The organism is Shinella sp. M31 (assembly GCF_049199205.1).
Taxonomy (GTDB): Bacteria; Pseudomonadota; Alphaproteobacteria; order Rhizobiales; family Rhizobiaceae; genus Shinella.
On record NZ_JBLZPH010000065.1, the window covers coordinates 1 to 55,002 of the forward strand.

The window sequence follows — 55,002 nt, forward strand, 5'->3', positions numbered from 1 at the left end:
CCCTAACCCTCTCCCCGCTTGCGGGGAGAGGGTTAGGGTGAGGGGCACTCGCAGCGCGCTTCGGCAAAACAACCGAGGCCGTGGCCTCAGTTGCCCGAAAGCAGCGCGTTCCACTTCTCGGCGGCGAGATCGAAGTTCTTCACCCAGAACGGAATGTTCTGCTGGTAGCCCTGCGCATTGCGCTCCGGAGTCGAGGTGAGGAAGGCCGCCGTCGCATCATCGACCTTCGGCTTGGCGTCCGAGTTGATCGGCGTATAGGAGGTCTTTTCGGTCAGGATCGCCTGCGCGTTCGCGCCGAGATAGGCATTGAGCAGCGCATAGGCGGCATCGGTATCCTTGACGCCGACCGGAATGGTCATCTGATCCATCACGACCAGCCAGTCCTGCCAGACCGGCGTGTAGGCAGCGCCGTTCTTCACGGCGGTCATGGCGCGGCCGGTCCACATCATGATCATGTCGGCTTCGCCGGACTCGGCAAGCTGCTGGCTTTCCGCGCCGGTCTTCCAATAGATCGTGTCGGGGCCGAGATCGCGCAGTTTCTGGATGCCCTTCTCGATATCGTCGGCCGTCATCGCCTTCGGGTCGCCGCCCGTCGCCTTGAAAGCCTGCTCGATCAGGCCGCCGGTCGGATCACCCGAACCGTCGATGGCCCGCGTGCCTGGGAACTTTTCCGTGTCGAAGAAATCGATCCAGTTCTTCGGCGGGTTATCCTTGTAGGTGTCGTTCTTGTACATCAGGACGACACCGTAGTTCATCGCCGGAACCGAGCATTCACCGACCTGGCCGGGCGGGATTTTCGAGACGTCGAGCTTGGAAAGATCGAGCTTCTGGAACAGCGTGCCGCAATGCACGTAGGGCGGCAGGTCGGCAGTATCCACGACATCCCAAGTGACGTTGCCGGCATCGACCTGCGCCTTCAGCTTGGCGATTTCCGTCGGGCCGTCGTTGAGCAGCGTCACGCCGGATTTGTCGACGAATTCCTTGAGGGCGGCGACCTGGCCGTCCTGATAGATGCCGCCATAGGAGACGAAGGTCAGCGTCTTGCCCTTGAGCGAGCCTTCCTTTACCTCGCCGGCGACCGGCTTGTCCTGCGCGAACACAGGCAACGCCAGGGCGCACGTCATCGTCAGGGCAAAAGCCCTCGCAAATTTCTTCATGTTGATACTCCCAGTAGCGCTCGCGTTCAGTTGTTCCTGCCGGGGCTACGAGCCGGGCCGGGGCAGGTATTGGTCGAGATCATCCGCGACGCTGGTGGGCGGCGCGATCATCCAGATGACTTCAGCGGTTTCCGTGCCGATATTGACGGTCTTGTGCGGAACCGAGCTTGGATATTCGATACTGTCACCGGAGGACAGCATATGACGTTCCTCGCCGAGGGTAAGCTCCACCTCGCCGCGGATCACGAAGAAGAGTTCCTGCGAATCCCCGTGGCTATAAGGCTTCTCGCCCGTCGAGCCACCCGGATCGAACTCGCCGATATAGACCTCCATGTCGCGGATCGGCCGCCGCGACAGGAGCATCTTGCGATAGCCCTCCGCCGGCGGCAGAGCCGGGCGTTCGTCTTTGCGCAACACACGCCCAACCGGCGGAGAGGCGTCGTCGAACAGGTCCGTAAGGCTTATGCCGAGCGCACCGGCGATGCGCATCAGCGTGCTGATATTGACGCCGCTGAGACCGCGCTCGAGCTGGCTGAGGAAGCTTGCGGTCGTGCCCGTCGCATCGCCCAGCGCCCTGAGCGACATGCGCCGGGCCGCGCGAAAGGCCTTGACCTTCTCACCGATGACGGCCTGATTCTTCGTCGCTATCGCGATGTCATCCATAGCCTCACTCCTCACTTAACAACATATTAAGTGGAGCGGGGATTAGCAATCGTGAAATGGATCGCGACGCAGATTTTTTTGCAGGCCATGGGTCGATCAGCGATAGGCACTGTAGTCGTCGGCCTCAATACCGGCGAACTTGCGGGCGTAGAAATGGCCGGCATAGTTCGCGGCGGCGATGATGCCGGGCGCAAGGCAGTCGCCGATCCGCTCCACGCTTTCGATGCCATGATCGGCCCAGGCGCCCGAAGCCGCCGACAGGTCATGCCAGAGCGTGGCGACCGGCAGGCGCGCCGTCACGGGCACCAGGGTGGAACAGGCGATCTCGCGCCGCTTGCCGGAATAGATGCATTCGACACTCAGGACATCCGGCCTGAAATCGCCCAGCTGGTGCAGCAGCACGATATCGATGCCGAGCTCCATCAGGCGGGTGTGCACCCGCCGCTGTTCCAGGGTGTGATCGGTAAAGGGTGCGACGATGGCGGCCGGCGTGACGAAGGTCACCTTGCGGCCCGACTGTGCAATCATTTCAGCCAAAACGCTTGCCATATAATAGCGATCGTCATCGAAGACCACGACGGGACCATCATTCGCAAGGGCATTCACCCCGCGCTCCAGAAGGGCATCGACACCGACGACGGGACTGTCCGACAGGAAGGACAAGGGCGCGCGATGCGTCCTGCCGACACCGTCGGTGCGCCAGCGGGCGCCGGTGGCGATCGCCACATGCCGGATGCCGTAGGACAGCACATCCTCGGCGGTGAGGGGACTATCGAGATAGAGTTCGACATTCGGGGCCTGCCGCAGCTGGGTCATACGCCAGTCGCGCACCCGCGCCCAGGTCGCAAGCCCGGGCAGCTTCGCTTCTTTGGTGACGCGACCGCCCCATTCGCGCCCAGCCTCCGCGACCGTAACATCCGCCCCACGCTGGGCAAGCGCGCGCGCGGCCTCGAGCCCCGCCGGGCCGCCGCCGATGACGAGCACGGCTTGCGGTTTTGAAAGCGATGGAATGATTTCCGGATGCCAGCCCTTACGGGCTTCTTCGCCGACGGTCGGGTTCTGCGTGCAGCGCATCGGCACGACTGTGTTGTCGCCGGCCGTACAGATGTTGCAGCCGATGCATTCCCGGATATCGTCGATGCGGCCCTCTTCGATCTTCTTCGGCAAGAAGGGATCGGCAATCGAGGGGCGGGCGGCACCGATGAGATCGAGCACGCCGGTGCGGATCGCCCGCACCATCGCGTCTGGCGAAGTATAGCGACCGACACCGACGACGGGCTTCGTCGTCACCGTCTTCACGAAGGCGGTATAGGCTTCCTGGAATCCTTCCTGCGAGAAGCGGGCCGTCTGGCTGTCGTTCGACCAGTTGGAGAGATTGACGTCCCAGAGGTCGGGCTCCTCGGCCAGTGCGGCGACGACATCACGGCCCTCGCCATCGTGCTGCAAGCCATCGGCGCCCAGCAATTCCTCAACGGCGAAGCGCACGGCGATGGCGCAACGGTCGCCGACGGCATCGCGGGTGTCGGCCAAGACCTCGCGGAACAGCCGCAGGCGGTTTTCGAAACTGCCGCCATATTCATCGGTGCGGGAATTGTGCCGTTGCAGCAAGAAGTGCTGGAGCAGCGTCATGTCGTGTCCGGCATAGACATAGACAATATCGAAACCGGCGCGCTTGGCCCGGAGCGCGGCATCGCGGTGCCACTTTCGGAAGGCGGCGATGTCGGCCTTGTCCATGGCGCGGGCCTGCACCGGGTCCTCGACATCCACCACCATGTCCGAAGGACCGTAGGGCGCGATGCGGGTCAGGCGATTGGCGGTGTGGATGCCGTTGTGCACGAGCTGGATCGCCGCGAGACTGCCATGCGCGTGCACGGCCTCCGTCAGCTGCGCCAGCCGGCCTATATCGTGATCGTCCCAGATACGCTGCTGGTTGGAGGGCGAAATGTCGGAGGAGGGGTGGATTTCGGTCTCCTGCGTCGAGACCACGCCCCAGCCGCCCTCGGCCTTCATCCGGCGAAGCGCAAGGTCCGCCTCGGGATAGCGGTGGCCCATGCCGCTGCAATGCGGCACCTGATAGAAGCGGTTGCGGGTGGTGAGCGGGCCAATGCGGACCGGCTCGAACAGGATGTCGTAACGTGGATCGCGCATGGTCTTCCTCCCTTTGCACCCGCATTCCCGCTATACACTTGCATAGCACTATGCAAGTGTATAGCGGGAAATTTGGAGAGCAGGGCAGTTTCGGGCTATGAGGCTTGGATGCAGGGAGCTTGGACATGACAGGCTACGACGACATGCCCGATAGCGGAAAACAGCGCGACCTCATCGAGGCGACGCTGGAGTGCATTGCCGAACTGGGCATCCAGGGTACGTCCGTGCGCGCCGTCGCGGCGAAGGCAGGGGTCTCGAATGGCCTGATCCGGCACCACTTCGATGCCAAGGCGAACCTTATCCTTGCCGCCTACCGTCGCACCATCGCGCTCATCACCACCAATTCGATGCGCGAATTGAACGCGACCGAGGGAACGCCGCATGCGCGGCTGCGCCGCTTCATCGTCGCAACGCTCGACACGCCGGCTTCGAATGCGCGTCTTTTGTCGCTCTGGGCAACCTTCGTCAGCCAGAGCCGAGTCGATCCGCAGATCGCCGCCATACGTGAGGAGAGCTACCTGGCGCTGCGCCGCGCCACCGAACCGCTGATCGCCGCCGTCTTCGCCGCCGAGGGGCGGCGGCTCTCGGCGCAGGAGGTGGAGACCACCACCATCACCGTTCATGCGATGCTCGACGGCCTCTGGATCGAAGCCGGCCTCAGCCAGTCGCCGGATGGCCTGGATCGGCTGATTGCGCTCGGCATCCACTCCATCGAAAAACTGCTGGATATCCGGCTCTAGCAAGACGGCATCTGTGGGAAAAACGAAAACGGCGTCGATCCGTTTCGCCGAGGATCAGGCGTTCCGCTTCATCTGCGGCGGCGCATTCTATTGTGGCGACGGCGTTTCTCTTCAATGGGAAAGACGGCGAGAGGATCATGCAGTATCTCTGTCCGGATGGTCCGTGCCTGGTGTAGTTTGCGGGGCCGGGAGGCCGGCAATTTGCGACGTAATCCATACAGAGGTGCCAACCATGGCAGATCCGGACCAGGCGCGCGACGCGGTAGAGGAGCGGGGGCTGCGCGAATATGTGTCGACCATGGTGGCGGCGTTCGTCGGCTCGCCGCTTCGGCATATCCTGTTGATGCTTGCCGCAGGGATCTTTGCAGTCATCCTTGCCACCGCCTATGGACAGATCGTTCTCAACCGCTGGAACCAGCCCTTCTACGACGCGCTCCAGCAGCGCAACATGCCGGTGTTTCTGTCGCAGTTGCTGGTGTTTTTCGAGATCGCCGGCACGTTGCTCGTGCTCAATGTCGCCCAATTGTGGCTCAACCAAATGCTGCACCTGAAGCTGCGTGAAGCTCTGACGCTGGATATGATGGCCGAATGGTTGCTGCCCGGCCGCGCCTTCCGCGTGGCACGGCGTGGGCCAATCGGCATCAATCCCGATCAACGGCTGCATGAGGATGTCCGGCACCTCAGTGATCTTACCGTCGATCTCGGCGTCGGTCTTCTGCAAGCGGGCGTTTTGCTGGTGAGCTTTGTCGGCGTGCTCTGGGCACTCTCATCAGGATTCGTTTTCCATGTTCGGGGTGAGGCGTTCCAGATTCCGGGCTACATGGTCTGGGCCGCCATACTTTATTCAGGAACCGCCTCCTGGCTCAGCTGGATGGTCGGGCGTCCCTTGATTGCCCTCAATGGTGACCGTTACGCCCGCGAGGCAGACCTTCGCTATGCGCTTGTGCGGGTGAACGAGCAGCTCGACGCGATTGCGGTTTCCGGCGGTGAGGGCGATGAGAAGCGGCGACTGCAGCAAAATCTCGGCGCGGTCGTGGTTGCCACCCGCCATATTGTCTCAGCCATGGTCCGCCTTGCTTGGGTCACTTCGGGTTACGGCTGGGTGACGATCGTGGCGCCGATCATCATCGCGGCCCCCGTCTATTTCGGTGGCGACATGACCTTTGGCGGCCTGATGATGGCGGTGGGGGCCTTCAACCAGTTTCACGCTGCGCTGCGCTGGTTCGTCGACAATATCGGCTCCATCGCCGACTGGCGCGCGACGTTGCGCCGTGTCGCCGCGTTCCGTCTTGCGCTGCTGGAAGCCGATGCCGAGGACGGGTCAACCGGCCGCATCGCTTTCATTCCGTCGCCCGAGCCGGTTCTCGTCCTTGATGAACTGGAGATGGACGCGCCGTCCGGTCCCATTCGGTTGTCGGAGCAGCAGGTGATGATCCGCCCCGGCGAACATGTGCTCGTGACCGGCGCGATGGGAGCCGGCAAGACGCTTCTGGCACACACGATCGCCGGTCTCTGGCACTGGGGCAAAGGCACCGTGCGGCTGCAGCAAGAGGGTGGCATCGCCTTTGCGGTACGCGATCCCTATCTGCCGTTCGGAACGTTGCGTGCGGCGCTCTGCTACCCGCGCGAGACCGAAGTCTGCTCGACCGAGGCGATCGTCGCCGGACTGAAAAGGGTGGGGCTGGAGCGCCTGTCGGCATCCCTCGATCGCACCGCCCGCTGGGAACATGAATTCGGCAACGACGAACGCCGGATGCTGAATGTCGTGCAATTGCTGCTGCAACGTCCCAGCTGGATCGTGATCGATGATATCGGCGATCTGATCAATGGCGAAAATGGTGAGCGGATGGCTTCGATCTTCCGCAACGAGCTGGCGGGCTCTGCCATCATCGCCATGGGAACGGAAGACGGGCACGGCGGGCTATTTTCGCATGTGCTCCACCTCGAAACGGTGGCCGAAGCGTCGAGGCTACACGTATAGGCCTCCGGGAGTGGCTTGCCGGACGGCCGTGTCGACATCGCGACGATAGGCTTGTGCCGCCTGGAGAATCGCGCCGGATTGGGCCGGATAGGTATGGATCACCTCGGCGAGCGCCGTCATGCCAATGCCGGTGCTCATGATGACGGCGATCTCGTTGATCAACTCGCTCGCATGGGAGGCGACGATGGTGGCGCCGAGGATCCGGTCCGTGCCTTCTGCGATGTGGATCTTGACGAAACCTGTCTCCTCGCCATCGGTGATGGCGCGGTCGACGTCGTTCAGCATGACCGTATAGCTCTTGATGGGGATGGACTGTCGGCGGGCGTCCCAAACCTGCAGGCCGATATGGGCGATCTCGGGGCTGCAATAGGTGCACCAGGGAATGACCGAATTGTCGTGTTTTCGACCGGCCTGCGTCAGTGCATTGGCGGCCGCGATGCGCGCGGACGATTGCGCGGCATTCGTGAATTTCAGCGGCAGGCAGGCGTCGCCGGCGGCATAGACGTCCGGGTTGCTGCTGCACAGGAATTCATCGACCGTGATGCCACGGCGAGGGTTGGACGCAATACCGGCGGCCGCAAGATCGAGCGTTTCGATATTGGGCACCCGGCCGGTGCAGACCAGGATTTCGTCGGCCGCGATTTCGCCCCTCACTTCGTTGTTGAGCGTTTCGAGGATCTTCGTGTCGCCATCCCGCCGGGCAGCCGTGACGATGGTGTTGAGGCGGATTTCCATGCCGTCGCGTGCCATAGACCAATTCAGGATTTCGGCGGCGTCGCGCTCCTCGCGCGGCAGGAATTTGGGATTGTTCTGGACGATCGTCACATGCGTGCCCAGCCGGCAGAAGGCCTGCGCCAGTTCGCAGCCGAGCGGTCCCCCACCGATGACGACGAGCCGTTTCGGCAATTCTTTCACATCGAAAATCGTCGAGCTGGTCTGGTAGCCGGCCTGTTCCAAACCCGGAATGTCGGGAATTTTCGGGCGCGCGCCTGTGGCGATCAGGGCCTTGCGGAAGGGCAGAAGGGTTTTGTCGATGTACAGCCGGTCGCTACCTGCGAAACGAGCCGCGCCAAAGAAGATGTCGATGCCCAGCGCGGCGAGCTCATCAGCCGAATGATAGACGGAAATGCGCGTGCGGATGCGCCGCATCCGCGCAAGGGCAGCGGCGAAATCGAGCGCCGGTTGTTCGGGCAGCGGTGCGCCGAATTCGTCAGCATCACGCATGGCATCATACACATGGGCGGTCCGAATAAGGGCTTTCGAAGGTACCGAACCAGTGTGCAGTGTGTCTCCACCGAGAGCGGTGCGCTCGACAAGGGCAACGGAAAAGCCGCGCCTGGCGGCATATTCCGCCGCGGCGATACCCGCCGGACCGGCGCCGACAATGACGAGATCGTAAAGGTCTTTCGGCTGAGGATTGCGCCAATCCTGCGGGCGCACGCGCCGGGAAAACAGCGTGTCGTCACTGGAGCGTGTTCGGGGTGCGGTGCGATGCATATCTATAGCCATCCACCCGTGAAGCCGGCATGTGCCAGGCCGTCACGAATATAGGGACACGTGCGCATGATGTCCCAGATCAGCCCGCTGCGGTGGTTTTCGATGCTGATTGCCAAAAGGCCCTGATCCAGTCCGTACCATCCTTCCGAAAGCCAGGCTTTGGAGCCGGAGCGCAAGGTTGGATTGAAACCGCTGGAAAACCGGTCATGGCTAATGACCTGCGGATAGTGTTCGAGCAGATGACGCGTGCCGGAAAGGGCAGCTTCGGGCGTGAAAGGCAGAGTGGCAAGCATCGCCCAGGGGGAGATCGTGCCATCATCCGGGCCATAGGGTATGCCGCGCGACATATAACCGAAGAAACGGCGGTCGCGCCCCATGCCGCGATGTGCGGCGGCAGGAGGGCCCTCGCCGGCCGTCACGCCCCAGAAATCACGGCTGTAACCGTCGAACTCATAGGGATTACGCTCGCCATAGGCGCGGTGGATGGCGATCGCGCTCCTCGTGTTCTCGAAATAATCGCTGTTCTTCTCCTGCATGAACGCATCACGGATGCCGCGGAAGTCAATCCAGGCGTGGGAAAACAGATGGGTAAAGAGCGGACCGGAATAGAGCACGTTGCGGTCCAGCAGGTTCTCCCATTGATAGGTGAGGCTCCAGGTCTCGTAGCAACTGGCCGAGAGCGGGAAGGTCGGCGATCCCAACCCGAGGATATAGAGGATCGTCGCCTCGTTATAGCCTTCCCAACCATAGTGAAGAAAGCCGCATTCCGGCTTCCAGCCCTGTGACAGGCCGGATGTGCCGTTCTGAGCCCAGTGCCAGTCGACGCGGCGATAGAGTGCATCGGCGCGGTCGCGGATTTCGCTTTCCACCCCGCCGCCGTTGAAATAGCCGGCCGCGACCAGAATGCCGGCGATCAAGAGGGCGGAGTCGATCAGCGAGAGTTCGCACTGCCAGACGCGCCGGCCAGTCTTCATATCCAGGAAATGGTAGTAGAAGCCCTTGTAACCCGTGGCGTCCGGCGCCTCGCTCTGCTCGCTTTCGAGCAGGAATTTCAGCACCTTGAGCGTGAGGCGCGCGGCTTCTGAGCGAGATAGCCAGCCGTTTTCGATGGCCACCGGATAGGCGGAGAGTGCAAACCCTACGACGGCGATACTGCAAGGCGATCCGGCCCGGGACGTGTCGGCCACGAGGCCTGTCTCCATATCGGCATAATCGGTCAGATAGGAAAAGGCGGCGCGCTGGAGCCGGAGGACCAGCGCCTCGTCTGAAAGGTGCTTCAAGCCGTCCATCTCGCTCCTGCCATTGACGGGACGCTGCAAATCCCCGGGGGCGGGCGTCAGGCCCAACCATAACGAAGGGCACTCAGAAGGCAACGGAGGTTGCGCGTGTATTACGGGGTATGTTGACGATCATGCTCGGCGCCTCGCTTACGCGCTCCTCCCGAGGGTTTGGCCGCATTAAGGACTTGCAGATTTTCGAGCGAAATGCCGCACGCGGGCGATTGTCGCGGTGCGGCAACGTGGGCGTGTGCGCCGAATTGACTTTTATCGGTCGGAAGCCACATCCTTTCCCGGAGGCAGCGGCTTGAAAAGGCCCGCGGCTGCCCGATGAAAGGACGTGGCCCATGTTCGAACAGTTGGACGCAACGCTGCTTGCCCGCTTCCAGTTTGCCTTCACCGTCTCCTTCCACATCGTCTTTCCGGCCTTTTCGATCGGTCTTGCGAGCTATCTCGCCGTGCTGGAAGGGCTGTGGCTCTGGACGAAAGACGAAGTCTATTTTGCGCTCTTCAATTTCTGGAAGACGATTTTTGCGCTCGCTTTTGGCATGGGCGTCGTCTCGGGCATCGTCATGTCCTACCAGTTCGGCACGAACTGGAGCGTTTTTTCCGACAAGGCCGGACCGGTCATCGGCCCCTTGATGGGCTATGAGGTGATGACGGCATTCTTCCTGGAAGCGGGCTTTCTGGGGGTCATGCTGTTCGGCCTCAACCGCGTCGGCCCGAAGCTCCACTTCTTCGCCACGTTGATGGTCGCACTGGGCACGCTGATTTCGGCCACCTGGATCCTTGCCGCCAATTCCTGGATGCAGACGCCGGCCGGATTTTCCGTAAACGAGGCGGGGCAGTTCGTCCCGACCGACTGGTGGGCGGTGATCTTCAACCCGTCTTTCCCCTATCGCCTCGTGCACATGGTGCTGGCTGCCTATCTCACCACCGCCCTCGTCGTCGGTGCGGTCGGCGCGTATCATCTGTTGCGCGGCGACGCGCCGAAGCGGGCGAAAACGATGTTCTCCATGGCCATGTGGATGGCGGCCATCGTCGCCCCCATCCAGATCTTCGCCGGGGACATGCACGGGCTCAACACGCTGGAGCACCAGCCGGTCAAGGTCATGGCGATGGAAGGGCACTATCAGAGCCATCCCGACGGCGCGCCGCTCATCCTCTTCGGTCTTCCGAACTCCGCCGAGCAGCGTGTCGACTACGCCGTCGAAATCCCGAAACTGTCGAGCCTCATTCTGAAGCACGATCTGAATGCGCCGCTTGCCGGGCTCGATACGGTGCCGAGGGAACTGCAACCGCCCGTCGCCGTTGTCTTCTGGTCCTTCCGCATCATGGTCGCCATCGGCTTTGCCATGCTCGGCCTTGGGCTCTGGTCGCTCTGGTGTCGCTGGCGCGGCACGCTCGACGAGAACCGCTGGCTGCACCGCGCCGCCATCGTCATGGGGCCTGCCGGTTTCGTCGCCGTGCTCGCCGGATGGGTGACGACAGAGGTCGGCCGCCAGCCCTATACGGTCTATGGCCACCTGCTGACCGCCCAGTCCGTCGCGCCCATCGACGCGCCGGCCGTGGCAACCTCGCTGATTGCCTTCATCGTCGTCTATTTCCTCGTTTTCGGCGCCGGCACGTTCTATATCCTGCGCCTGATGGCCCGCCTACCGCGCGATCCTATGCCCGATCTTGCCGAAGGGCCGCTCCGTTCCACCGGCATCACGCCGGCCGCGGCAACCAGCACCGGGAACCACCACCATGGCGCTTGATCTTCCCTTCATCTGGGCGGCCATCATCGCCTTTGCCGTGCTCGCCTATGTCATTCTCGATGGTTTCGATCTCGGCGTCGGCATCCTCTTTCCCTTTTTCAAGGAGAAACACGATCGCGACGTCATGATGAATTCCGTGGCACCCGTCTGGGACGGTAACGAGACCTGGCTGGTGCTGGGCGGCGGCGGGCTGATGGCGGTGTTCCCGCTCGCCTACGCCACCATCCTGCCGGCGCTCTACATGCCGCTCATCCTCATGCTGCTCGGCCTCATTTTCCGCGGCGTCGCCTTCGAATATCGCTGGCGTACCCGGCGCGGCGAGTTCCTCTGGGATATCGCCTTTGCCGGCGGCTCCATGGTCGCCGCCTTCACGCAGGGTGTGGCGCTCGGCGCGCTGGTACAGGGCATTCCCGTGGAAAACCGCGCCTATGCCGGCGGCTGGTGGGACTGGCTCACACCCTTTTCCATCGCGGCCGGCCTTGCGCTCATCATCGGGTATGCGTTGCTTGGAGCCACCTGGCTGGTGATGAAGACCAGCGGTGATCTAGCCGCCCGCGCACGCCGCTACGCTCTGCGGGCTGGAATAGGCACGCTCGTCGCCATGGGCGTTTTCAGCCTGTGGACACCCTTCCTCGAGCCGCTGTACTTCGACCGCTGGTTCGGCTGGCCCACCGTGATCTTCAGTCTTCTGGTGCCGCTGCTCGTGCTCGGCTGCTTCGCGCTTTTGGTGCATGGCCTGCGAACGGAGCACGATACCCGGCCGTTTCTGGCAGCGCTCGGTCTCTTCATCCTCGGCTTCACCGGCATCGGCATCAGCTTCTACCCCTATATCGTGCCGGCCTCGCTGACGATCTGGCAGGCTGCGGCCCCGCAGGAGAGCCTGTCCTTCCTGCTGGTCGGCGCGATGGTGCTGATCCCCATGATCCTCGGCTATACCGTCTATGCTTATTGGGTGTTCCGCGGCAAAATCGACCCGGAAGAGGGCTATCACTGATGCCGGAAACCTCGACGGGGCGAAAGCTGCTCTGGTTTGTCGGCCTGTGGGCCGGCGGCGTGCTGGCCGTGACGGTCGTCGGCTTCGCCATCAAGCTTGCGATCGGCACGTAAGGGCTCGTGAGCGCTATGAAATTTCCTCAGCATCAGATTGCTGCCCCCGAGAATTTCACCTACATTGACCAAATGGTAAAAAGACGCCTTTCAAACGCGCAATCAACCACAGGGGAAATTAATGTACAGCAATTCTCGGAATTTCGGTGTTTCCAGGCGAACTCTGATCAAGCTTGCGGGCGCCACCGCGGCAGTCGCCGCCGCAGGCCTTCCAACACGTCTCTTCGCCGCCGAGCCCATCAAGGTGGCCGCGATCTATACCGTTCCTGTCGAGCAGCAGTGGGTCAGCCGCATCCACAAGGCGGCCAATGCCGCCAAGGAGCGCGGCGACATCGATTATGTCTATTCGGAAAACACCGCCAACAATGACTATGAGCGCGTGATGCGCGAATATTGCGAGGCCGGGCACAAGCTCATTCTCGGCGAGGTTTTCGGCGTGGAGGATGCGGCCCGCGCGGTCGCCCGCGATTATCCCGATGTCGCCTTTCTGATGGGGTCGAGCTTCAAGCCGGACGCGGCCCTGCCGAATTTCGCGGTATTCGACAACTATATCCAGGATGCGTCCTACCTCTCCGGCCTTGTCGCGGGCGCGGTGACCAAATCGAAAAACATCGGCATGGTCGGCGGGCACCCGATCCCGGAGGTCAACCGGCTGATGAACGCCTTCATGGCGGGCGTGAAGGAAGTCGCTCCCGACACGAAGTTCCAGATCGCCTTCATCGGCTCTTGGTTCGATCCGCCCAAGGCCAAGGAAACCGCCTTCGCGCAGATCGATGGCGGCGCCGACCTGCTTTATGCCGAGCGTTTCGGTGTCTCCGATGCCGCCAAGGAGAAGAAGGTGCTTGCCATCGGTAACGTCATCGACACCCAGGCGGACTATCCCGAGACCGTCGTCGCCTCGGCGCTGTGGCATTTCGAGCCGACCCTCGACAAGGCGATTGCCGAAGTGAAGGCCGGCACCTTCAAGGCCGACGACTACGGCGTCTATTCCTTCATGAAGAACGGCGGCTGTTCGCTGGCGCCTCTCGGCACCTTCGAAGGCAAGGTCCCCGACGAGATCAAGGCCAAGATCGCCGAGAAGGAGAAGGCGATCAAGGACGGCTCGTTTACCGTCGCAGTCGATGACGCCGAGCCGAAATCGACCTGAGCGTTCTCCGCAGCCGGAGAGAGACGGCTCGCACTGCCTCTCTCCCAACGGCAAAGCCTCCACCGTTCCTTCCGATCGGCTCGACGTGTCCAGTAATCCTGTCCTTCGCCTCTCCGGCATCAGCAAGCGTTTCGGCCCGCTTCGGGCCAATGACGGCATTTCCTTCGAGTTGAAGCGCGGTGAAGTCATCGCTTTACTCGGCGAGAACGGTGCCGGCAAGACGACATTGATGAACATCCTCTTCGGCCACTATGTCGCCGACGACGGGACCGTCGAAGCCTTCGGCAAGCTCCTGCCGCCGGGCGATCCCCGTGCCGCGCTCGATGCCGGCATCGGCATGGTGCACCAGCACTTCACCCTTGCCGACAACATGACCGTGCAGGAAAACATCGCGCTCGGCACGGAAAGCCTCTGGCGTCCAAGGCTCGACAGGGCGGCAGCGAGCCGGCGCATCGCGCAATTGGCGGCCGATTTTGGCCTTGCGGTCGATCCCGCAGCCATCGTGTCGACACTCTCGGTCGGCGAGCGCCAACGGGTCGAAATCCTCAAGGCACTCTACCGCGATGCCCGTATCCTGATCCTCGACGAGCCGACGGCGGTGTTGACGCCGACAGAAACCGACGCCCTGTTCCGCACATTGAAGCTGCTGGTCGCCAAGGGCCTTTCGATCATCTTCATCTCCCACAAGCTGCATGAGGTGATGGCCGTCAGCGATCGCGTCCTGGTACTGCGGGCCGGCCGGCTTGCCGGCGAGCGTGAAACAAGCGCGACCGATCGCAAGGAACTGGCCGCCCTGATGGTCGGCCAGGAGGTGAAGCCGGCGGACGTGAACCCGATCACCCTGGGCGCGCCGCTGCTCGTCCTCGATCGCATCTCCACCGTGCCCTACAATGGCGCGGGCCTCGATGAAGTCTCTCTCACCCTCACGGGCGGTGAGATAACGGGCCTTGCCGGCGTTTCCGGCAATGGCCAGGCCGCGCTGGCGGCGCTGCTCGCGGGAACCCGCCGTCCGACCGCCGGCCGTATTTCCATCACCGGCAGGGACATGTCCGATTGGTCGCCGCGTGCTGCCCTCGCGCATGGCGTGGCGCGCATCCCCGAAGATCGCCATGCCGTCGGCACCATCGGCGACATGAGCGTCACCGAAAATGTCGTCGCCGAGCGCTATGCCAGCCCGCGCTTTAGCCGTCTGGGCTTCCTCAACTGGAAGGCCGCCCGAAAATTCGCCGAACAGATTATTGCCGACTACGACGTCAAATGTCCTTCGCCCGAGGCGCGCATCCGCCTGCTTTCGGGCGGCAACATGCAGAAACTCATCCTCGGCCGGGCGCTCGATCCCGATCCGGCGGTCATCCTGGCCAGCCAGCCGACCCGCGGTCTTGATGTCGGGGCGGTTGCCTATGTCCACCGCAGGCTGCTTGCCGCCCGCGACCGGGGTGCCGCCGTGCTGCTGATCTCGGAGGACCTCGAGGAGGTTCTGGCGCTGTCCGACCGGGTCATCGTCATGTCGCGAGGCCGCCTTTCCACGCCGTCGGCGCGTGGCGAACGCAGCATAAGGGAACTGGGAGAGTTGATGGCAGGCCATAGCGCGGAGCAAGGCGATCATGCGGCTTGAGCCGAAACCCGCACCGTCTCTGGCGGCCCTCATCCTCTTTCCGGTCGCGGCCATCGCGACGACGCTCGTTCTGACGTCGATCCTCGTTCTCTTGGCCGGCGCCTCGCCGCTGTCGGTCTTTTACCTTGTTGCCAAGGGAGCGGCCGGTTCACAGTTCGCGCTGTTCGAAACGCTGACCCGCGCCACGCCGCTCATCTTCACCGGTCTTGCCATCGCCGTCGCCTTCCGTGCCAAGCTCTGGAACATCGGTGCGGAGGCTCAGCTCTATATGGGCGGCGTGATGACCGTGGTGCTCGGAACCGGCGCGCTGCCGCTGCCGTCCGCGATCCTGATCCCGATCCTGATGCTTGCCGCCATGCTTGCCGGCGCGCTGATGCTGCTCGGCCCGGCCGTGCTGAAGACGCGCTTCGGCGTTGATGAGGTGGTCACGACCCTGCTTCTCAACTTCATCGTCCTGCTCTTCGTTTCCATGTTGCTCGAAGGGGTGCTCAAGGACCCGATGGGCTTGGGCTGGCCGCAATCTCAAAAAGTGATCGCCGAAGCGCAGTTGCCGCGCCTCATCCAGGGAAAACGCTTGCATCTCGGCTTCATCATTGCCATTGCCGCGGCCGTTTTCATCTGGGTCGTCACCAAGAAGACGCTGCTCGGTTATGAGATGCGTGCGGTCGGGCACAATGCCGAAGGCGCCCGCTTTGTCGGCATTCCGGTCAACCGCGTGCTGATGAAGACGGCGCTGCTTTCGGGCGGGCTCGCCGCCCTTGCCGGCTTCTCCGAGGTCTCCGGGCTCAAGGGCAACCTGACGCTCGATCTCTCGCCCGGCTACGGCTATAGCGGCATCGTCGTTGCCATGCTGGCCATGCTCAACCCGCTCGGGGTCGTCGCCTCGGCGATCTTCGTCGCAGGTATCTTCGTCGGTGCGGATGCCATGAGCCGGGCCGCGAAAGTGCCGAGCTACATCGCCGACGTGATGGTCGCGACCTCGCTTTTGACGATGGTGGTGGCAATCCTTCTGACCCGTTTCCGGATAAGGTGGAAGTGACATGGACGCGCTGGACATCCTTTTCACCGCCTCCTTCTGGGTTGCCGCCATCCGCATCGCGTCGCCGCTGATCTTCGCTACCATGGGCGAGCTGATCTGCGAACGCGCCGGCGTTCTCAATCTCGGTATCGAGGGCATCATGACGGCGGGCGCGTTTGCCGGCTGGTTCACCGTCTATGCCGGCGGCGACCTGTGGACCGGCATCGCGGTTGCCGCTCTTGTCGGTGCCCTGCTTGGCCTCCTGCAGGCCACGCTGACCGTTCCGCTCGGCCTGTCGCAGCATGTGGTTGGCATTGGCGTGACACTGCTTGCCACCAGTCTCACCTATTTCACCTATCGCCTGCTCTTGCCGGAAGTGACCTCGCCGCCGAAGATCGAGCCGTTCCAGCCGTTGCCGATCCCCGGCCTGTCGAATATCCCCGTCATCGGCGAAGCGCTGTTCACGCAGACGCCGCTCACCTATCTCGCCTTCTTCACGGTCGCCGCCGTGGCCTGGATTCTCTATCGCACGCCTGTCGGGCTTGCGGTGCGGGCTGCCGGTGAAAATCCCTCCGCGGTCGAGGCGCAGGGCATTTCCGTGACCGGCATCCGCATGGGCGCCGTCGTCGCAGGCAGCGCGTTGATGGCGATCGGGGGAGCCTTCCTCACCACCTCCGCCTTCAACTCGTTCTTTTTCCAGATGATCAACGGGCGGGGCTGGATCTGCATCGCGCTCGTCGTCTTCGGGTCCTGGCGACCGGGCAAGGCGCTTATCGGCGCCATTCTGTTTGCCGCCTTCGACGCCTATCAGGTGCGCCTGCAGCAGATTTCCGGCGGCATTGTCCCGTACCAGGTTTTCCTGATGATGCCCTATGCGCTGTCCATTCTGGCGCTGATCCTGGTCGCGCGCCGCGCCACCTATCCCAAAGCTTTGATGATCCCCTACCAGAAAGGCGAAAGATGAGTTTCGACCTGATCGTAAAGGGCGGTACGCTGCCCGATGGAACCGTGGCCGACATCGGCATCAAGGGCGACAGGATCGCCTCGATCGAGCCGCGCATCGAGGCCGAAGCGGGGCGCACCGTCGACGCCGCCGGCAATCTGGTCAGCCAGCCCTTCATCGACCCGCATTTCCATATGGACGCGACGCTTTCCTACGGCCTGCCGCGCATCAATGCCTCGGGTACGTTGCTGGAAGGCATCGCCCTCTGGGGTGAATTGAAGCCGCTGCTGACCCATGAAGCCGTCAAGGAGCGGGCGCTCGCCTATTGCGACTGGGCTGTCTCGATGGGCCTGCTCGCCATCCGCACCCATGTCGACACCTGCGACGACCGGCTTCTGGCCGTGGAGGCGTTGCTTGAGGTGAAGAAGGAAATTGCGCCCTATATCGACCTCCAGCTCGTCGCCTTTCCGCAGGATGGTCTCTACCGCTCCCCGAATGCGCGGGAAAACACCATCCGCGCCCTTGATCTGGGTGTCGATGTCGTCGGTGGCATTCCGCATTTCGAGCGCACTATGGAGGACGGAAGACGCTCCGTCACGGAACTCTGCGAGATCGCGGCCGAGCGCGGCCTGATGGTCGACTTGCATTGCGACGAGACCGATGATCCGCATTCGCGTCATATCGAACAGCTTGCCTATGAGAGCCAGCGGCTCGGCCTGCACGGCCGCGTGGCCGGCTCGCATTTGACCTCGATGCATTCGATGGACAATTACTACGTCTCGAAGCTCTTGCCGCTGATCGCGGAAGCCGGGGTCTCGGCCATTCCCAACCCGCTGATCAACATCATGCTGCAAGGCCGGCACGACAGCTATCCCAAGCGTCGTGGGATGACGCGTGTGCCGGAGATGCTGAAAGCGGGCATCCGCGTCGGCTGGGGCCAGGATTGTGTGCTCGATCCCTGGTATTCGCTCGGCACCGCCGACATGCTCGACGTCGCCTTTATGGGCCTGCACGTCGCGCAAATGTCCTCGCCGGCCGATATGCGGACCTGCTTCGATATGGTCACGAAGGTCAATGCCGGGATCATGGGGCTCGATCATCTCGGCCTTGCCGTGGGCAAGACGGCGAGCCTCGTCGTGCTTGATGCGGGCAATCCCATTGAGGCGGTGCGCCTGCGCGCCGAGCGATTGTGCGTCGTGGCGAAGGGCAAGGTCGTGGCCGAACGCGAAAAGCGTGACACCGCCCTTGTCATCAAAGGACGTCCAGCGACGATAAATCGACGCCATGTCCTGCCGCCGCAGGGATAATAGGAGTAGGCTGATGATGGCGGCGACGCTGGTAGAGGAAGGGCTGCCTGTATCACCGCGCCTGTCATTGCGATGCACATACCAGCCGGCCGATGGCCGTTCTAGGAGATTGGACGTCGCTCTATCCGGCAGCTTGCTTCTATTCGTCGGGCGTCACCATATTTCCGGCCATTGCTCCGGACGGTCGAACATTTCTCCTAAAAAGAAGCGCTACCCGTAGTCCCGGCTCCGCATCCGCCAACAAAAGATCGGCGTCGTGCAGGTCGGCCACCGCCTTCACCAGCGCGAGCCCCAGCCCGCTGCCCTCCGTGCTCCGGCTTTTTTCGAGCCGGTAGAGGCGGCGCAGGACCTTCTCCCGCTCGGCCACGGGAATGCCGGGTCCGGTGTCGCGCACGGATGCGCTGATCCGGTCGGCATTCCGCTGAACTGCGCAGGTGATCGTGGTGCCGGGCGGGCAATGGCGGATCGCGTTTTCGATGAGGTTTGCCAGTGCTTGCGTCAGCAGTTCCTTGTCGCCGTCAACCCGGGCCGGGCCGGCGATATCGGGATGCAGGGTTTGGCCCGCATCGGCAGCCACATCGGCATAAATCTCCGCCATGGTCCGCATCAGCGCGGCGAGATCCACCGCCACGAATTGCGCGCGCCGCGCGCCGGTCTCGATCTGGGCGATGCGCAGCAGCGCGGAGAATGTCTCGTTGATCCTGTCGCTCTCGGCGATCGCCTCCGCCAGGTCGTCTTGGGCGGGAAGACCGTCCGCAAGCCTGGCGGCCGCGTTCTCGATGCGGATCCGCAGCCGGTTGAGGGGTGTGCGCAGGTCATGGGCGATATCGGCGCTGACCTGCCGCATCGCCTCGACCGAGCCTTCCAGCCTGACGAGGCTGACATTGATCGCCGTGGAGATGCGATCGAGATCGTCGCCGCGCCCCGAAACCGGCAGACGCGCGGACAGATCGCCATGCGCCACCAGGGCGACGGCGGCCTCGGCACTGGACAGCCGGCTCTGGACCCGCGTGGCAAGGATCGCGCCCGCCGCAACGGTCGCCAGCCCGGCGACGAGGGCAGCCCAGCCGAAGGCGCCGAGGACGATGTTCTCCAGCGCCTCCTGATCGGCGTCGTCCAGACCGACAGCAAGGCTATATTGCCCCGCCGGACCTGAAAACATTCGGTAGAGCGCATCGGCGGGAATGCCCAGCTCTGCGGCGGCAATGGTGGACCAGCCGAGCGGCAGGGCCGCGTCCGTGATATTACCCGCAAGGACTTGCCCCTTGTCGTCCGTCAGCAGATAGACGGTCGATCGGTCAGGACTGGCGTCGATGCGGGTGGTGACGGCTTCGATGAGGTCGGTCCGGTCGTCCAGCAGGCTCGTGCGGGCGATGGCCGTGAAGATCTCGGTCACGCGCGCATCCTGCCGCGCCGACAGCCGCTCGCGCATGAGGCCGTAGCCGACAGCGCCGGCAAGCAACAATGTGGTCAGAACGAGCAGCGTCAAGCCCAATGCGAGCCGGAACGAACTGTGCCGCCACAGGTCAACGGGCCGCATAGAGCGAATAGCCCATGTTTTTGACCGTATGCAAAAGGGCGGTCTCGAAGGGTTTGTCGATCTTGGCGCGCAGGCGGCTGACATGCGTTTCCACCACGGAGGTCTTGGGATCGAAGTGGAAATCCCAGACCCGCTCCAAAAGCATGGTGCGCGTCACCACTCGTCCTTCGTTGCGCATCAGCACTTCCAGCAGCGTGAATTCGCGAGGCAGGAGGTCGATCGGCTGGCCGGCGCGGGTGGCGGTCCGGCGCATCAAGTCAAGCTCCAGATCGGCGACGCGCAGCACGGTCTTCACCTCCTGCACCGGCGGGCGGCGGGCGAGCGCGTTGACGCGCGCCATCAGCTCGGCAAAGGCGAAGGGCTTGATCAGGTAGTCGTCGGCGCCGGCCTCCAGCCCGTCGACACGATCGTCGATGCCGCCGAGCGCCGTCAGGAACAGGACCGGCGTCTTGCGGCCCGCAGCACGCAAGGCCCGCACGAGCGACAGCCCGTCCAGCCCCGGCAGCATCCGGTCGATCACCAGCACGTCATAGCTCTCGCGGGTCGCCTGGAACAGACCGTCGGTGCCCTCCGCCAGCACATCGCAGACATGGCCCTGCTCACAAAGGCCGCGCGCCACATAGGCGGAGACGGAAGGATCATCCTCGATCAGCAGGATACGCATGGGTGCTTTCGGTGGCTCGGAGCATGAAGGACGGTTCCCAGGATAGGAAGACAGCTTAACGCCCGGTTCTCGCCCACTATACAAATCTGTAATCCAGTTGAAAGCTGGCTGAATGGCCGGCCTCTAGGTCGCCCGGGCCGGGCATGTCGCCCCGCCGGAGAAATTATGAAATAGCTTTCCATCCCGGCGTAGGCCGCTTGCGCCTGCCGCGCCCTGCGCCCCCTCGGTCCAGACCCGCATAACGCTCGTCTTCCGATAGCCCAAACCCTGCCCCGAAGCACCGGGACCGGGCCTTCGATGGACCGGACCCTCGGACTGGGTTTACGCCAGCGGCTCCGTGCTCCTGCTCGGGGCTGCTCGTGGCGCTGGCCGTCTGGCGCCGGCGGGAGGGAACCCTCTCCATCGACGGCATCAGGCATCGGCAGGCCGAGGCGATGTTCTGGGTTGCGGTGCTGTTTTCCAACAGCCTGGGCACAGCTTATGGCGATTTCCTCGTCAACACCTGTCGCTAGGCTATCTCGCCGCCGCCGCGGTCTGCACTGCCGTCATCGCTGTCGTGATCGTGCTTCATTACACCCACGCGGTGAACGACGCAGCGCTGTTCTGGATCGCCTTCATCTTCACGCGGCCGTTCGGCGCGACGTCGGCGATCTCCTCACCAAGCCGCTGGCAAAGGGAGGTTTCGATCTCGGCACGCAGAGTGCCTCGCTGTCTGCTTCGCGTCGATGGCCGCTCTCATCGCCCTAACGATGCGGGGGCGGCGCAAGGCTTCCCCCGCATTACATATCTGTAAGCTTCCTGAAATCCGGCTGCATGCTTGTGCGCTCACAACGGGCGGAAGCAGACATCCTTCCTCGTCGGAGCACCATCATGAAACAGTTTCTTCTGGCCACGGTCCTCATCGCCGTGCCTGTCGCCGCCTTTACGGGCTTCCAGCTCTATCAGAACCGGGCGAACGCCGCCGCAGGCGTCTCTGTCGCCGGTCTGGGCGATCTCTCGGCATTCAACTCCATCGTGGTGGATGTGCAGAAGATTGCCGGCATGGGCGACCTGCCCGGTGCGAAGACACGGATCAAGGATTTCGAGATCGCCTGGGACCAGGCCGAGGCGGGGCTGAGACCCATGGACCCCGCCCGCTGGGGCACGATCGACGAGGCGGCCGATGCCGCGTTGTCGGCGCTTCGCGCCAAGACCCCCGATCCGGCCGCAGTCAATGAAACCCTCGCAGCGTTGCTGGCCGCTTTGGCGGACGAAAAGGCGGTGGCGAAATGAGCCCGACACATGAGACATCCCTCGCCACGAACCGCGTGCCGGAGGTGACCCTGAATTTCTGGTTGATCAAACTTATGGCCGTCACCATGGGAGAGACCGCCGCCGACTATCTCGCGGTCAATCTCGGCTTCGGCCTGACGGCGACATCCTTGATCATGACGGCGGTACTGGCGGTAGCATTGGTTCTGCAATTCCGGCAGAAACGCTATGTACCCTGGAGCTACTGGCTGGCTGTCGTGCTGATCAGCATCGTCGGCACGCTGGTCACCGACAATCTGGTGGACAATTTCGGCGTGCCGCTCATCGCCACGACGATCCTCTTCACCGTCGCGCTCGCCGTGACCTTCCTGCTCTGGTTCCGGTCCGAGAGCACGCTTTCGATCCATGCGATCTTCACGACCCGGCGGGAGGTCTATTACTGGCTGGCGATCCTGTTCACCTTCGCCCTCGGTACGGCGGCGGGCGATCTGGTGGCGGAACAGTTCGGCCTCGGCTACCTTGCGACCGGCATCCTGTTCGGCATGATCATCGCCTCGCTTACGGCCGGTTACTTCCTGATGGGGCTCGATGCGGTCCTGGGATTCTGGCTGGTCTATATCTTCACCCGTCCGCTCGGCGCTTCCTTCGGGGATCTGCTGTCGCAACCGATCCGATATGGCGGGCTGGGTCTGGGCACCGTCATCACCAGCGCCCTTTTCCTAGCTGCGATCGCAGGGATCGTCGCCTTGATGAGTGTCGGCCGCACTGATCGGGATTATGCGCGCTGATATTCCTTGGAATGGGTGAAATGGCGTCCCTGCCTCTTGACGGCAACGCGGGAACATAGTGTGCAATCCGCGGTGAAGACAGGCAGGCACGACAGGTTCGGAAGCGAGAATGAGCACCTTTACTCCCCCTCAAGCCGGCGGCGTCGATTCAGGTTATGCCTGGCTGCGGCTGGTGCTCACGCTTGTTCTCGGCACTGTCGCCTGCGTCGGCAATTGGTCCGTCGTGGTGGTGCTGCCAACCCTTCAGCTGGAATTCGACACGCTGCGCGGCGGCGCCTCCTTGCCCTATACGTCCACCATGCTGGGCTTTGCGCTGGGTGGCGTGGCGATGGGGCGGCTGGCCGACCGGGCGGGCATCGTCGTGCCGGTGCTGATCGGTGCGGCTCTGCTGGGTATCGGCTATGTGGCGGCGGCCTTCACCAGCAATATCTGGCAGTTTTCCGCGATTTCGGCCGTGATCGGCCTCGGCTCGGCCGCCGGCTTCTCGCCGTTGATCTCCGACCTTTCCCACTGGTTCCGCAAGCGGCGTGCGCTTGCCGTTACCTTCGCCGCCTCCGGCAGCTATCTCTCCGGCACAGTGTGGCCGCTGGTCGTCGAGCATTTCCAGACGACGCAGGGCTGGCGCGCCACCCATATCGGCATCGGGCTGTTCGTCCCGCTGGTGATGGTGCCGATCGGCCTTCTGCTGAGAAGGCGGCTCGAAACCGCCGCCTATGTCGAGGCGGAAACCGCGACTGAAGCGGCGCGCAGCGAGCTCGGCCTCAAGCCGAACGTGCTGCAGGGCATTCTCGTCGTCGCGGGCTTTGCCTGCTGCATGGCCATGTCGATGCCGCAGGTCCATATCGTCGCCTATTGCGGTGACCTCGGCTACGGGGTCGCCGTCGGCACGCAGATCGTTTCCTTGATGCTCGGCCTCGGCGTCGTCAGCCGCCTTGCCTCAGGCGTGGTCGCGGACCGCATCGGGGCCGGCCCGATGCTGATCCTCGGATCCTCCATGCAGGCTGCGGCGCTACTGCTCTATCTGTTCTTCGACAGCCAGTCCTCGCTCTATGTGATCTCCGGCCTGTTCGGCCTTTTCCAGGGCGGCATCGTACCGATGTATGCGGTGATCATTCGCCAGTTCCTGCCGCCGCGCGAGGCCGGCATCCGCATCAGCCTGGTGCTGATGGCAACCGTGCTCGGCATGGCCTGCGGCGGCCTGGCCGCCGGCTATATCTTCGATGCGACCGGATCCTACCGCCTGGCCTTCCTGCATGGCTTCTTTTGGAATCTCGTGAATCTGGTTTTGGTGAGCGGGCTGATACTCTGGCCGAAACTGCGCCAGCGAAGGCATGCGGCAATGGCGCGGTGAAAGCCGCAATAACTCCGATGTTGTCCACCGCGCAGCATGAAATGCTGTAACGTTGCGAAGTTTCCGCAACATCTGCCGCGTCCTACTCTAAAAATGAGATAGGCCCACGGTCGCTATCGGGCTGACAGATCGCAAAACCTATTCGCCCTGATGGCCCGTGAGACGGGCTTTCAACGCCTGTTTGCGCGTGTCCGGCAGGTGGCGCCAGTCGATGCCGGAAAGAGCCGCATCCATTGCCCAGAGCGCATGAAGCGTGATCGCCTTCGAAAACCGGAATTTGAGACGCGTGTAAGCTTCCACCGCGCCAAGCTCACGCAAGGCCGCGGGTGTCGTAATGTCGATCTCGACCAGCCGCGCGGCGAGATAGGGTCCGATATTCGGCAGCTCTTCAAGTCGGTTCATCGGTGCTCCTCCGGAGTACCATAGGCCAACCGACGGCATCCTGTCAGTGAGAAAGTGGCGATCGAAGCGTTACAGAGCCTCACATCCGCCCCGATACGTCTTCCGCTTTCATATCATCGGTTATGTTGTCGCGAATGATCCGCTTTCTCAAAAAGAATATAAATTACAGTTGTCTAGCGACAGAGCCGTAGGTGGAATTGTAAGGAGCTGCTATGAGTGGATATGATGTAAAACACATCCCCTTTCGCCTGATTAGCAAGCGCCGGCCATGAGGTCCCTCCGGCAGGCAGGCACTCTTTTTGTTGACCGGCGGCCTTTGTGGCTGCTTGCTCGGCCCGTGCTCCGGGTGAGCGGCCCCCTGCCACGAGTCTTCAGACGGAGAGACTGAAGGTGGGCCGGAACCGAAATGCCAGGAACAAACGCGCTCGCATCTGGTTAGATGTTGAAACCAATCCGCGAAGGGGCAGGGCCCCGATCCGGATAAAACGCGCCAGCGAGCGAGGGACATGTCATGGTCGATTTTGAAGAGCTTGTGCGCACTGAAGCTTATCTTATTTGGGAATCGGCGGGCCGGCCTGACGGGCAGGATCGCGAGCACTGGCAAATGGCGCTTACACGCGTGCAAGTCCGTATGCAGAAAACCGGAAATCGAAAGACAGCGGCGGTGGTGCCTCTTGCCGTATCGCGCGTTGTTCTCTCCTCCCGTAAGCAGAAGCGCCGCGATGCGAGCCCGCACCGGGTGATTTCGGCCTGACCAGCCACACGGCGACGTACAACGGAGTTCCACCTTCCGACAATGCACGTTCTTTCTGTCGTGTCCGAGATTTATCCGCTTATAAAGACGGGTGGGCTGGCTGACGTAGCCGGAGCGCTCCCCAAGGCGTTGGCGACCCAAGGCGTCAGGGTTCTGTCGCTCGTGCCGGGCTATCCTCAGGTTCTGGCACAACTCCCGCACAGAAAAGAAGTCGGCCGTCTCGAGGCGGTGCTCGGCCACACCGCGGTTGTAACGCGCGCGCAGACCGAAGGCCTCGACCTGCTTGTCCTCGAAGTCCCCGAGCTGTTTGATCGGGCCGGAGGCCCCTATCTCGATAAGCATGCGCGCGATCACCCCGACAACTGGCTGCGCTTTGCTGTTCTTTCTCTTGCAGGTGCCAGGATTGGCCTTGGTGAACTGCCGGATCTGAAGATCCACCTCGTTCACGTCCATGACTGGCAGGCGGCACTTCTCCCGGTTTACCTTCGATACAGATACGCAAGCACGCTGCCCGTCGTGTGCACGATCCACAATCTCGCTTTTCAGGGGCAATTCGCCTTCGATATCGCGCCGCGACTTGAGCTGCCGACCTCCGCCCTCGACGTCGATTGCCTCGAATATTATGGCGGCATCGGTTTTTTGAAAGGTGGCATCACCTGCTCGGACATCGTGACGACCGTCAGCCCCACCTATGCGAGGGAAATCCTTTCAGCAGAGTTGGGTATGGGGCTGGATGGAGTCTTGCAGGCGCGTCGGTCGGCGCTTTACGGAATTGTCAATGGAATCGATGCCGATGTCTGGAATCCGGCGGCCGATCCGCATATTCCAATGACATATGACGCTCGGTCGCTGGCACGTCGCCAACAGAACCGTGCCACGCTACTGGATCGTTTCCGTTTACCTGATCACGGAGGACCTCTCTTTGCAGCGCTGACTCGCCTTACATGGCAAAAGGGCGCGGACATGCTGCCGGAAGCAGCAGATGAGATCGTCGCGCATGGGGGACATCTTGTGATCTGCGGGCAGGGGGACCGTGCGATTGAGGAAACTCTGCATATTTGTGCGGAACGCCATCATGACCGTATCGGCTTGCACGTCGGCTATAGCGAGGACTTGGCCCATCTGATCGTTTCGGGGGCTGATATTCTTATCCAACCGTCGCGATTTGAACCCTGTGGCCTGACGCAGCTATATGCCATGCGATATGGGGCCATCCCTCTCGTCGGTCGCACCGGTGGGCTCTCCGAGACCATCATCGACGCCAACGAGGCCGCGATGGCACGGGAAGTCGCGACAGGCTTCCAGTTTCATCCCGTTGAGCCACACAGCTTTCGCGAGGCAGTCCGGCGGGCATGCGAAGCATACTCTGACCGAGATGCTTGGTCCGGCCTGCAACGACAGGCGATGAAGGCCGACTTCTCATGGGAGCGGAGCGCCGCGCAGTATGCCCAATTGTTCGAAGCAGTCTGGACGGCCTGGCGCCAGTCGACAGGCGGTTCGGCGCCAGCCCCGGCGGACCACGCCTAGCGCTCAGATCTCGGTTTGCTCGCCTCCGCGTTTGCCGCTTCGGCTCCCGCGCGAAGATGGTCCTCGTCGATTATCCGGGCTCCGCGCTGTCTTGTAAAATAGCGGGACACCCACTGAACGGTGACAAGCAGGCGCTTCTCGAAGTTGATCAGCAGGTAGACGTGCACGAACGCCCACAGGAACCAGGCAAGTCGGCCTTTCAGTGTCCATTTTCCAAAATCGAAGATCGCGGCGTTTCGGCCGATCACGGCGGTGTTGCCGCGATTGTGAAATCGGAATGGCGCGGCCTCGCGTGACCCGGCGAACTCCTTCCTGATCTTGCGCGCCAGGTAGACACCCTGCTGTTTGGCGACCTGTGCTAATGCCGGGAGCGCTGCGCCGTGCTCATCCAGAGCGAGCGCGGTGTCGCCGATGGCATAGATATCGGGATAACCTTTCACGGACAGGTCGCTCTCGACCGGTATCCGTCCCTGGCTGCCACCGGCAAGGCCAAGCCATTCCGCGACCGGCGAGGCGCGAACACCGGCGCCCCAGATCACACATCCTGTGTCGATCCTTTCGCCATCGAGGAAAACCGAGCGACCATCAAGGGCGGTGACCCGGCGGTCCGTGATGATGCGAACGCCGATACCATTCAGGTATTGGTGAGCATAGGCAGCAAGCTTGTCCGGGAACGCGGTCAGGATGCGCGACGCGGCCTCGATGAGAACGACCTCGAAGTCGCTCTCGCCAATCGTCCTGAAATCGCGGGTGATCATGTGGCGCGCCAATTCCGAGATCGCTCCCGCCATCTCGACGCCGGTCGGTCCTCCACCGATGATCACGAAGGTCAGAAGCCTGCGGCGCTCGACCGGATCGGAGATACGCTCTGCGCGCTCGAAGGCTGCCAGCAACAGATGCCTGATCAATCGCGCCTCATGGATGGTCTTGAGGCCGGGAGCGTAGGCTTTCCACTCGTCCTTACCGAAGTAATTGTATTCGGAGCCCGTCGCGATCACGAGCGTGTCGTAGGCAACGAAGTCCCCATCCTTCAGCGCGATGCGGTGTTGAGCAGGATCGATGCCGTCGACCTCTCCCAGCATGACCCGAATATTGCGAAACCGGCCCAGTGTCCGCCGCACGGGCTCAGCAATGTCAGCTGGCGACAATGCAGCGGTTGCGACCTGATAAAGCAGGGGTTGGAAGAGATTATGGTTGCGCCGATCGATAACGGTGACATCGATGTCGGTGTTGCCAAGACCACCTGCGCAGGCAAGTCCTCCGAAACCCGCACCGACAATAACGACCCTGGGCCGCGGCTCCGCGGCCCTATGAGTGTGTGCTTGTGACATGACGTTGGTTCCCTTTCGGCCGGCGTCTGCACGAGGCGAGATGTTCAGGGCGTGAGGACGACCTTGATGCAGCCATCCTTTTTATCCCGGAACGCCTCATAGAGGCCGGGTCCATCCTCCAGCTTTGCGCGGTGGGTGATGATGAAACTCGGATCGATCTCACCCTCTTCGATGCGGCGAAGCAGATCCCGAGAGTAGCGGTTGACATGCGTCTGGCCGGTTCGGATCGTCAGGCCTTTGTTCATGGCGGCTCCAAACGGGATCTTGTCGAGGAAGCCCCCATAGACGCCCGGGACCGAGACGATGCCTCCGGGTCTGCAGGCCATGATGGCTGCGCGGAGCGCATGGGGTCGATCAGTTCCTAGCAGGGTCGCAGCCTTCACCTTGTCGATGATGGCATCAAAAGATGCCGTGGCATGGGATTCCGCGCCGACGGCATCGATGCATTTATCGGCACCGTGCCCGCCGGTCATTTCCTTGATGTGGTCCGGGATCGTATCGTCCACCTCATCGAAATTGATGGTCTCGGCTCCCGCGGCCTGCGCCAGTGCCAGCCGTTCCGGAACGTTGTCGATCGCAATGACCCGGGCCGCGCCCTGCAGAAGCGCGCTTTTGATGCAGAATTGGCCGACAGGACCGCAGCCCCAGATGGCAACGATGTCGGTCGGCTCGATTTCGCAGTTGGCCGCCGCCATCCAGCCAGTCGGGAAGATGTCGCCGAGGAACAGAGCCTGCTCATCGGTCATGCCGTTGGGAATGACGATCGGTGAGACATCGGCGTAGGGGACGCGCACGAACTCGGCCTGGCCGCCGGCATAGGCCCCGGTCAGATGCGAATAGCCGAACAGGCCCGCCGTAGGGTAGCCGAACGCCTTGGTTGCGTTCTCCGCCGTACGGTTGGTGCGCTCGCAGACCGACCAGTTGCCCTTTCTGCACTGCTGGCATTCGCCGCAGCAGATGGTGAACGGTACGACAACACGGTCCCCGACTTTGAGCTTGTTGTTGTCCGGACCGACCTCCACGACCTCGCCCATGAATTCGTGCCCGAGAATGTCGCCCTTTTCCATGAAGGGGATATAGCCATCCATGAGGTGAAGGTCGGAGCCACAAATGGCACAGGCCGTCATCTTGATGATGACATCGCGGCCGTCCTCGATTTGAGGATCCGGCACGCTGTCACACCGGATATCGTTCTTACCGTGCCAGCATAGCGCTTTCATGGACTTCTCCCGTATCGTTTAGTGTGTTTCGGGGTTCCGAGCGCGCGAACCTTTGTCGTGGCGGCCGGGAACAGAGATAGAAGACTTATCGAAAATATCGGCCAGCGAACGTCGATCGCGACCATGACAGACAAGGGCGGTAACAGCAGCGCAGTGCCGACCAGTCCTTCGCTAACCTGCCGCATGCCATTTTGTTCCCGCGATTTCGCCGGAGAACAGGCATTCGGGATCCGATCCCATCGGCATCCTCGATGTGGCGTCACGAACCTCCACACCTGCCATCACAGCAGGTTCATCCGAACGGGAACCATTGCGTCGAATGGGGGTTCTGAGTGGGTCTAGACAGGGAGGTTACTATGAAGAAGATCATGTTCATCGCCTGCGTCGGGTTGTCTCTCGCCGCATGTACGGCAACCGAGCGCGGAGCTGGCGTTGGAGCGGCGACTGGCGCCGTGGTGGGCGGGGTTGCGACCGGCAATGTTCGCGGCGCCGCTGTCGGCGCGGCGGTCGGAGGTTTAGCCGGGGCGCTGATCGGCAATGTCGCGGATCAGCCGGGCCGCTGCTACTACAGGGATCAGTACGGTAATCGATACGTCGACCGTTGCTAACTCGCTCTTCAAAGGCGTGGGCCCCGGACGCGTTTTCGGGGCCAGCCTGCCTCGCTCCCCACCGTTTACTTTCCGCAGTCACGATTGCTCGGCTCGACCGCCGGTCCACGTGTCGCTTGAAGGAACATCTTCGGCGCGCCCGAGTTCGAAGCGAAAGCCCATTGTCGATGGAGACCGCAATGTCTGAAAGTGATGCGCGCCGTCCAATGCCCCCTCAACCGGAGCAGGAACAATCCCCACCCGGTTTGACGGGCGCGATGAAGCCGGTTCCGGATCACGGAGAGGAGACCTATGTCGGTTCCGAAAGGCTTAAAGGGAAAGTAGCCCTGATAACCGGAGCCGATTCCGGGATTGGTAGGGCCGTCGCCATCGCCTTTGCGCGCGAAGGCGCCGACATCGCGATTTCCTACCTCAGCGAGGATCAGGATGCCAATGAGACCGCCCACTGGGTCGAGGAAGCGGGTAGCAAGGCTCTCGTGCTCCCCGGGGATATAACCAGTGAAGATCACTGCCATCATCTCGTACGTCAGTGCCTCGAAAACTTCGGCCAACTCGACATACTCGTGAACAATGCCGCGTTCCAGCGGACCTATGCAGATATCGGCGATATTACTGCCGATGAATGGGATCGAACGTTCCGAACCAATATTTATGCGCCCTTCTTCCTGTCCCGTGCGGCTATCCCGCACATGAGGCCGGGTAGTGCCATCATCAACACGACATCGATCCAGTCGCGCCAGCCATCGCCGCATCTTCTCGCCTACGCGGCGACAAAAGGGGCGATTTCGAACTTCACCGCGGGGCTCGCCGAAATGGTGGCGGACAAGGGTATCCGCGTGAACGCCGTCGCACCGGGACCGATCTGGACGCCGCTCATTCCCTCCACCATGCCGACCGACAAGACGAAGGATTTCGGCAAGCAAACCCTGCTCGGTCGAGCCGGCCAGCCAGCGGAATTGGCAGGTGCCTTCGTCCTGCTCGCTTCCGATCTCGGCAGCTACATGACCGGGGCGGTGATCCCCGTCACCGGCGGCGAGATCATGATCTGAAAGAGGAAACAATGACCGACATCCGCAAGCATGGTTTCGAGAGTGATGCGCAATGGCGCGAATACCTGCAGGAGATCGAAGAGGCGGGACATCTTGCTGACATCCGGCTGGCGAGCGATCAGAAGGTGCTTGACGAGCTCGCGGCGATGCGCGCTGAAATCGCCGCGCTGCGGGAGCGGGTAGGGATGCGGCGTCGCCGCGGTCACATGATGCCGTGGAAGCAGGTTGTCGGTGTGGCAGTCTTGCTATTGCTTGCCGCCGCTGCGGGGAGATGAGAAAGCCAAGACGAAACCGGCGAACCATGCCTGGCATGGAACGCACGGCGCTCTCAGCCTATTGACGGTATGTCTGCTCAGAGCCAGACCGGCGTTCTATTTTTACTCTTGGCGCTTACCTTCCGGCGACGTGCTCGGCTGGGGATTCGAGACATCGCGGTCCGGTTTTTGCGACGGACGCACGCGTCCCGCCTTCCGTCGTTTTGCCGAAGGTATGCGGGCCGTTTTTCACGATTGTCACCTCATGACCGGTCGGGTTGTTCGTCGTCGAAACCGACATCCCAGTCCTTTTGCCGCTTCTTGCCGCGCGGAGTCCGGTTTGCCGTGGCGTCCTCGGAACCCGTGATGACGGTCGGCTTTGCGCTTACGACGCCATCGGCTTTGCGGTCCGCTTGAGACGGAGCGAAGGCGCCGGTCTTTTCGCGCTTATTCTCCATGAGGCGGTTCCTTCACTTTCAGCGCGTCGGAGGGACGTTTGCGTTCAGGATCCTTGTTCGTCTCTCCGACGGCGTCACGCGTGCTGTCGGGGTCGTCCTTGGCGGGAAGGTAGCCGCGAGGCCGGGTCGCTTCGGGGCCTTCCCAGCGGGGGGATTGGTCGGTCGTTCCGGGCGCGCCGTCCCGAGGTTTGTCAATACCCATGTCTGATCTCCTTTTGGAGTCTAACCCGGCGGAGCGCGCGATGTTCCGTCATCCCGCAGGAACGGGAAGCGCACGTTTGTGCGCGTTCGATCTATAGGCCGAGAGGATTCGTTCAGCTGCCGCCGGCTCGATGGACCGTCCCTCCAGGAAATCGTCGATCTGGTCATAGGTCACGCCGTAGACGTCTTCGTCGGGACGCAGCGGCGCATCGGATTCAAGATCGGCCGTTGGTACCTTCCACACAAGGTGGTCCGGTGCGCCGAGTGCGGCGGCCACGGCGCGGACACGCCGTTTGTTAAGGCCGGCAAGGGGAAGGACGTCGGCGGCGCCGTCGCCGAACTTGGTGTAGAAACCCATAAGCGCTTCGGCGGCATGGTCGGTTCCGATAACGAGACCGGACGCGGTTCCGGCGATCGCATATTGCGCCACCATTCTCTGGCGTGCCTTCACGTTCCCAAGAATGAAATGATGGCGCAGGACGGGATCGGTGCCGCCGGCAAGGACGGCAGCCATCAGGCTGTCGGCTGCCGGCTTGATGTCCACCGTCATGATGCGGTCCGGGCGGATGGCGGCGACGGCATCGCTTGCATCATGTTCGTCCGCCTGGACGCCGTAGGGCAGGCGAACCGCAATGAAGCTGGCGGCGCGCCCGTCTTCACGAAGCTCCCGCACCGCGCGCTGGGCCAGCAGGCCCGCAGCGAGAGAATCGACACCTCCGCTGATGCCGAGCACATAGGCTGTCTGCCGGCTATCGACGAGATAGGTCTTGAGAAACGCGACGCGCTTTTCGATTTCATGCGCAGCGTCGAAATCGGGTCGGACGCCGAGAGCCTTGATGATCGCTGATTGCTCTATCACTTGCCATTACTCCATGAAGCCCGTGTGGACATCCCCTATCCTCCCGTTTGGGAATGGGGGGCGGCAACAGGTTTTGACTCCGGCGATCCTCGAAAGCGAAGGAAAATCGAGAGGATTACGAGAATGGCCGTCGACAGGAACTCGGACTGCCAGTTCTGGAAGGATTCAAACCAGAAGCTGGCGCTTCCCGCATGTTGCCAGGTCGTCGGCGCCGGCTGACCGTGGCTTGATGCCTCGATAGCCTGGGCGGCGGCACTGTGGCGAAGGTGGAGCACAAAGCTCACGAGAAAGAGGATAAAGAGCACGATCCCAAGCGAATAGGCATAAAGGCTGGCCACCACGCCCCCAAGCCGGGTCGGAAGGGGCGCCTGCGGGTCTCCGGCATGGCCTGCAGGCTCCTCCTCGCCCGCGCCGCCGTCCGGATCCTTCGATTCGGCGGAGCCGCGCTGAAAGAGAAAGGCCGTCAGCATGACATAGGCCGACATTTGCAGAAACTCGCTTTCCCAATTCTCAAACAGCGCGGACAGAAAATGCGCGCTCGCCACGTACGTAGCCAGCGATATGGCAGGCTGGTGATGTTGTACCAATTCGTCGTTGTAGACAGAAATCCCGGTCATCAGCATTCCGAGCAGGGTTGCCATCGTTGCCGCGACCAGAACGATCGTCAGCCCATTGTCTTTCAGCACCTTCTTCATCCGGAACTCCCCACCATCGTCCCCGGCAAACCGCTTGTACTGGACAATGTTCCGCGTGGCAGACGCGTCGAAAAATATCCATCTGAGCGGAACGGAGCCAAGACAGGGAACATCATGTCGATGCGGAAGTTGTTGCTTCCACGCGCACGACGCGTTCACGACATGAAGGAGATTTCAAAATGGGTCGCGGTATTCTTCTCTGGCTCCTGGGTATTCCCCTGCCGATCGTCATCCTGCTTGTCCTGTTCATGCGATAGGAGGCGGGTATGGCCAACTATACGACGGGCGTCTCCGACGTCGGCGTTGAATCCAATGTCCCCGCTTTGACCTGGGGGCCGGTGATCGGCGGCGCGACAGCGGCCTGCGCGATCACCCTTATCCTCCTTCTTCTCGGCTCCGGCGTCGGGCTTACTATGGTCTCGCCCTGGAGCGGTGAAAGCGCTTCTTTCACGACCGTCAGCGTAACGGCGGCGATCTGGTTCGTTATCGTTCAATGGCTGTCCTCGGCGCTCGGCGGCTACCTGACGGGACGGCTAAGGACGAAATGGGCAGGCGTTCATACTGATGAGGTGTTCTTTCGCGATACCGCGCACGGGTTCTTGAGTTGGGCACTGGCGACGGTCGTTGTGGCCGGACTGGCAGGCTCGGCATTTTCCTCACTGGTCGGCGGCGGTGTGCAGGTGGCGTCATCCGTTGCCACAACCGCAACGGTCGGTGCGGCTGCAACGGCTGCGGAGAGCGACGCGACGCCCGACCCTGCCACTGGATATTTTACGGACCTGCTTCTCCGTCCTCAGGACGCGGCGGCGAGGGCGCAATCCGATAACGCAGCAGCAACCGCCGAAGTCTCCCGCATCCTGGTGCAGGGTGCTGCCAAGGGGGAAGTCGTCGAAGCGGATCGCGCCTATATCGCGACCATCGTGGCTTCCCGCGCCAATATCTCTCCGGAAGAGGCTCGCGCACGCGTGGATCAAGTGTTGCAGCAGATTGAGGACGCGAAGAACGCGGCGCTCAAGGCTGCCGATGAAGCCCGTAAGTCCGCCGCGACGGTCGCCCTGCTCGGCGCCTTGTCATTGCTGATCGGTGCCTTCGTGGCTTCTGCCGCTGCCGCAGTCGGTGGCCGCCAACGCGACGAGTAAGACGACGATCGCTGCTCACGGGGGCGCCGTGTTCGAAAGGACACGGCGCCTATTCGATTAACTCCAGAGCACCTTCCCAAACGCACCATAAATCAAGGTCTTTCTGTTTGCCTTATCGATCCGATGCGAGATAGGTGCCCGTCTGCGGCGGCGGGATCTGGACATCCAGGGCCACGAGATAAGCCGTAATCGTCAGCATGAAAAACGCGATCACGGCCACGGGAAACCCCACGCGAAAACCGGGGTCACCCGCTCGTTCAAAACGATTTTTCGCATGTCTGTCTCCGTCATAGGTAAGAATAGGATGAGTGCCGTTTCACTGGAGCGAAGCGGCGGCAAGCGAATTGCCGCCGTTTCGTTTCAAAGCCGTTATCCCGTGATCACGTAGACGATCTTCAGGCTCGACGGTTCGACGATCAGGATCCTGCCGTCGGCGAGGAGAATGTATTTATAAGCCCTGTAGGCCGGGACGATCTTGACGATCCGCGGCGGCAAGGGCAGCAACTCGACGGTGCGCGGCACGACGACGCCGAGATTGACGTCGATATCGATATCGACCGGCTTGGCTTTGCTTTCCACGATTACGTTGTGGATTTCGGTGCGCTGCTCCGCGCTGATATCGATGCTGGCGGTCGTCTCGTTCGACGTATCCGACTGTGCGGCGTCCTGTGTCTCCTCGGAATTCGAGGCGCCGGATGCCGATTGCGATTTCGTCTCGCTTTCCGTCGTCGATTGGGCTGGGGTCGACTGGGCATTATCCGTCGTCGTGCCGTCCTGGTTGGCCTTTTTGCCTTCCGCCGTCGTCTGGCGATCGGTCTTTGCTGTCCCGTTGCCCGCCTGCGCGGCGTCCTGCTCGGTATCGAGAGGTTTCTGGCTTGCCTGCGTTTCGGTGTCGCCGCTTGCCACACCGCTGCTTTCGGCCGCATTCTGCTCCATGGCACCGCTACCGGACGTTTCAGCCTGGGTGTTGGCGCCGGCGCCACCTCCCGTCTCGGCCGAGCCCTGGCTCTGGCTTTCCTGTACCAGCGGGGTGGTCGTATCGGCCTGCTGGGCGAAAACCGGGCCAGCGAGAGCCGTCGTGCCGCTCAGGAAGACAATGGCGAGGTTTCTGCGCATAGTGGTCTTCATGATCTTTCTCCTTGGTTGGGGGGACGGCACCATGAACGCCGGAACGTCCATCGGCGCCGGACCACACCCCAACGGAAGGTTGGGAAGGCTGTTCCTGACGTCGGCCTTCTGCCGCGCAAATCGCCGACCAATGAGAAAAAGGAACCGGACCAAAGTCTTGCCAAGCGAACGGAACGGATTTTCGCGCGTTACAAATTTGTTCTGAAAGGAGGCGGACAATGCGAAAGGCAGCAATCTTCGTGGCAGCGACCCTTCTCGCCGTCAGCGCGCCCTTCCGCGTGGACTGGTCGGGCCCCACACCGCAACTTCATCTTCACGACGCCGAAGCCAAGAATGGCAACAACGGGAACGGGAACGGGAACGGGAACGGGAACGGGAACGGGAACGGGAACGGGAACAAAGGCGGAAACAATGGCAAAGGCAACAATGGAAACAGCGGAAACAAGGGAAATAAAGGCAATAATGGCCGTGCCCTTGGACGCAGTGCTGAGCCCGCCGATGCTGTCGTCGACAAGCAGGTCGGCTTGGATTCCGTAGGAATTCGCTATCGGAACGGTTACCGCGAGCAGGTCTCCAAGGGGCGCTTCATCATGAAGGACGCCAAGGGGCGAACCGTTATCAACCGTCGTGCGACGCCGGTTGACCGCGTCCGCCTCTGGCTGAAGCAGGTCACCCCCTGAGCCTCACGCCGCCTCGGAAGCATCCCGCAACACCATTGCCGCCTCCGTGCGATTGCTCACCTTCAACTTGGCGAAGATGCGCGTCATATGATGCTTCACCGTCTTTTCATGAAGGTCCAGTTCGCGACCGATGCGTTTGTTGCTGAGGCCGGCGGCAACGAGGCGCAAAACCTCTTGCTCGCGTTCCGTCAGGTCATCGATCCGCGGCTTCGTGCCACTGTCCCGCTGCACCATGCCCGCGACCATGCGGGCGGACAGCACGGGCGAGAGATACATTTCCCCGGCATGAACCAGCTTCAATACGTCTGCCAGCGTGCGGGCGCCTACGCCTTTCAGCACATAGCCCTTGGCTCCGGTCTGAAGGGCGGTCGCGACATCCGTGTTGGATTCGGAGACGGTCAGCATGACGATCTTCTGCGCAGGCCGCCGCGCCATGATAGTCGAGACCGCGTCCAGCCCGCCGCCCGGCATGGAAATGTCCAGCAGCATCACGTCCGGCTCCAACCGCTCGGCAAGCAGCACGGCGTCGTCACGACAATTGCCCTCGCCGACAAGATCGAACCGGCCGATGTCGCCAAGACAGCTTGCGACACCTTCGCGGAACATCGGATGGTCATCGACGATCGCGATGCGTATATCATTCATGCTATTTTCTCCATATCTTGAAGAGGGAGCGTCATCGTCACGACCGTTCCCGCCTTGCTCGAAACAACGTCAAATGTGCCGCCAAGGCTTTCGACCCGGCTGCGCATGCCGGTCAGGCCGATACCGCCATCTCCGGTCTTTGTGGAAAAGCCTGGCCCGGCATCCCCGACCGCTGCCTTGATGGCCCGGCGGTCGCCCCACACATCGAGCCACTGTCCTTTCCCATCGGCATGCTTGAAGCCGTTGTTCAACGCCTCCTGCACAAAGCGATAGGTGCAAATTTTTGCGGCCGTCGGGATGTCTTCCGGCAAATCCAACCTGCGAAGCTCGACATCGTTGCCCGTCCGCTCGCGATAAGAGGCCGCGAGGTCCTGCAGGATGCGCGGCAATGTCGCAGTCTCGACGTGGGGCAAAACATGGCCGGTGCAAATATCGCGAATTTCCCGCATCGCCTCGTCCAGGCTGTTCTTGATCACACGAACCTCCTTGCTTCGGCGTTCGGGTGGCGTCTCCGCCTTCGAGAGGATGCCGCTGTCGATGCGCAGCGCCGCGAACGCCACGAGCTGCGCCGGGCCGTCGTGCAGATCCGCGCCGAGTTTGCGCAGGTAACTTTCATTGAGCGCTGCCGTCGTCGCGGAGGCACGCTGGATCCGGTCTTTCAGAGCACTGTTCTGCGCGAGCAGATGGGAGAGCTTTTCGATCTGCTTTTGCAGCTCAAGCCGCTGGCGGCTAATCGTCTGGCTGCCGCGAACGACAATGGTGGAAAGACCGAAGAAAAACAGGATCGTCACCGCCGCCACAGCGCTCCAGCTCTGTACACGGACCCGATGAAGATCACTCTCCAGATCATCGGCCCGTTCATAGAATTCGGTAACCGCGACAACCTCCCCGGACCACGGCTGCAGAACGGGGCTATAGATTTCAAGAAGCGGCAATCCGCTTTCCCGCTCGGCTGCGCTTTCCACATCATCGATCTTGTTGAATTCGGCAATGAGCCGCCCGTTCAGAGCCGCTTGCAAATCCTCGCTCGGGGTGAATTGTCGACCCGTCTGGTCGCCATCGCTGGAATAGAGGATACGCCCGTCCCCGGCCCACAGGCGAAAAGTCACGAGCCGCCGGCCGAGCGCGCCTTGGCTGAGCGTCTCATCGAGAGCCCGCCGGCTTGCTTCATCAAGCGGCTCGGCTTTCGCCATATCGGGAAGCAGCGGGGCAATGACGCTATCGACGTAAAGAGCGGTCGAGGCGGCGGCGTTACGCGTCACGGCCTCCTCGATGAGCTTGGTCACAAGAAGCCCGACCAGCAACATGGCGCCAATCGTAAAAATGCTTCCGACCCAGAGAAACTGCCGGGCCAGTGACTGTTTGCGCCACCAATGGACCAGGATTATCCGGGTACGGCGGCGAGATCGGCTCTCCATTTCTGTGCGTGACAGCAAGCACTCCTCCTCGTATTTCCGAGGGCAAGGCGTCAGTCGATCCTTGCGCGATCCGAAACCACGAGGAGGTGCGTTTGGTTCCCTCGTGCGCCTGCCCGGATGAAGGAAATGGGCAGGCGCTCAAGGGATTAGTTCAGGACCTGAACAACCGTGTAGGTGTTCGGATCGACGATGACCCGCTTCTGGTTGACCACGGCATAGGAATAGGTCGGATCTTCGGGAACCGGGGTCAAAACCACCGTCTTGGGCAGCGGACGACCGACCTCGACGACCTCCTCGACGACAACAGGGTTGGCGGGAATAGGCTGCTGCTCCACATAGGTCACGACCTTGCGCGGCGGCGGATCAAGCGCCGCACCTGCGATGGCACCCACGGCGCCACCAACGACCGCACCGACCGGACCGCCGACGACCGCGCCGGTGGCAGCACCGCCGACGACGCCGACGGCAGCACCGTCGCTGTTGTTGTCATCTGCAAAGGCAGGGGCGGCGGTCAGGACGGCGGCGACTGCCGCCGAAAGAGCGATTTTGGTAAACATGGCTGTCTCCTTTTCCTTAGACGTCAGGGAAAGGCGATGCCCCGGCGCTTGGTTCCGCGGTAGGACCTTTGAAAAGGTCCGTCAGACCAAAGTCCCTTTGGTGTCCTGCCGACAGGCTAAACTCCTTCAACGGGGACATCGTCGGCGGCAGGGTGCTCCAACGGGATAGCTAAGGTCGAACTGGGATTGGCCCGCAATGGGCACTCGGCGTCGGCGGCGCGCGCTTGGAAAATCGTGACGCAGGCTCACAGACCAGGAGGCTTCGCTTCCTCCGGCAGCCTCTGCCCTCATAACGTAAGTCCGTGTGGAATGACCGCTATTGGCCTTCGCGGCAATAATACGATCGCGCCGTGGCTTCAAGCAACGGCTTGTCGGTTGCTGGATTGAAAGTACCGCCAGGATAAGCTTCGAGCAGATACCGCGCGAACGCCTTACGGGCGTCAGGATCGCGACTGAACCACTGCTGCGAGGTTATCTCTTCGAACACTTCGCGCATATCCGCGAGTTCCGACGGCTCGAAAATCCCTGCGCTCATCTTATACCGCTGCGCCTCCTTGGAATCCCGCGAAAGGGAACCTTTGGAAAGGATAGGAATTTGGGCTAACTCCCGCAACGGGGTGTAGCGAAGGTGACAATTAACCTGAACCGTTTGGGTTAATGCTGCGTACGATTTTCGTTTTGACAAAAAGACAGGCCCAGTCAGGGTGGAGGCGTATCGACATGAAGTACGAAAGCGGAATGCAGATTATCTACGATGTTGTGAAAAAGGGGGTGTTTATCGAATTCCGTAATCGATCGCACTATCTCGAAGGGCCGTTTCCAAGTCAGCGTGATGCAATCCGCGCGGCAGAGGAACACTGCCGCAAGCTGGGTTGGCAAAACGAACCTGCATAGGAAGGTCAGCTCTTGGGCTTCGAGCGGCCCTTGCGCGCCTTTTTCTCCGAATGTGTGTGCTGCAACCATTGCTGTGAACGCCGAGCCGCTTTCTCGCAACGCGCATGTAACGCCTCCAGCTCCCGGTCGGTCAGACGTTCAATACCGACAAATTCGTTTTCGGCGTCCGAGAACAGAATGATCTCGTCGAGCTTGGCCTGAACTGCGGCGCCGTCCCGGTTCTGGGTATTCTGGATTAGAAAAACCATGAGGAACGTTACGATGGTCGTCCCCGTGTTGATCACCAGTTGCCAAGTCTCGGAAAATCCGAAGAAGGGTCCTGAGACGGCCCATAAGACAACGGCAACCACGCAGGCGATAAACGCGGCTGGGCTACCAGTGATGTGAGCCGTTGCAGAAGCAAACCGAGCGAAGATACGATCCATAGCGCTTACGGGCGAACACGGCGACTAATGGTCTGCCGGCACGAAGACGGCTGTCGGAAGAGGTGCGATCTGTACGTTCAAGACGAAAAGGTACGTTGAGATAGCGAGCATGAGGAAGGCGATTAAGCCGATGGGGAAGCCGACGCCGTAGTCGGGAGTTTCGGCTGGGTAGGGGCGACGCTTTTTCATCATGTTCTCCACATTATTCCTATCCGATGGGAAGAGTGAAGGCGGCGTCGACAACGCCGCCTTCCTATTTGCGTCAAGCGGTGATCACATAGACGATCTTCAGGCTCGCCGGCTCGACGATCAGAATTCGTCCATCGGTCAGAAGGACGTATTTATACGTCTTATATGCCGGGACGATCTTGATGATCCGAGCCGGCAGCGGATGAAGCTCGACCGTGCGGGGTACTACGGTGCCGACATTCACGCTGATGTCGATATCGACGGGCTTCGCTTCGCTCTTAACGATAACGTTATGAATTTCGGTGCGTTGCTCGGTGCTGATGTCGATGCTCGCCGTCGTCTCATTGGACGTGCCGGCATCGGCAGCATCCTTGTTTTCATCGGATGTGGAAGCGCCCGCCGCCGACTGCGTCTTGGTGTCGCTTTTGGTCGTGCTTTGCGCATTCTGCTTGTTCGCACCATCCTCAGCCGCCTTGTCCGCCTCGGCGGTCGTGGCTTTGTTGCTGGTGGCATCACTCGACTGCGCCGCGTCCTGACCAGCATTCTTATCCAGCGGCTTCTGGCTCGTCTGCGTTTCAGCGTCGCCGCTCATCGCGCCGGTGCCTTCTGCCGTATTTTGTTCGGCACCGCTGTTGGCGCCGGACTGCGCCTGGACGTCAGCGCCAGCAGAGCCTTCAGCAGAGCCCGCGTTCATTTCGGCGCTACCTTCCGCTGTGGCAGAGCCCTGCGCTTGTCCCTGAACGAGGGGAGTGCTGGATCCGGCTTCCTGAGCCATCAGCGGGCTCGCGAAAGCGGCTGTGCTGCCGAGGAGGATAATGGCGAGTTTGTTTTTCATGCCGATGTTCATGGTGGTTCTCCTTTCGCTGTTTCGAATTGGTAGGCATGCTGCCAACGCGGTCAGTTCAGAACCTTGACAACCGTGTAGGTTTTGGGATCGACGATCACCCGCTTCTTGTTGACGACCGTGTAGGCATATGTCGGATTCTCGGGCACGGGGGTCAGGACGACCGTCTTGGGGAGTGGGTGGCCGACCTCGACCATTTCATCGACAACAACGGCATCGGCCGGAACCGGCTGCTGCTCCACATAGGTCACCACCTTTTCCGGCGGCGGGTCGATTGCAGCACCAGCGATCGCACCGACGGCACCGCCGACAACCGCACCGACGGGGCCACCGACAACAGCACCAGTTGCGGCACCGCCAGCGGCACCGACGACTGCACTGTCATCATCTGCAAGTGCGGGAGATGCGATCACTGCGGCTGCCAAGGCGGCCGAGGCGAAAAGTTTCGTAATCATGGTCATTCTCCTTTTCCATGAGACCGCACAGAGAATAGGAAGAATGCCCCCTGGTTCCGCCGTGGGACTTCTAGCCACAGGCAGTTGGGACTTAGGTCTGGTGCACTACGCTCCCAACGGTCTTAGAGCGTTGAAAAGGAGGAACTTTCTTGAATACGACCGTGTTTTTGTTTCCGATCACTCGAATATCAATAAGGAGAGGAAGTCATGAACCGGATCATCTATATCGTAGGCGTGGTCGTCATCGTCATCGCCATTCTTTCATTCCTCGGCATGCGTTGAATGAAGAATATCGCTTCTCCGTAGGTGTCTCTGCGCGGAGGTTGGGGACGAGTACTCCGGTGCTCGTCTCATTTTTATTTCAGGAACGGCTCGATCGCAATCAACGCGCGATATCGTATCTGTTGGAAGCGCGCTGCCGCAAACCGCTCGCCAAGCATCGGTCCGAAGAGCTGCCGGCCGTATAGCAAGAGCAGTTCTCGAACGTTGCCGAATGCTGCTCCATATCGACTGCAAGCATAAGGGCAGATGTGTCATGAAGCCGAGCGCTGGCGGAAGCATCCGGCTTTGCCAGGGAACATTGCAGCGGTGTTCCGATTTTACCGGCTATGCCAAGGTTCTATTTTCATATTCGTGACGGGAATTTTCGCGAGATCGATCCGGAAGGCGTCGAGTTCGCCTCATTGGAGCATGCCGTCCTGGATGCGCGAAAAGCCGCACGCGAAATCCTCGCTGAAAAATTAATCGCCGACGAACCGATTGACGGACAGCGCTTCGAGATCGCCGATGAATCCGGTGAAGTGGTCGAAACGGTAACGTTTAAGTCCGTGCTTCGACTGAACTAAAGCGCGCATTCATCACTGCGCCACGGCTTGGCGGTCTTTGATCGCTGTCGGGGAGACCCCGCCTCACCAGGGTCCGAAATGACGAAGGGCGCTCGACCCTTTCGGGGAGCGCCCTTCCAACCCGGACGACTACGAACGCGCGACAGAGCACCGTCGCTGCAGGCAGTCATCGATTACGGGTAGTGAGCGATAGATGGGTGGGGGAAGCGGGGAATTCAAGACCATCCCGGTCATCGACGGTCGGCAACGGCAGGCCGAGACATGTATCGCAAATGCCGCAGCCATCATCGTCCATTGGCATGCCCGCTCGCTCGCAGCAGAGACAGACGACAGCGCATCGCACGTGGGATGCATTCCTTGGCGGCATCACGATTTCCACCGCATCGTCCGATACGAGGTTGACGTATTCCTTCATCGCCCGCGTCTCCTTTTGACCTCCGCACAATGAGATAGGCGCAGCCTGAGGATTTGCAATGGCGAGTGTTCACAGGAGCTGACCCGAGCCTATCTGAGGGATGGACTCTCCTTGTCTTGCATGCTGTTCTGACGGCCGAAGAGGCAGATATGGCGTATGAATGGGATCGCTGGCGCACACGGCGCGCGTCTGATCAGGTTTGCGGCGGCGGTCGCGATCTAGGGTGATATCGAAGGCGGTGAGCGATGGAGAAGGGCGATCCGTTTGAACTTTCCCGCTTCGTGGCGGCGCAGGATCCCGTCTTTGATACGGTCCTTGCCGAGCTGATGGCCGGGCGCAAGGAAACCCATTGGATGTGGTTTGTCTTTCCGCAGCTGCGCGCGCTCGGCAGATCTCCAACCGCCAGCTTTTATGGTATCGGCACCATCGAGGAAGCTCGGGCCTATCTCCTGCATCCCGTGCTTGCCGAACGATTGGCCCAGACGGTCGATGCGGTGCTCGAGGTATCCGGCAGCTCGGCCCATGATATCTTCGGCTCGCCCGACGATCTGAAATTCCGCTCGTCAATGACCCTGTTCAACGAGGCCGCCGGCCCGACGCAGGACAGGTTTCGAAGCGCCCTTCAGCGCTTCTTTGCGGGCGAACCGGATCGACGCACCCTTGAATTGATCGGCGGTGGCATCGGATAGCTGCCGACCTTGACCGGTGTCCTCTGCACTTGGCTGTCGGATTCAGATGCCAATACAGGGTTTCGCAGAGCAAACGCCACGTTCAGGGCTTCTTTCAAATATCGTGATACCCGGAAACGGTTCGATACGGCGAACTCCGCACGAGGTGCGGTGGCGACCGGACAGCTCCCAAATCGATCGACCTTTTTTCTGCCAAGAAGCACGACTTCCACCCCGTTGCAATTGTGTCACCTCACCCTAATTATCAACGGGCAAACGGAGGGAACAGATGGACAAAAGTGTTTCAGCGAGGGCCAGAACAGGTGTCGAAGGCTTGGACGATATTCTCTCGGGGGGATTGTCGCGTCGGCATGTTTTCCTCCTCGAGGGGTCACCCGGCACAGGAAAGACAACCATAGCGCTTCAGTTCCTCCAGCAGGGCGCGGCACTTGGTGAGAAGTGTCTTTACATCACCCTTTCCGAAACCCAGGAGGAGCTGCGCGACAGCGCGCTGTCCCACGGGATGGAAATCGACAGGAACATCGAGATTTTCGAGCTTGTACCGCCCGAAAGTCTCTTGAACGCCGAACAGCAGCAAAGCTTGCTCTATTCCTCGGATTTGGAACTCGGGGAAACCACGAAGATGATCTTCGACGCGTTCGACAGGCTGAAGCCGAGCCGTGTCGTGCTCGATAGCCTTTCAGAAATCAGGCTTCTTGCGCAAAGTTCGCTACGCTACCGCCGCCAGATTCTCGCCTTGAAGCATTTCTTCTCAAGGACCGGCGCGACGGTTCTGCTTCTCGATGACATGACCTCCGACAGCCTCGACAAGACGGTGCACAGTGTCGTGCATGGGGTCATCCACCTCGAGCAGTTGGCACCCAATTACGGTTCGGAGCGACGTCGCTTGCGGATCACCAAATATCGCGGTCAGTCCTTCCGCGGCGGCTATCATGACTTCACGATCAAGACCGGCGGGGTTGTCGTGTTTCCGCGCCTGCGGGCAATCGAGCACCGCACGGTGTTCGATCGCACCACAATGACAACTGGGATTGCCGAACTGGATGCCCTGTTGGGTGGTGGTATCGAACGGGGATCGAGCACGTTGCTGATCGGCCCGGCGGGGACGGGCAAGAGCCTGTTTGCGCTTCAGTTTGTCGTCGCGGCGGTCAAACGCGGCGAAAGAGCCGCTCTCTTCATCTTCGATGAGGAACTGACCCTGCTATTTGCGCGCACGAAGGCCTTGGGGTTTGATTTGGAAGGTTTCCAGCGTGAAGGCTTGATTCACATCGAGCAATTGGACGCTGCGGAACTCTCGCCCGGGGAATTTGCCCAGCGTGTCCGCGACCGTGTTGCGGGCTTCAATGCGAAAACCGTCGTCATCGACAGCATCAACGGATATCAGGCGTCGATGCCCGAGGAGAACGCCCTTATTCTGCATATGCACGAGCTGTTGCAATATCTGAACCGGCAAGGTGCGAATACCTTCGTGACAGTCGCGCAACACGGCCTTTTCGGTGACATGAAGTCGCCGGTCGACGTCACCTATCTTGCCGATACCGTCGTGCTGCTTCGGTATTTCGAGGCGCTTGGCAGAGTCAGGCGCGCCATCTCCGTGATCAAGAAACGGACGGGTAATCACGAGGAAACGATACGCGAATTCAGAATTGGCGTCGGCGGCCTTTCGCTCGGGGAACCGCTTTCAAGCTTCCAGGGTATCCTGCGCGGCGTCCCGAGTTTTGTCGGCGAAAAGCCATCCCTTCTGAAGCGATCCGACGAGGGTGAGCACGATTCCCAATAGAGAAGCCATAGCCCTGATCCATGCCCCTTTGGGACGAGACGCGCAGATCGCGGGCTCATTGTTGTCCGAAGCGGGCATCCCGTCGAAGAACGGTGAGGATATCTCGGCTTTCGTTGCAGCTTTGAACGACGATGTCGCTTTCGCTGTCGTGACGGAGGAGGCCTTGCGCTCGATTGACCTTCGGCCTCTCTCCGCCTGGATAAAATCGCAGCCGACCTGGTCGGATCTCCCTTTCATCATCCTCACGCATCGCGGCGGAGGTCCCGAGCGCAATCCCTCTGCCGCCCGTCTGCTGGAAGTGCTGGGGAACGTCAGCTTCATCGAACGGCCGTTCCATGCCACGACATTTGTCAGCGTTGCGAGTTCGGCATTGCGTGCACGTCGGCGCCAATACGAGGCGCGGTTGCGTATCGAAGCGCTGGACGAAGGTGAACGGCGGCTCCAGACGGCGCTGGAAGCCGGTCATCTCGGCGCGTGGGAACTCGATCTCGACACTTACAACCTCATCACCTCCGCCACCTGCCGGCGCATCTTTGGACGCGCCGGCGACGACGCTTTCACCTATGGCGACCTGCTTGCCGCCATCCACCCGGATGACTTCGAAAAAATGCAGGCTGCCGTGCGAACGACCATAGAGACCGGAGTGGATTATGCGATCGAGTATCGCACCGTCTGGCCCGATGGATCTGTTCACTGGGCGGACATTCGCGCGCAGGTCTCTCGCGATAGAAGCGGAAAGGCAGTCAAGCTGGTGGGTGTTTCCGCCGATGTGACGGCCAGGGTTTCCTTGGAAGAACAGCAACGGCGTTTGCACGAAATCCTTGAAGAACGGGTCGCGGAGCGAACGGAGGAGCTGCGCAAGGCGCACTCGACCGTCATGGCCGAGGTCGCCCAGCGTGAGCGAGCGGAAGCGCAGCTTCGGCAAGCCCAGAAAATGGAGGCGATCGGCCAGCTGACCGGTGGGGTCGCGCATGATTTCAACAATCTCCTGATGGCTGTGCTTGGAAACCTTGAGCTTCTCCGCAAGCATGCCGACGGCGACGCGAAAGCCACGCGGCTGATCGAGGGGGCCTTGCAGGGAGCAAGACGCGGAGCGTCCCTGACACAGCGTCTCCTCGCCTTCGCGCGCCGGCAGGACCTGCGGGTTGACGCGGTCGATCTTGGCAAGCTCGTTGATGAGATGACCGACCTTCTAAAGCGTTCGGTAGGCACCGACATCGTCATAGAAACCGCTCTCCCCGAGAGGATGGATCCGGTTCTGGCGGATTCCAATCAGCTTGAGCTGGCATTGCTCAACCTCGTCGTGAATGCGAGGGACGCCATGCCGAACGGGGGAACGATCCGCATCTCGCTGACGGAGACGAACTTATCGACCCAAAGTGGAGAACTTGCACCGGGACGATACGGCGTGCTGTCTGTCGCGGACGAGGGCCATGGCATGGACGAGGACACGCTGGAGAAGGCGATAGAGCCGTTCTTCTCGACGAAGGAGCTGGGCAAAGGCACCGGCCTTGGCTTGTCGATGATCCACGGTCTAGCGCTCCAGCTGAAGGGAAGGCTGCAGCTTAGCAGCACGCCAGGGCAGGGGACGACGGCCGAGCTTTGGATTCCGGTTTCCAGCGAAGCTCCGGTTGCGGCTGAGGAAACGGCGGTATCGGAGCAGGAACAGCAGGTGGGGGCGCTACGCGTTCTCCTCGTGGACGACGATTTTCTGATCGCGATGAGTTCGGTCGATATGCTTGCCGATCTCGGTCACGATGTGGTGGAGGCGCATTCCGGAAAAGAGGCGCTCGCCCATCTCAAGGAGAACGGCCGCTTCGATTTGTTGATCACGGACTATTCCATGCCGGAGATGACGGGCGGAGACCTGGCGAAAGCCGCGAAGACGCTGTTTCCTGATCTGCCGATCCTGATCGCGTCGGGATATGCCGACTTACCTCCGGGAATTGACTTCGAAGTCGCGAGGCTGGGGAAACCTTACACGCAGCAGCAACTCGCTTTGGAGATCGAGCGCGTCATGAGATAGGCGAGGGGCCTTGTCCTGACTTCGAATTCGCCGGCTCAGGCGGGTCCGCGCCAAAAATGATAGCTGGATCGATCTAGACACTCGACATCGCTTATCGCGAGAGCGCCAGCAACTCTGCGACCTAGGTAAACTGACGTAAAAGCAGTTCGATTTCCGGTGACAGGGGCTCCGCATCAGTGTTCTCGAGCGGAACGAGGCTGCGCGAATTCGCGTCCTGTTCATACCAAGAGATAAGCGCAGCGGCTATATTCTGTGCTTCTATCGAACTTCTGGCCGCACCATTTTCTTCGCACCATGCGGCAAGGATCTTTTCGAGCATCTCCAAGTCTCCAGGGGACAGTGGCGCCTTCGATGTTGCTTCCAATTGGTCGCTCATATCAACTCCCGTTGCCGCGACGGCGGATACATTGCCTAAATGTGTAGACAATAACCAGCAATGCCTTGTCCGAAGCGTTAGTTCCACGGTAGCGCTGACGTGCGTCCCAGATTCACAGGCTGATCGAAACCTCAATTGCTTAGCGGTCGATGGAACGGCGCGCCAGTCCCGATCTCCTCAAGTGCCGGCTGCCGGAAACGTCATACGGGCCGATCTTATTTACAAGGTCATCAAATAGGGATAAGATTTATCCGTAATTCAAAAGCCTGGGCGCTACCCGCATGATCCTCAAGAGCCGAGTCGAATGGGCGCTCCACTGTGCAGAAGAATGCGCAGTCCCATCGCACGTTGATCGGCCGTAAGACCCTTGAGGCATTCAGCAGCATACCCCGGGCCTATCAAGATGAAGGCTATCGCCGGGCGACCGAAAATCCGGGCTGGGTTGTTTCCTCCACTGTTAGCCGTGTGACTTAGCCGGGCCTGACGGTGCTGGGTTCCGGATTTCTCGATACGCTTCTCGTAGAGCACGCGGGCGATGGTCCTGAAATCCGGACGATGAGGAGCCTGTCCATCGTCCGGCAGTTGCTCGCGGCAGGTCGGCTGGACCGGCTTCGCTTGGTCTATTGTTCGCTGATCTCGCCGTAGTCGGGCGTCGAACCTTTCTTCCAAGACATGCCTGACCAAATTCAACCTCAAGGATCACCGCGTTCTCATGAGGAAGTCGTTGTGTTCGACTATGGGGTCGCTTCGGAAGCGGGCCGGCAAGATGGATCGACGTTTGCATCTCTTCTACAAGCTCGAAGTGAATAACCTGCTGTCTGTCTGATGGTACCGGCGCGCCCGCGGTTAACCGCACGACGGTCGATGGGTCATCGCAAACTGGCGCATGGTCTCCGGGATAGCTGGCCCCGGCTAGCGTGAAGGTCACGCACCCGCTCGAAATTCGAGGCGCTGGTCGAGTATCTATTGCAGCGGACCATCGAGCACTGCCTCAATGCGCTGAAGGCCGCGGGCCTCGATGCTAAGTGCGTCGCGGAGGTGGGCACACCGAGCTGCGAACCACCAAGATCACGGCTGTCCGAGGTCGCTCATTCTCCGCCGATCGAGGCGGCAATCTGTTCGACAACGGTTCTCAGCGGTGCATCGATATCGACAGTTATGAATTGCTCGTCGCTCTCTGGCGGTTCGAGTGCGGCGAACTGGTTGTCGATGAGGCTTATCGGCATGAAGTGTCCGGTCCGGATAGCCATGCGCGCGCCAATTAGTTCCCGGCTGCCTGAAAGATGGATGAGGGTGACCGGTGCGCCGGCCTCGCGGCGGATGTGGTCGCGGTAGCTGCGCTTGAGCGCCGAGCAGCCGAGGATCAGGGCCTCGTCCGGTTCGGCAAGCCTCAGGCCGACGTGGGTCAGCCATGGCCAGCGGTCGTCGTCCGTCAGCGGCTCGCCACGGCTCATTTTCGCGATGTTTGCCGGCGGATGCAGGTCGTCGCCGTCGAGATAGATGGCATCGATGCGCATGGCGAGAGCCGTGCCGACTGTCGTCTTGCCGCAGCCGGCGACCCCCATCAGCACGAGGCGTTGCTGGTCGAGAGGGATGTCCATGTCAGAGCGATGCCGTGATGCCGCCGTCGACATAGAGCACGTGCCCGTTGACGAAGGAGGAGGCATTCGAGGCAAGGAAGACACAGGCGCCGACAAGCTCCTCCACTCTTCCCCAGCGGCCGGCGGGCGTGCGCTTCTCCAGCCACTCGGAGAAGGCCGGATCGGCGACCAGTGCGGCATTCAGTGGCGTATCGAAGTAGCCCGGCGCGATCGCGTTGCATTGCAGGCCGTATTTCGCCCAGTCCGTCGCCATGCCCTTCGTGAGGTTGCCGACGGCGCCTTTGGTCGCAGTATAAGGCGCAATGCCCGGACGCGCGAGCGCGGTCTGGACGCTGGCGATGTTGATGATCTTGCCGGCGCCGCGGCCGATCATGTGGCGGGCGACGGCCTGGCCGACATTGAAGACTGTCGAGATGTTGGTCTTCAGGAGGCGTTCGAAGGCGTCTTCCGGAAAATCCTCCAGTGGAGTGCGGTGCTGCATGCCGGCGTTGTTGATGAGGATGTCGATGGCGCCGACCCCGGCCTCGAACGCATCGATAGCCTCGCGTACGGCCGCGTGTTCCGTTGCATCGAAGGCGAGCGTGTGCCCGGCGCCAAGGTCCCGCGCCGCGGCGGCGAGCTTGACCGCATCGCGGCCGTTGAGGACGATTTCCGCACCTGCGGCGGCCAGCCCCCTCGCTAGCGCAAGGCCGATGCCCTGCGAGGAGCCGGTGACGAGCGCGCGCTTGCCCGTCAGGTCGAACAGTTGGGTATTCATGGGCTTCCTTCCATGGAGCTCAGGCAAGTCCTCGCCGGTCGTCGACAGGCGAGGAGGGTAGTGTCGGGTCAATGCCCCAGCAGGTGCGGCACTGTGGTGCTGATCTGCGGCACGAAGGCGAGGATCAGGAGGTATACGATGAGTATGCCGATAAAGGGCAGGGCGTGTTTGACCACATCGACAAACCGCGCCTCGGCGATCGCACTGGTAATGAAGAGCAGCACGGCGACGGGTGGCGTGACGGCGCCGAGCTGCGTCGTGACGATCATCAGAATGCCGAGATGCAGCGGATCGAAGCCGAAGGCCTGCCCGACATAGGCGGCAACAGGAACGAACACGATCAGCACCGCAAGGCTTTCCAGGAACATCGTCAGGACGAGGATGATGCCGAGCAGGCTGAGCAGGACGACGTGGCGGTCGCTGGAGATCGATTGCAGCAGGGCGAGAACCGACTGGTTGAAATTGACGTAGGAGAGGAGCCAGCCGAGCGCGCCGGCGACGGCGATGATGCCGACGACCATGGCGACGGTGACGGCCGCATCCAGGAAGATGCCCGGCAGGTCGCGCAGACGGATCTCGCGATAGACGAACATGCTGACGATGGCCGAGTAGAGGCAGGCCGCGACGCCCGCTTCCGTGGCCGTAAAGACGCCAGCAAAAATGCCGCCGAGGATGATGAACGGTGCCAGAAGCGCCACCCATGCACCGCGGATGCCGTTAAGTATTTCCCGGAACGTGGCGCGCTTCGTATGATGACGCAAGGCCGGATATTGCGGGAACATCGCAAGGATCCGGATGAAGCCCGACAGCAGTGCGGCAAGAAGCAGACCGGGAACGATACCCGCCATGAAGAGGCCGCCGATCGAGACACCCGTCATGGCGCCATAGACGATCATCGTCATCGAAGGGGGAATGATGGGGCCGATGATGGCCGCGACCGCGACGATACTGGCGGCGAGGCCAGGCTGGTAGCCCTGTTTCTTCATCGACGGGATCATGATGGAGCCGATCGATGCAGCCTCGGCCGCAGAGGAGCCGGAGACGTTCGCCATGGCCGTGCAGGCGACGACACTGGTGTGGCCAAGGCTGCCGCGCAGATGCCCGACGAGCGTCTGAGCGAAGGTCACGAGCGCGCCGGAAAGCCCGCCCTTGGACATCAGCGATCCCGCAAGGATGAAGTAGGGCAGCGCGAGCAGGCTGAAGGAATCCAGCATGGCGAAGGTACGCTGGGCGAAGAGCGCGAAATTGACGCCGGGCATGACGAAGATGCCGGCCGCGCTGGTCAGGCCGATGGCCAGCAGCACGGGTAGACCCACCCCGACCAGAGCGAGGAGGCCGCCGAAGAGAAGAATGAGCGTCATGCTGCCGATACTCCCAGCACCTTCTGAAGCAGCCGGTCCACGGCCGTGAAGACGAGATAAGCCCCGCCGATGAGGAGGCCGAGATAGACCTTGTCCATCGTCACGCCCATACCCGGGCTGGTCTGCCGCCAGGCGACGCCCATCAGCGTTGCGGTTCCGGAGATGATCGCGACACCCAAAACCAGCCAGGCGAGATCGATGATCCAGCCGAGGACCAGCGCGCCGCGGGCACCGAGTGCGTTTTGGAGAATATCGACGCCGATATGGGCGTTGCGGCGATAGCCGATGGGCACCGCGAAGAAGACCAGCCAGATATGGCTGTAGCGCTGGAACTCTTCCGACCAGCTCAGCGTGCTGCCAAGGAGGAACCGGTTGACGACCTGCCACAGCGCGGCGAAGACCATGGCAGCGAACAGGATGACGACCGCGATCTCGAACAGCCGATGAACTGCCGAGAAGAGCGTGTCGAGCGGCCCGGGAAGCGTCGCGACCGGCTTACCCGGCGTCTCCTTCTCGACCGTATCGAAATCAGATGTGACATGCATCGCAACCCCTCCCTGCGACGTGGCGGGCAGATCGGCCGGGCCACTCACGTCCCGCCGCCGTCCGCCTTTGTTGATTGACCTGCCGGTGCCGCCTCAGCGGAACTTCGCCTGCATCGTTCCGATGCCGGGAATGGCGTCCTTGAGATGGGCGTGCCGCTCCTCGAAATGCTGGAGCAGCCCGCGCTTCGTCCGGCCGGCGAGGATGGTGAAGATATATTCGGCATGGCCCGGCGAGGTGACCGTCGGGTGATAGCCGCCGGCGACCAGCACTGTGTCACGGTGACCCGTCATCACGACCTGTCGCGCCTCGCCTTCATGATAGAGGAACTGACCACCGAAGCCGGTCTCGGGCTGGAAACGGTAATGGTAGAGCTCCTCGTGATCCGTTTCGCCGTCCCGGTCCGTATCGTGCTTGTGGGGCGGGTAGCCCGACCAGCAGCCCTGTTCGCAATAGAGCTCGCTGACCAGCAGGCGGCCGCTGCGACCTTCGCCGTTCTGGCCGAGAAGGTGGTAGATGTCGCGCCGCGAATGTGTATCGCTGGAACCGACGGCGACCATCTCCACCTCTTCCGGCGTCACGCGAAACGGAGGGTACTCCTCTGCGCAGCGCGCGCCGGCAATGGCGACCTCGCAATCCCTGAGCGCCTCGATGGTGATCGCGCCGCGGCTGCCGGCGTAGACGCTGTCTGCGCGGCCGTCCCAAATGCTCTGTCTCCCGCCGACGGCACTGAAACCGTGCCTGCCGACATGGATATCGACGAGGCCGTGCAGCGGCACGATATGCGCTTCCAGCTCTTCACGCTCGAAGACGTGGCGTTCGCCGGCCCTCAGCCTGACGAGGTTGAAGTAGATGAGCGAAAGGTGTCCGCCCGGCACGACGATGGGCTGGTTCTCGTTGTCGTGCGCGTGAATGTGAAAGGACATGGCATTCTCCGGAATGGACGGCGCCCGCAAGGGGCGCCGCTAATAGGGTCACTTCGCCGCGGCGCGGATCTTTTCGAGGAGCCCGGTGGCTTCGAAGGATGTGGCAAGCTCGTCCTGCACGCTTGCGGCAGCCGACTGGAGCGGTGCCGTATCGACCTGCGTGACATTGACGCCTGCATCGGCCAGAGCTTTGAGGGCTTCGCCTTCGCGCAGCGGCGCCAGCGAACGCTGTGCATCGCGGGCAAACCACGCCGCCTTTTGCAGGGTCGCTTTGTCGGCTTCCGACAGCGAGCTGACGAACGTATTGGAGCAGACGAATGCCAGCGGGCCGTAGAGGTGACGCGTCAGCGCGTAGTTGTGCGCGACCTCGTTGAACTTGTTTGCGAGGATGATGGAGGCATTGTGCTCAAGCCCGTCGAGCACGCCCGTTTCCATGGCCGTGTAGATTTCGCCGAATGCCATCGGCGTGGCATTGGCGCCCATGGCGTTGATCGCCTTGACGTAGGTATCCGTCGGGATCGTGCGGATCTTCAGGCCCTTGAGGTCTTCGACATTAGTGATGGCCTTGTTGGTCGTGGCAACGTTGCGATAGCCCCAGCTATCCAGCCAGGCGACGACTTCGAAGCCGCTGTCGCGCAATGCGGTCTGCAGCTCCGTGCCGACCTCGCCGTCGAGGACGCGATGGACATGGTCGTAGTCCTTCCAGAGGAAGGGCAGGTCGAGTACGCCGACCTTCTTTTCGAAGTTGCCCAGGATGGCGGTGCCGGAGATGATGCAGTCGGCACCGGAGCCGAGCTGCATAGCCTCATAGACCTCACGCTCCTGGCCGAGCTGGTTGTTCGGGTGAATGGTCACGTTGAAGTTGGTTCCGAAGTCCTGTGCATACTTCTGGAACAGCCAGGATGTCGTATGGATTTCGGATTCCATCGAGTCCTGATGCGCATGCGCGAGCTTGAGTTCGACGGCGTGAGCCGACAGGCTCATAAGCAACGCGAAGCCCGCGCCGCCAACGAAAGTGGCAGTCCTCATTATTCCCTCCCAGGGTGTTGAATTACCTTGCCGCGGAGCGCGGATCAGGTTTCGGCGTCGAGTTCGCTGTAGCGCGTCCCCGTCATGATCAGGTGCCGATGCATGGCATGGCCCGCCGCGTCGGCGTCGCCGCGCTCGATGGCGCGCAGGATCGTCGCATGCTCCTCCAGCGCCTGGGTCGCACGCCCTGCATCGCAGGTGCCGCTTTCCTTGGCGCTGGAAATGATGCGGGGCGCGAAGACGCTCACCATGGAGTGCAGTGCCTCGTTGCCGGTCGCCTTGGCGACTTCAAGATGGAAGAGCACGTCCAGCTCTATGGACGGCCGGTTTTCGGCAACCGCAGCGACATGGGTTTCATGCACTGCGCGGATGGCGGCGATCGCAGCCTTGCCAGCTCTTTCCGCAGCCAGACGCGCCGTCTGCACTTCAAGAATCCTGCGTGCCTCGACCATGTCGGCAGGGGCCGGATCGGCAATCGACAGCATATTGGCGATAAGACCCGAAATGCCCGAAGACGTCATGTTGTCCTCGACCACCGTGCCGCTCTGCGGGCGCGTGCGCAGAATGCCGAAGAACTCCAACTTGAGAAGCGCTTCGCGCACGGCGCTGCGTCCGACGCCAAACTGTTCGGCGAGGGCACGCTCCGCCGGCAGCCGATCACCGGGCTTGATGACACCGTGTGCGATGAGGGCGCGGAGCTGTTGGATGATCTGCTCGGACGGACTCGTGACGTCGATCCGGCTCAATCCCTTCAGAACTTCCATCCCTGCCTCCCAATGGCATCATCCGATTGCCATGGGATAGCATCGACGAATAAATTGGTCAACCAGTCGCTAGTTGCCAAGATGGGTGATTTTTAGCACCTTCAAAATTCGAGCACTTATCAAACTGCGAATAATGTCGAAGCACGCATACGTTGCTGCTGGTTCGAGTCCCTTCAAAACCCAAAGAAACCTCGATTATGCAGC

57 protein-coding genes (1 of these 57 only partly in view) are annotated in these 55,002 nt (G+C 61.5%); 25 read left to right on the forward strand and 32 right to left on the reverse strand.

Annotated features, from left to right (window positions below; all coding sequences use genetic code 11):
- Positions 1–86: 86 nt before the first annotated feature.
- The 3 genes from ACOZKU_RS09650 to ACOZKU_RS09660 form a co-directional block, all read right to left on the reverse strand.
- On the reverse strand, positions 87–1,157 hold the full coding sequence (locus ACOZKU_RS09650) for an extracellular solute-binding protein (RefSeq protein ID WP_421578686.1): 1,071 nt from the start codon (positions 1,155–1,157) through the stop codon (positions 87–89).
- Positions 1,158–1,202: 45 nt separating this feature from the next.
- A complete protein-coding gene (locus tag ACOZKU_RS09655) occupies positions 1,203–1,820 on the reverse strand; it encodes a helix-turn-helix domain-containing protein (RefSeq protein WP_421578687.1) in 618 nt (205 codons plus the stop codon).
- Positions 1,821–1,916: 96 nt separating this feature from the next.
- A complete protein-coding gene (locus ACOZKU_RS09660; RefSeq protein ID WP_421578688.1) occupies positions 1,917–3,968 on the reverse strand; it encodes an FAD-dependent oxidoreductase in 2,052 nt (683 codons plus the stop codon).
- Positions 3,969–4,093: 125 nt separating this feature from the next.
- Between ACOZKU_RS09660 and ACOZKU_RS09665 the strand changes: the two genes are divergently transcribed.
- Together ACOZKU_RS09665 and ACOZKU_RS09670 are read left to right on the forward strand one after the other, a co-directional pair.
- Positions 4,094–4,708: a TetR family transcriptional regulator C-terminal domain-containing protein gene (locus ACOZKU_RS09665; protein ID WP_421578689.1), complete on the forward strand. Its 615-nt coding sequence runs from the start codon at positions 4,094–4,096 to the stop codon at positions 4,706–4,708.
- Between the two features lie 232 nt (positions 4,709–4,940).
- Positions 4,941–6,689 carry an ABC transporter ATP-binding protein/permease gene (locus ACOZKU_RS09670; protein WP_421578690.1) on the forward strand — a complete coding sequence of 583 codons (1,749 nt, stop codon included), beginning with the start codon at positions 4,941–4,943 and terminating at the stop codon, positions 6,687–6,689.
- Here ACOZKU_RS09670 and ACOZKU_RS09675 read toward each other — a convergent pair.
- Positions 6,678–8,186 carry a mercuric reductase gene (locus ACOZKU_RS09675; protein WP_421578691.1) on the reverse strand — a complete coding sequence of 503 codons (1,509 nt, stop codon included), beginning with the start codon at positions 8,184–8,186 and terminating at the stop codon, positions 6,678–6,680. The genes ACOZKU_RS09670 and ACOZKU_RS09675 overlap by 12 nt on opposite strands.
- A 2-nt stretch (positions 8,187–8,188) precedes the next feature.
- Positions 8,189–9,475 carry a glucoamylase family protein gene (locus tag ACOZKU_RS09680; protein ID WP_421578692.1) on the reverse strand — a complete coding sequence of 429 codons (1,287 nt, stop codon included), beginning with the start codon at positions 9,473–9,475 and terminating at the stop codon, positions 8,189–8,191.
- Positions 9,476–9,810: 335 nt separating this feature from the next.
- Here ACOZKU_RS09680 and ACOZKU_RS09685 point away from each other — a divergent pair, with 335 nt between their 5' ends.
- The 7 genes from ACOZKU_RS09685 to ACOZKU_RS09715 all read left to right on the forward strand — a co-directional run bounded on the left by ACOZKU_RS09685 (position 9,811) and on the right by ACOZKU_RS09715 (position 18,360).
- Positions 9,811–11,223: a cytochrome ubiquinol oxidase subunit I gene (locus tag ACOZKU_RS09685; protein WP_421578693.1), complete on the forward strand. Its 1,413-nt coding sequence runs from the start codon at positions 9,811–9,813 to the stop codon at positions 11,221–11,223.
- The gene (gene cydB, locus ACOZKU_RS09690) at positions 11,213–12,217 is read left to right on the forward strand and encodes a cytochrome d ubiquinol oxidase subunit II (RefSeq protein ID WP_421578694.1); all 1,005 of its coding nucleotides are present in this window, start codon (positions 11,213–11,215) and stop codon (positions 12,215–12,217) included. Before ACOZKU_RS09685 ends, cydB begins: the two co-directional genes overlap by 11 nt.
- Positions 12,218–12,451: 234 nt before the next feature.
- Entirely contained in the window at positions 12,452–13,477 is a 1,026-nt protein-coding gene (locus ACOZKU_RS09695) for a BMP family protein (protein WP_421578695.1), read from the forward strand.
- A gap of 85 nt (positions 13,478–13,562) precedes the next feature.
- Positions 13,563–15,092, forward strand: coding sequence for an ABC transporter ATP-binding protein (locus tag ACOZKU_RS09700; protein WP_421578696.1), 1,530 nt, complete (start codon positions 13,563–13,565; stop codon positions 15,090–15,092).
- A complete protein-coding gene (locus tag ACOZKU_RS09705; protein WP_421578697.1) occupies positions 15,082–16,131 on the forward strand; it encodes an ABC transporter permease in 1,050 nt (349 codons plus the stop codon). Before ACOZKU_RS09700 ends, ACOZKU_RS09705 begins: the two co-directional genes overlap by 11 nt.
- A gap of 1 nt (position 16,132) precedes the next feature.
- Entirely contained in the window at positions 16,133–17,074 is a 942-nt protein-coding gene (locus ACOZKU_RS09710) for an ABC transporter permease (RefSeq protein ID WP_421578698.1), read from the forward strand.
- Positions 17,071–18,360, forward strand: coding sequence for an amidohydrolase family protein (locus ACOZKU_RS09715; RefSeq protein ID WP_421578699.1), 1,290 nt, complete (start codon positions 17,071–17,073; stop codon positions 18,358–18,360). The genes ACOZKU_RS09710 and ACOZKU_RS09715 overlap by 4 nt, the downstream gene beginning before the upstream one ends.
- Positions 18,361–18,499: 139 nt before the next feature.
- Here the strand turns inward: ACOZKU_RS09715 and ACOZKU_RS09720 are convergent, their stop codons facing one another.
- Both ACOZKU_RS09720 and ACOZKU_RS09725 read right to left on the reverse strand, forming a co-directional pair.
- On the reverse strand, positions 18,500–19,792 hold the full coding sequence (locus ACOZKU_RS09720) for a sensor histidine kinase (RefSeq protein ID WP_421578700.1): 1,293 nt from the start codon (positions 19,790–19,792) through the stop codon (positions 18,500–18,502).
- Positions 19,793–19,886: 94 nt separating this feature from the next.
- On the reverse strand, positions 19,887–20,564 hold the full coding sequence (locus ACOZKU_RS09725) for a winged helix-turn-helix domain-containing protein (RefSeq protein WP_421578701.1): 678 nt from the start codon (positions 20,562–20,564) through the stop codon (positions 19,887–19,889).
- Between the two features lie 359 nt (positions 20,565–20,923).
- Between ACOZKU_RS09725 and ACOZKU_RS09730 the strand changes: the two genes are divergently transcribed.
- The 4 genes from ACOZKU_RS09730 to ACOZKU_RS09745 all read left to right on the forward strand — a co-directional run bounded on the left by ACOZKU_RS09730 (position 20,924) and on the right by ACOZKU_RS09745 (position 23,954).
- Complete coding sequence (locus ACOZKU_RS09730; RefSeq protein ID WP_314089200.1) at positions 20,924–21,076, forward strand: hypothetical protein; 153 nt, start codon at positions 20,924–20,926, stop codon at positions 21,074–21,076.
- Between the two features lie 358 nt (positions 21,077–21,434).
- Positions 21,435–21,836 (forward strand): hypothetical protein, encoded by a 402-nt coding sequence (locus ACOZKU_RS09735; protein ID WP_314089202.1) that lies wholly within the window; start codon positions 21,435–21,437, stop codon positions 21,834–21,836.
- The gene (locus tag ACOZKU_RS09740) at positions 21,833–22,603 is read left to right on the forward strand and encodes a hypothetical protein (protein WP_421578702.1); all 771 of its coding nucleotides are present in this window, start codon (positions 21,833–21,835) and stop codon (positions 22,601–22,603) included. The genes ACOZKU_RS09735 and ACOZKU_RS09740 overlap by 4 nt, the downstream gene beginning before the upstream one ends.
- Positions 22,604–22,712: 109 nt before the next feature.
- A complete protein-coding gene (locus ACOZKU_RS09745) occupies positions 22,713–23,954 on the forward strand; it encodes an MFS transporter (RefSeq protein WP_421578703.1) in 1,242 nt (413 codons plus the stop codon).
- Positions 23,955–24,092: 138 nt separating this feature from the next.
- Here the strand turns inward: ACOZKU_RS09745 and ACOZKU_RS09750 are convergent, their stop codons facing one another.
- On the reverse strand, positions 24,093–24,356 hold the full coding sequence (locus ACOZKU_RS09750) for a TfoX/Sxy family DNA transformation protein (protein ID WP_421578704.1): 264 nt from the start codon (positions 24,354–24,356) through the stop codon (positions 24,093–24,095).
- 511 nt (positions 24,357–24,867) lie between these two features.
- Here ACOZKU_RS09750 and ACOZKU_RS09755 point away from each other — a divergent pair.
- Together ACOZKU_RS09755 and glgA are read left to right on the forward strand one after the other, a co-directional pair.
- The gene (locus tag ACOZKU_RS09755; RefSeq protein WP_314089213.1) at positions 24,868–25,110 is read left to right on the forward strand and encodes a DUF2934 domain-containing protein; all 243 of its coding nucleotides are present in this window, start codon (positions 24,868–24,870) and stop codon (positions 25,108–25,110) included.
- Between the two features lie 42 nt (positions 25,111–25,152).
- The gene (gene glgA / locus ACOZKU_RS09760) at positions 25,153–26,637 is read left to right on the forward strand and encodes a glycogen synthase GlgA (RefSeq protein ID WP_421578705.1); all 1,485 of its coding nucleotides are present in this window, start codon (positions 25,153–25,155) and stop codon (positions 26,635–26,637) included.
- Here glgA and ACOZKU_RS09765 read toward each other — a convergent pair.
- Positions 26,634–27,968: an NAD(P)/FAD-dependent oxidoreductase gene (locus ACOZKU_RS09765; protein ID WP_421578706.1), complete on the reverse strand. Its 1,335-nt coding sequence runs from the start codon at positions 27,966–27,968 to the stop codon at positions 26,634–26,636. The genes glgA and ACOZKU_RS09765 overlap by 4 nt on opposite strands.
- 44 nt (positions 27,969–28,012) lie before the next feature.
- A complete protein-coding gene (locus tag ACOZKU_RS09770) occupies positions 28,013–29,188 on the reverse strand; it encodes a zinc-dependent alcohol dehydrogenase (protein WP_421578707.1) in 1,176 nt (391 codons plus the stop codon).
- A gap of 356 nt (positions 29,189–29,544) precedes the next feature.
- Here ACOZKU_RS09770 and ACOZKU_RS09775 point away from each other — a divergent pair, with 356 nt between their 5' ends.
- The 3 genes from ACOZKU_RS09775 to ACOZKU_RS09785 all read left to right on the forward strand — a co-directional run bounded on the left by ACOZKU_RS09775 (position 29,545) and on the right by ACOZKU_RS09785 (position 31,120).
- The gene (locus ACOZKU_RS09775) at positions 29,545–29,796 is read left to right on the forward strand and encodes a glycine zipper domain-containing protein (protein ID WP_421578708.1); all 252 of its coding nucleotides are present in this window, start codon (positions 29,545–29,547) and stop codon (positions 29,794–29,796) included.
- Between the two features lie 179 nt (positions 29,797–29,975).
- Complete coding sequence (locus tag ACOZKU_RS09780; RefSeq protein WP_421578709.1) at positions 29,976–30,845, forward strand: SDR family oxidoreductase; 870 nt, start codon at positions 29,976–29,978, stop codon at positions 30,843–30,845.
- Positions 30,846–30,856: 11 nt separating this feature from the next.
- Positions 30,857–31,120: a hypothetical protein gene (locus tag ACOZKU_RS09785; protein WP_421578710.1), complete on the forward strand. Its 264-nt coding sequence runs from the start codon at positions 30,857–30,859 to the stop codon at positions 31,118–31,120.
- 242 nt (positions 31,121–31,362) lie between these two features.
- Here the strand turns inward: ACOZKU_RS09785 and ACOZKU_RS09790 are convergent, their stop codons facing one another.
- From ACOZKU_RS09790 to ACOZKU_RS09805, 4 genes are read right to left on the reverse strand one after another with little or no spacing between them, the layout of a single operon-like run.
- A complete protein-coding gene (locus ACOZKU_RS09790; protein WP_421578711.1) occupies positions 31,363–31,557 on the reverse strand; it encodes a hypothetical protein in 195 nt (64 codons plus the stop codon).
- Entirely contained in the window at positions 31,547–31,759 is a 213-nt protein-coding gene (locus tag ACOZKU_RS09795) for a hypothetical protein (protein ID WP_421578712.1), read from the reverse strand. The genes ACOZKU_RS09790 and ACOZKU_RS09795 overlap by 11 nt, the downstream gene beginning before the upstream one ends.
- A 48-nt stretch (positions 31,760–31,807) precedes the next feature.
- Positions 31,808–32,617, reverse strand: coding sequence for an ammonia-dependent NAD(+) synthetase (gene nadE / locus ACOZKU_RS09800; protein ID WP_421578713.1), 810 nt, complete (start codon positions 32,615–32,617; stop codon positions 31,808–31,810).
- A gap of 35 nt (positions 32,618–32,652) precedes the next feature.
- Positions 32,653–33,312: a DUF6766 family protein gene (locus ACOZKU_RS09805; RefSeq protein ID WP_421578714.1), complete on the reverse strand. Its 660-nt coding sequence runs from the start codon at positions 33,310–33,312 to the stop codon at positions 32,653–32,655.
- Positions 33,313–33,578: 266 nt separating this feature from the next.
- Here ACOZKU_RS09805 and ACOZKU_RS09810 point away from each other — a divergent pair, with 266 nt between their 5' ends.
- Positions 33,579–34,451 (forward strand): hypothetical protein, encoded by an 873-nt coding sequence (locus ACOZKU_RS09810; RefSeq protein WP_421578715.1) that lies wholly within the window; start codon positions 33,579–33,581, stop codon positions 34,449–34,451.
- A gap of 369 nt (positions 34,452–34,820) precedes the next feature.
- Here ACOZKU_RS09810 and ACOZKU_RS09815 read toward each other — a convergent pair whose 3' ends face one another.
- A complete protein-coding gene (locus ACOZKU_RS09815; protein WP_421578716.1) occupies positions 34,821–35,579 on the reverse strand; it encodes a DUF1236 domain-containing protein in 759 nt (252 codons plus the stop codon).
- A 218-nt stretch (positions 35,580–35,797) separates the two neighbouring features.
- Here ACOZKU_RS09815 and ACOZKU_RS09820 point away from each other — a divergent pair, with 218 nt between their 5' ends.
- The gene (locus ACOZKU_RS09820) at positions 35,798–36,259 is read left to right on the forward strand and encodes a hypothetical protein (protein WP_421578717.1); all 462 of its coding nucleotides are present in this window, start codon (positions 35,798–35,800) and stop codon (positions 36,257–36,259) included.
- Between the two features lie 3 nt (positions 36,260–36,262).
- Here ACOZKU_RS09820 and ACOZKU_RS09825 read toward each other — a convergent pair whose 3' ends face one another.
- The 4 genes from ACOZKU_RS09825 to ACOZKU_RS09840 form a co-directional block, all read right to left on the reverse strand.
- Complete coding sequence (locus ACOZKU_RS09825) at positions 36,263–36,904, reverse strand: LuxR C-terminal-related transcriptional regulator (protein WP_421578718.1); 642 nt, start codon at positions 36,902–36,904, stop codon at positions 36,263–36,265.
- The gene (locus tag ACOZKU_RS09830) at positions 36,901–38,340 is read right to left on the reverse strand and encodes a sensor histidine kinase (protein ID WP_421578719.1); all 1,440 of its coding nucleotides are present in this window, start codon (positions 38,338–38,340) and stop codon (positions 36,901–36,903) included. Before ACOZKU_RS09830 ends, ACOZKU_RS09825 begins: the two co-directional genes overlap by 4 nt.
- 128 nt (positions 38,341–38,468) lie before the next feature.
- Positions 38,469–38,879, reverse strand: coding sequence for a DUF1236 domain-containing protein (locus ACOZKU_RS09835; RefSeq protein WP_117369894.1), 411 nt, complete (start codon positions 38,877–38,879; stop codon positions 38,469–38,471).
- A gap of 316 nt (positions 38,880–39,195) precedes the next feature.
- Positions 39,196–39,414: a hypothetical protein gene (locus tag ACOZKU_RS09840; protein WP_314092866.1), complete on the reverse strand. Its 219-nt coding sequence runs from the start codon at positions 39,412–39,414 to the stop codon at positions 39,196–39,198.
- A 185-nt stretch (positions 39,415–39,599) separates the two neighbouring features.
- Here ACOZKU_RS09840 and ACOZKU_RS09845 point away from each other — a divergent pair, with 185 nt between their 5' ends.
- Positions 39,600–39,773, forward strand: coding sequence for a hypothetical protein (locus tag ACOZKU_RS09845; protein WP_421578720.1), 174 nt, complete (start codon positions 39,600–39,602; stop codon positions 39,771–39,773).
- A 5-nt stretch (positions 39,774–39,778) separates the two neighbouring features.
- Here the strand turns inward: ACOZKU_RS09845 and ACOZKU_RS09850 are convergent, their stop codons facing one another.
- The 3 genes from ACOZKU_RS09850 to ACOZKU_RS09860 form a co-directional block, all read right to left on the reverse strand.
- Entirely contained in the window at positions 39,779–40,198 is a 420-nt protein-coding gene (locus tag ACOZKU_RS09850) for a low affinity iron permease family protein (RefSeq protein WP_421578721.1), read from the reverse strand.
- A 262-nt stretch (positions 40,199–40,460) separates the two neighbouring features.
- On the reverse strand, positions 40,461–41,234 hold the full coding sequence (locus ACOZKU_RS09855) for a DUF1236 domain-containing protein (RefSeq protein ID WP_421578722.1): 774 nt from the start codon (positions 41,232–41,234) through the stop codon (positions 40,461–40,463).
- A gap of 50 nt (positions 41,235–41,284) precedes the next feature.
- Positions 41,285–41,686, reverse strand: coding sequence for a DUF1236 domain-containing protein (locus tag ACOZKU_RS09860; RefSeq protein WP_314092877.1), 402 nt, complete (start codon positions 41,684–41,686; stop codon positions 41,285–41,287).
- Between the two features lie 608 nt (positions 41,687–42,294).
- On the opposite strand from ACOZKU_RS09860, the gene ACOZKU_RS09865 reads away from it, so the two are divergent.
- Positions 42,295–42,531, forward strand: coding sequence for a DUF6894 family protein (locus ACOZKU_RS09865; RefSeq protein ID WP_314092879.1), 237 nt, complete (start codon positions 42,295–42,297; stop codon positions 42,529–42,531).
- A 166-nt stretch (positions 42,532–42,697) separates the two neighbouring features.
- Here the strand turns inward: ACOZKU_RS09865 and ACOZKU_RS09870 are convergent, their stop codons facing one another.
- Positions 42,698–42,946 (reverse strand): hypothetical protein, encoded by a 249-nt coding sequence (locus ACOZKU_RS09870; protein WP_421578723.1) that lies wholly within the window; start codon positions 42,944–42,946, stop codon positions 42,698–42,700.
- 245 nt (positions 42,947–43,191) lie between these two features.
- On the opposite strand from ACOZKU_RS09870, the gene ACOZKU_RS09875 reads away from it, so the two are divergent.
- From ACOZKU_RS09875 to ACOZKU_RS09885, 3 genes are all read left to right on the forward strand, one after another.
- Positions 43,192–43,635 (forward strand): DUF1810 domain-containing protein, encoded by a 444-nt coding sequence (locus tag ACOZKU_RS09875; RefSeq protein WP_421578724.1) that lies wholly within the window; start codon positions 43,192–43,194, stop codon positions 43,633–43,635.
- A 268-nt stretch (positions 43,636–43,903) separates the two neighbouring features.
- Complete coding sequence (locus ACOZKU_RS09880) at positions 43,904–45,415, forward strand: ATPase domain-containing protein (protein ID WP_421578725.1); 1,512 nt, start codon at positions 43,904–43,906, stop codon at positions 45,413–45,415.
- Positions 45,396–47,441 carry an ATP-binding protein gene (locus ACOZKU_RS09885; protein WP_421578726.1) on the forward strand — a complete coding sequence of 682 codons (2,046 nt, stop codon included), beginning with the start codon at positions 45,396–45,398 and terminating at the stop codon, positions 47,439–47,441. The genes ACOZKU_RS09880 and ACOZKU_RS09885 overlap by 20 nt, the downstream gene beginning before the upstream one ends.
- 121 nt (positions 47,442–47,562) lie before the next feature.
- Here ACOZKU_RS09885 and ACOZKU_RS09890 read toward each other — a convergent pair whose 3' ends face one another.
- The 9 genes from ACOZKU_RS09890 to ACOZKU_RS09930 form a co-directional block, all read right to left on the reverse strand.
- A complete protein-coding gene (locus ACOZKU_RS09890; protein ID WP_421578727.1) occupies positions 47,563–47,817 on the reverse strand; it encodes a hypothetical protein in 255 nt (84 codons plus the stop codon).
- 1,088 nt (positions 47,818–48,905) lie between these two features.
- Positions 48,906–49,418, reverse strand: a complete 513-nt coding sequence (locus ACOZKU_RS09895; protein WP_421578728.1) for a gluconokinase — start codon at positions 49,416–49,418, stop codon at positions 48,906–48,908.
- 1 nt (position 49,419) lies between these two features.
- A complete protein-coding gene (locus tag ACOZKU_RS09900) occupies positions 49,420–50,175 on the reverse strand; it encodes an SDR family oxidoreductase (protein WP_421578729.1) in 756 nt (251 codons plus the stop codon).
- A gap of 68 nt (positions 50,176–50,243) precedes the next feature.
- Positions 50,244–51,536, reverse strand: a complete 1,293-nt coding sequence (locus tag ACOZKU_RS09905) for a TRAP transporter large permease (RefSeq protein WP_421578730.1) — start codon at positions 51,534–51,536, stop codon at positions 50,244–50,246.
- The gene (locus tag ACOZKU_RS09910) at positions 51,533–52,081 is read right to left on the reverse strand and encodes a TRAP transporter small permease (RefSeq protein ID WP_421578731.1); all 549 of its coding nucleotides are present in this window, start codon (positions 52,079–52,081) and stop codon (positions 51,533–51,535) included. The genes ACOZKU_RS09905 and ACOZKU_RS09910 overlap by 4 nt, the downstream gene beginning before the upstream one ends.
- Positions 52,082–52,174: 93 nt before the next feature.
- A complete protein-coding gene (locus tag ACOZKU_RS09915; protein WP_421578732.1) occupies positions 52,175–53,005 on the reverse strand; it encodes a 5-deoxy-glucuronate isomerase in 831 nt (276 codons plus the stop codon).
- A gap of 48 nt (positions 53,006–53,053) precedes the next feature.
- Positions 53,054–54,034 carry a TRAP transporter substrate-binding protein gene (locus ACOZKU_RS09920; RefSeq protein ID WP_421578733.1) on the reverse strand — a complete coding sequence of 327 codons (981 nt, stop codon included), beginning with the start codon at positions 54,032–54,034 and terminating at the stop codon, positions 53,054–53,056.
- Positions 54,035–54,078: 44 nt separating this feature from the next.
- Positions 54,079–54,798, reverse strand: a complete 720-nt coding sequence (locus ACOZKU_RS09925) for a FadR/GntR family transcriptional regulator (protein WP_421578734.1) — start codon at positions 54,796–54,798, stop codon at positions 54,079–54,081.
- A gap of 195 nt (positions 54,799–54,993) precedes the next feature.
- A protein-coding gene (locus ACOZKU_RS09930; protein WP_421578735.1) for a DoxX family protein crosses the window boundary here: on the reverse strand, positions 54,994–55,002 show its end. 480 nt of this gene lie beyond the right edge of the window; only the last 9 of its 489 coding nucleotides appear in the window; the start codon falls outside the window, past its right edge; it ends in the stop codon at positions 54,994–54,996.

Coding starts and splice junctions, on each gene's coding strand:
- ACOZKU_RS09715 (WP_421578699.1), top strand. CDS start 17,071: ATGAGTTTCGACCTGATCGTAAAGGGCGGTACGCTGCCCGATGGAACC.
- ACOZKU_RS09765 (WP_421578706.1), bottom strand. CDS start 27,968: ATGTCACAAGCACACACTCATAGGGCCGCGGAGCCGCGGCCCAGGGTC.
- ACOZKU_RS09840 (WP_314092866.1), bottom strand. CDS start 39,414: ATGAGCGCAGGGATTTTCGAGCCGTCGGAACTCGCGGATATGCGCGAA.
- cydB (WP_421578694.1), top strand. CDS start 11,213: ATGGCGCTTGATCTTCCCTTCATCTGGGCGGCCATCATCGCCTTTGCC.
- ACOZKU_RS09805 (WP_421578714.1), bottom strand. CDS start 33,312: ATGAAGAAGGTGCTGAAAGACAATGGGCTGACGATCGTTCTGGTCGCG.
- glgA (WP_421578705.1), top strand. CDS start 25,153: ATGCACGTTCTTTCTGTCGTGTCCGAGATTTATCCGCTTATAAAGACG.
- ACOZKU_RS09820 (WP_421578717.1), top strand. CDS start 35,798: ATGCGAAAGGCAGCAATCTTCGTGGCAGCGACCCTTCTCGCCGTCAGC.
- ACOZKU_RS09845 (WP_421578720.1), top strand. CDS start 39,600: ATGAAGTACGAAAGCGGAATGCAGATTATCTACGATGTTGTGAAAAAG.
- ACOZKU_RS09775 (WP_421578708.1), top strand. CDS start 29,545: ATGAAGAAGATCATGTTCATCGCCTGCGTCGGGTTGTCTCTCGCCGCA.
- ACOZKU_RS09790 (WP_421578711.1), bottom strand. CDS start 31,557: ATGGAGAATAAGCGCGAAAAGACCGGCGCCTTCGCTCCGTCTCAAGCG.
- ACOZKU_RS09710 (WP_421578698.1), top strand. CDS start 16,133: ATGGACGCGCTGGACATCCTTTTCACCGCCTCCTTCTGGGTTGCCGCC.
- ACOZKU_RS09895 (WP_421578728.1), bottom strand. CDS start 49,418: ATGGACATCCCTCTCGACCAGCAACGCCTCGTGCTGATGGGGGTCGCC.
- ACOZKU_RS09680 (WP_421578692.1), bottom strand. CDS start 9,475: ATGGACGGCTTGAAGCACCTTTCAGACGAGGCGCTGGTCCTCCGGCTC.
- ACOZKU_RS09810 (WP_421578715.1), top strand. CDS start 33,579: ATGGCCAACTATACGACGGGCGTCTCCGACGTCGGCGTTGAATCCAAT.
- ACOZKU_RS09670 (WP_421578690.1), top strand. CDS start 4,941: ATGGCAGATCCGGACCAGGCGCGCGACGCGGTAGAGGAGCGGGGGCTG.
- ACOZKU_RS09815 (WP_421578716.1), bottom strand. CDS start 35,579: ATGAAGACCACTATGCGCAGAAACCTCGCCATTGTCTTCCTGAGCGGC.
- ACOZKU_RS09890 (WP_421578727.1), bottom strand. CDS start 47,817: ATGAGCGACCAATTGGAAGCAACATCGAAGGCGCCACTGTCCCCTGGA.
- ACOZKU_RS09745 (WP_421578703.1), top strand. CDS start 22,713: ATGAGCACCTTTACTCCCCCTCAAGCCGGCGGCGTCGATTCAGGTTAT.
- ACOZKU_RS09835 (WP_117369894.1), bottom strand. CDS start 38,879: ATGTTTACCAAAATCGCTCTTTCGGCGGCAGTCGCCGCCGTCCTGACC.
- ACOZKU_RS09915 (WP_421578732.1), bottom strand. CDS start 53,005: ATGTCCTTTCACATTCACGCGCACGACAACGAGAACCAGCCCATCGTC.
- ACOZKU_RS09650 (WP_421578686.1), bottom strand. CDS start 1,157: ATGAAGAAATTTGCGAGGGCTTTTGCCCTGACGATGACGTGCGCCCTG.
- ACOZKU_RS09870 (WP_421578723.1), bottom strand. CDS start 42,946: ATGAAGGAATACGTCAACCTCGTATCGGACGATGCGGTGGAAATCGTG.
- ACOZKU_RS09880 (WP_421578725.1), top strand. CDS start 43,904: ATGGACAAAAGTGTTTCAGCGAGGGCCAGAACAGGTGTCGAAGGCTTG.
- ACOZKU_RS09720 (WP_421578700.1), bottom strand. CDS start 19,792: ATGCGCGAGCGGCTGTCGGCGCGGCAGGATGCGCGCGTGACCGAGATC.
- ACOZKU_RS09725 (WP_421578701.1), bottom strand. CDS start 20,564: ATGCGTATCCTGCTGATCGAGGATGATCCTTCCGTCTCCGCCTATGTG.
- ACOZKU_RS09740 (WP_421578702.1), top strand. CDS start 21,833: ATGAGCCCGACACATGAGACATCCCTCGCCACGAACCGCGTGCCGGAG.
- ACOZKU_RS09865 (WP_314092879.1), top strand. CDS start 42,295: ATGCCAAGGTTCTATTTTCATATTCGTGACGGGAATTTTCGCGAGATC.
- ACOZKU_RS09910 (WP_421578731.1), bottom strand. CDS start 52,081: ATGCATGTCACATCTGATTTCGATACGGTCGAGAAGGAGACGCCGGGT.
- ACOZKU_RS09860 (WP_314092877.1), bottom strand. CDS start 41,686: ATGATTACGAAACTTTTCGCCTCGGCCGCCTTGGCAGCCGCAGTGATC.
- ACOZKU_RS09675 (WP_421578691.1), bottom strand. CDS start 8,186: ATGCATCGCACCGCACCCCGAACACGCTCCAGTGACGACACGCTGTTT.
- ACOZKU_RS09750 (WP_421578704.1), bottom strand. CDS start 24,356: ATGAACCGACTTGAAGAGCTGCCGAATATCGGACCCTATCTCGCCGCG.
- ACOZKU_RS09855 (WP_421578722.1), bottom strand. CDS start 41,234: ATGAACATCGGCATGAAAAACAAACTCGCCATTATCCTCCTCGGCAGC.
- ACOZKU_RS09905 (WP_421578730.1), bottom strand. CDS start 51,536: ATGACGCTCATTCTTCTCTTCGGCGGCCTCCTCGCTCTGGTCGGGGTG.
- ACOZKU_RS09770 (WP_421578707.1), bottom strand. CDS start 29,188: ATGAAAGCGCTATGCTGGCACGGTAAGAACGATATCCGGTGTGACAGC.
- ACOZKU_RS09705 (WP_421578697.1), top strand. CDS start 15,082: ATGCGGCTTGAGCCGAAACCCGCACCGTCTCTGGCGGCCCTCATCCTC.
- ACOZKU_RS09665 (WP_421578689.1), top strand. CDS start 4,094: ATGACAGGCTACGACGACATGCCCGATAGCGGAAAACAGCGCGACCTC.
- ACOZKU_RS09780 (WP_421578709.1), top strand. CDS start 29,976: ATGTCTGAAAGTGATGCGCGCCGTCCAATGCCCCCTCAACCGGAGCAG.
- ACOZKU_RS09785 (WP_421578710.1), top strand. CDS start 30,857: ATGACCGACATCCGCAAGCATGGTTTCGAGAGTGATGCGCAATGGCGC.
- ACOZKU_RS09825 (WP_421578718.1), bottom strand. CDS start 36,904: ATGAATGATATACGCATCGCGATCGTCGATGACCATCCGATGTTCCGC.
- ACOZKU_RS09795 (WP_421578712.1), bottom strand. CDS start 31,759: ATGGGTATTGACAAACCTCGGGACGGCGCGCCCGGAACGACCGACCAA.
- ACOZKU_RS09735 (WP_314089202.1), top strand. CDS start 21,435: ATGAAACAGTTTCTTCTGGCCACGGTCCTCATCGCCGTGCCTGTCGCC.
- ACOZKU_RS09695 (WP_421578695.1), top strand. CDS start 12,452: ATGTACAGCAATTCTCGGAATTTCGGTGTTTCCAGGCGAACTCTGATC.
- ACOZKU_RS09660 (WP_421578688.1), bottom strand. CDS start 3,968: ATGCGCGATCCACGTTACGACATCCTGTTCGAGCCGGTCCGCATTGGC.
- ACOZKU_RS09875 (WP_421578724.1), top strand. CDS start 43,192: ATGGAGAAGGGCGATCCGTTTGAACTTTCCCGCTTCGTGGCGGCGCAG.
- ACOZKU_RS09755 (WP_314089213.1), top strand. CDS start 24,868: ATGGTCGATTTTGAAGAGCTTGTGCGCACTGAAGCTTATCTTATTTGG.
- ACOZKU_RS09920 (WP_421578733.1), bottom strand. CDS start 54,034: ATGAGGACTGCCACTTTCGTTGGCGGCGCGGGCTTCGCGTTGCTTATG.
- ACOZKU_RS09655 (WP_421578687.1), bottom strand. CDS start 1,820: ATGGATGACATCGCGATAGCGACGAAGAATCAGGCCGTCATCGGTGAG.
- ACOZKU_RS09685 (WP_421578693.1), top strand. CDS start 9,811: ATGTTCGAACAGTTGGACGCAACGCTGCTTGCCCGCTTCCAGTTTGCC.
- ACOZKU_RS09900 (WP_421578729.1), bottom strand. CDS start 50,175: ATGAATACCCAACTGTTCGACCTGACGGGCAAGCGCGCGCTCGTCACC.
- ACOZKU_RS09850 (WP_421578721.1), bottom strand. CDS start 40,198: ATGGATCGTATCTTCGCTCGGTTTGCTTCTGCAACGGCTCACATCACT.
- ACOZKU_RS09925 (WP_421578734.1), bottom strand. CDS start 54,798: ATGGAAGTTCTGAAGGGATTGAGCCGGATCGACGTCACGAGTCCGTCC.